This is a genomic window from Streptomyces olindensis (assembly GCF_040645895.1).
In the GTDB taxonomy this organism is placed as follows: Bacteria; Actinomycetota; Actinomycetes; order Streptomycetales; family Streptomycetaceae; genus Streptomyces; species Streptomyces olindensis.
On sequence record NZ_JBEYZD010000009.1, the window covers coordinates 1 to 57,671 of the forward strand.

A 57,671-nucleotide genomic window follows, 5' to 3' on the forward strand; every position below is an offset into this window, starting at 1 on the left:
CATCAGGATCGCGAAGGTGGAGGCGGGCAGGCGGCGCAGGGCGAGGAGTTCGAGGGTGTAGGGCAGGACCGAGGAGAGCAGCGCCACCGCCGCGCGCGGCGGCCCCGACCTCGTACGAAAGCTGTTCGAGCCGCTCGGCTGGACGGTGAGCGCCGAGCCCGTGCCCGCGACCCGGCGCCGCCGGGTGGCCCTGGGAGCCGGCGCGGTCGCCCTGGTCGCGGCGGTCGGCGTCGGGGCCTGGCTCTCCACCTCGGACGACGACGGGGGAGCCCCTCCCCAGGACACCAAGAACTCGGCGCCCCAGTCCCCCTGACCCCGGGCGGCGCCCGCCCGCACCGCCCGCCCGGCGATGGCCGCCGGGCGGAGCCGTTACGCTGGAGGGCGTGGCAGTCGTCGACGTATCCGAAGAGCTCAAGTCCCTCTCCTCGACCATGGAGTCGATCGAGGCCGTTCTGGACCTCGACAAGATGAGGGCAGACATCGCCGTGCTCGAGGAGCAGGCGGCCGCGCCGTCCCTGTGGGACAACCCCGATGAGGCGCAGAAGATCACCAGCAAGCTGTCCCACCTCCAGGCCGAGGTGCGGAAGGCCGAGGCCCTGCGCGGTCGCATCGACGACCTCGGCGTCCTCTTCGAGATGGCCGAGGAGGAGGACGACCCGGACACCCGCGCCGAGGCCGAGTCCGAGCTCACCGCCGTGAAGAAGGCGCTCGACGAGATGGAGGTCCGCACCCTCCTCTCCGGCGAGTACGACGCGCGTGAGGCCCTGGTGAACATCCGCGCCGAGGCCGGTGGCGTCGACGCCGCCGACTTCGCCGAGAAGCTCCAGCGCATGTACCTGCGCTGGGCCGAGCAGCGCGGCTACAAGACCGAGATCTACGAGACGTCGTACGCGGAGGAGGCCGGCATCAAGTCGACCACCTTCGCCGTCCAGGCGCCCTACGCGTACGGCACGCTCTCCGTCGAGCAGGGCACGCACCGCCTCGTGCGCATCTCGCCCTTCGACAACCAGGGCCGGCGGCAGACGTCCTTCGCGGGCGTCGAGGTCCTGCCCGTGGTCGAGCAGTCCGACCACGTCGACATCGACGAGAGCGAGCTGCGGGTCGACGTGTACCGCTCCTCGGGCCCCGGCGGCCAGGGCGTGAACACCACGGACTCCGCGGTGCGCATCACCCACCTCCCGACCGGCATCGTCGTCTCCTGCCAGAACGAGCGCTCGCAGATCCAGAACAAGGCCACGGCGATGAACGTCCTCCAGGCCAAGCTGCTGGAGCGGCGCCGCCAGGAGGAGCAGGCCAAGATGGACGCCCTCAAGGGCGACGGCGGCAACTCCTGGGGCAACCAGATGCGTTCCTATGTGCTGCACCCGTACCAGATGGTCAAGGACCTGCGCACCGAATTCGAGGTCGGCAACCCCGAGTCCGTGTTCAACGGCGAGATCCAGGGATTCCTCGAAGCCGGAATTCGCTGGCGCAAGCAGCAGGAGAAGTAAGTTTGTCGACAAGGCAACTGCCGCCCTCGGGGCGGTGGTTGCCTTTTCTGTACCTGCATGTCTGGGTTTTACATCACACTCACAGGCTCAGACTCCCGGCATAGCCCCCGTAGTTGGACATGGCGCCCGCAAACGCCCTTGACGTGTCTTTGAAAAATGGGAAGGGTAAAGCGCGGCATGCGTGTCTCTGGGGCGCATGTGAACCGGGGGGCCTTTCACCGCAGCCTTCCCCGTCGAGCACAGCCCCGAACGCTGCCTAATGACGATGAGCTACTGGGGGTAGCAACCACATGACGAAGAAGACGCGGATCCGTGTCGCGCGGATAGCGGCCGGTGCCGTGATCGCCGCCGGTGCCTCGCTGACCGCCGCCGGTGCCGCATCCGCCGCGGAGGCCGACGACTGCCTGCTCGGCATCCTGTGCGCCGACGAGTCGCCCGTCCCGACCCCGCCGACCACCCCGCCGGTTCCGACCGAGCTTCCGACGGACCCGCCGACCGGTCTGCCGACCGACCCGCCGGTGACCGACGAGCCCACCGACCCCACGGACGAGCCCACCGAGCCGACCGAGGACCCGACGAGCCGGCCCACCGACCCGGGCAACGGGAACGGCAACGGCAACGGCAACGGGAATGGCAACGGGAACGGCAACGCCAACGGCGGCAACAACGGCGGCGGCAACAACACCGGCCCCGACGGCGGCACCTCCCCGCAGCAGGAGGGCTCCTCGTCCCTCACCGACATCGGCTCGGACAACACCCCGGCCCCGCAGCAGCAGGCCCAGGCCGGCGGCCCGGAGCTCGCCGAGACGGGTGCCGCGCAGACCACCTTCCTGGTGATCGGCGCCGCCACGATGATCGCCGGCGGTGTCGGCTTCCGTGTCCTGCCGCGCCTGATGGGCGGCCGGGGCGGCGCCGCCGCCTGACGGTAGGCACGCCCCTACGGACCGTAGGCACAGCACGACGTTCGAGGGCCCGGAGCGAAACGCTCCGGGCCCTCGGCCGTGTCTTCGTCTTCGGGGGCGCGTCCCCGCCCTCGCGTGCTCCGGTGCGCCCTCAGGCGGTCTGGTGGGCCAGCAGGGCCACCGCGGCGATCAGCACCGTCAGCAGGGCGATCAGCGTCATCGGGTTCAGATTCGCGAGGAAGTTCTCCTGCTGCAGCCGCTCGCGGTTCGCGCGGCACACGGGGCAGCGGCCCTCGCTCACGGGGGCCGCGCAGTTCGCGCACACCAGCCGGTCGTACGTCATGCGCTTGCCCTCCTTGCGCCGGTTCCACGTACCCAACGTTCGTGGGGACGGGAATGTTCCCCTCTCCACTGTGCCAGGTTCCTCCGGAGGCCGCGCGGTTCACTGCCACAGGAGTGGTGGTGCGGGGGTCGGCACAAAACGGCACATCCATGGCGCAACCACGGTCGGTGACTGCGGTCCCCTACCCGGTTCGCGTATGGTCACGCTCATCTACCCCCGGCGACCCGTGGTGCATCCGTGATCCGATTCGACAATGTCTCCAAGGTCTACCCCAAGCAGACCCGCCCCGCCCTCAGGGATGTCTCCCTGGAGGTCGAGAAGGGCGAGTTCGTCTTCCTCGTGGGGTCCTCCGGCTCCGGAAAGTCCACCTTCCTGCGGCTGATCCTCCGCGAGGAGCGGTGCAGTCACGGGCAGGTGCACGTGCTGGGCAAGGACCTCGCCCGCCTCTCCAACTGGAAGGTGCCGCAGATGCGGCGCCAGCTGGGGACGGTCTTCCAGGACTTCCGCCTGCTGCCGAACAAGACGGTCGGCGAGAACGTCGCCTTCGCGCAGGAGGTCATCGGCAAGTCGCGCGGCGAGATCCGCAAGTCCGTGCCGCAGGTGCTCGACCTCGTCGGGCTCGGCGGCAAGGAGGACCGGATGCCCGGCGAGCTGTCCGGTGGTGAGCAGCAGCGCGTCGCCATCGCGCGGGCCTTCGTCAACCGGCCCAAGCTGCTCATCGCCGACGAGCCCACCGGCAACCTCGACCCGCAGACCTCCGTCGGCATCATGAAGCTGCTCGACCGCATCAACCGGACGGGCACGACCGTGGTGATGGCCACGCACGACCAGAACATCGTGGACCAGATGCGCAAGCGCGTCATCGAGCTGGAGAAGGGCCGCCTCGTCCGCGACCAGGCCCGCGGCGTCTACGGCTACCAGCACTGAGACCGCACCCGAGATCCACGGAAAGGCATAACCAGCCGCCATGCGCGCCCAGTTCGTCCTGTCGGAGATCGGCGTCGGTCTCCGCCGCAACCTGACGATGACCTTCGCCGTCATCGTCTCCGTCGCCCTGTCGCTCGCCCTGTTCGGCGGGTCGCTCCTGATGAGCGACCAGGTCAACACCATGAAGGGCTACTGGTACGACAAGGTCAACGTCTCGATCTTCCTCTGCAACAAGAGCGACGCCGAGTCCGACCCGAACTGCGCCAAGGGCGCGGTGACGGACGACCAGAAGAAGCAGATCAAGGCCGACCTCGACAAGATGGACGTCGTCCAGACGGTCACGTACGAGTCGCAGGACCAGGCGTACAAGCACTACAAGGAGCAGTTCGGCGACTCCCCGCTGGCCAGTTCCCTCACGCCGGACCAGATGCAGGAGTCGTACCGCATCAAGCTGAAGGACCCGCAGAAGTACCAGGTCATCGCGACCGCCTTCGACGGGCGGGACGGCGTGCAGTCCGTGCAGGACCAAAAGGGCATCCTGGACAATCTCTTCGGGCTTCTCAACGGCATGAACTGGGCCGCGCGCGCGGTGATGGCGCTCATGCTCGTCGTCGCGCTGATGCTGATCGTCAACACCGTGCGCGTCTCGGCGTTCAGCCGGCGGCGCGAAACCGGCATCATGCGCCTGGTCGGCGCCTCGGGCTTCTACATCCAGGCGCCGTTCATCATGGAGGCCGCCGTCGCCGGACTCATCGGCGGCACCCTCGCGTGCGCCTTCCTGCTGATCGCCCGGTACTTCATCATCGACCACGGTCTGGCGCTGTCCGAGAAGCTGAATCTGATCAACTTCATCGGCTGGGACGCCGTTCTCACGAAGCTGCCGCTCATCCTCGCCACGAGTCTGCTGATGCCCGCGTTGGCCGCGTTCTTCGCGCTGCGCAAGTACTTGAAGGTGTGACGCATGCCAACAGGGGCCGTACGGTCAACCCACCGTACGGCCCTTCCGTCTGTCCTAGACTCACCGGCATGTCAGGTCGTGACCCGTTCTGTCAGCCCCGCCGCGTTCGCCGTGGGGCCGCCCTGACCTTGCTGTTCACGAGCGTGCTCGTCGCCGGTGCGGCCACCGGGGCGTTGCCGCAGGCCGATCGGAAGTCCACGCCGGACGAGGCGGGTTCGGCCGCCGCGGCCGGGCACCACGCGGCGGTCACCAGGGCGGCCGAGGAGGCCCTGGCCGACGGCAAGTCCCCGGTGGAGGCCGCGAAGCGCGCCGTCAGCCGCAGTGGGGACCGCTGGGGCGCCGTCTACTCCGAGGGCGAGTACGAGGAGTTCGAGGACGCCCTCGACGGCCAGTACACCGGCGTCGGCCTGTGGGCCCGCAGCGAACGGGACGGCCGTATCGCGGTGACGAAGGTGCGCGCCGGCTCGCCCGCGGCCGCCGCCGGGATCCGCCCCGGCGACGTGCTGCACAGCGTCGACGGCCGGAAGACCGAGGGACGGCCCGTCACGGAGGTCGTCTCCTTACTGCGCGGGGACGCCACCGACGCCCCCGCCGGCACCACCGTCCGCCTCGGCCTGGAGCGCGGCACGCGCGCGTGGACCGAGACCCTGCGCCGCGCCCAGCTGTCCACCGACTCGGTCACCGTCCGGCGGGTCGCCGGCCCGGTCACCGTCATCCGGGTCGACACCTTCACCAAGGGCTCCGGCGACCAGGTCCGCGAGGCCCTGGAGCAGGCCCCGCCCGGCGCCGGCGTCGTCCTCGACCTGCGCGGCAACTCCGGCGGCCTGGTCACCGAGGCCGTCACCGCCGCCTCCGCCTTCCTCGACGGCGGCCTCGTCGCCACGTACGGCGTCGACGGCGAGCAGCGCGCCCTGCACGCCGAGCCCGGCGGCGACACGACGAGACCCCTGGTCGCGCTCGTCGACGGCGGGACGATGAGCGCGGCCGAGCTCCTCACCGGCGCCCTGCAGGACCGCGGACGCGCCCTGGTCGTGGGCTCCCGCACCTTCGGCAAGGGCTCGGTCCAGATGCCGAGCCGGCTGCCCGACGGCTCCGTCGCGGAGCTGACCGTCGGCCACTACCGCACCCCCTCGGGCCGAGGGGTGGACGGCCGGGGCATCACGCCCGACCTGGACGCCGACGAAGGGGCCCTGCAGCGGGCCGAGAGCGTCCTGCGCGGCCTCGCGACCTCCTCGTAATCCGCTTCCCGCCGACCCCCTCCATGGTGCGAAAATGGGCGGCACTATGGCTAAGGAAAAAGGGCGCAAGCTGATCGCGCAGAACAAGAAGGCGCGGCACGACTACCTCATCATCGACACCTACGAGGCCGGCCTGGTCCTCACCGGGACCGAGGTGAAGTCCCTGCGCCAAGGACGGGCGTCGCTGGTCGACGGCTTCGTGCAGCTCGACGGGAACGAGGCGTGGCTGTACAACGTGCACGTGCCGGAGTACACCCAGGGCACCTGGACCAACCACAGCGCCCGCCGCAAGCGGAAGCTGCTGCTGCACCGTGCCGAGATCGACAAGCTGGAGTCGAAGTCGGGCGAGACGGGCCACACCATCGTGCCGCTCGCGCTGTACTTCAAGGACGGCCGAGCCAAGGTCGAGATCGCGCTGGCGAAGGGCAAGAAGGAGTACGACAAGCGGCAGGCGCTGCGGGAGAAGCAGGACCGCCGGGAGACCGACCGCGCGATCGCGGCGGTGAAGCGGAGGCAGCGCGGGGCGTAGGGAATACGCTGGCACCGACCTGCGTTGGTCACGTACGATGGTGCTCGCACCCCACAGCGGGTACGCACCCCTCTCCGGAGGGGATTGTCAACACAACATGGGGATGATCGGTTTCGACAGCGGCTGTCGAAGCAGGGGAAGCGTGTCGAGGAAGCGGCAATGATCTCGTAAACCATATGTCGCAAAAAATAATCGCCAACACCAAGCGCGATTCCCAGGCCTTCGCCCTCGCTGCCTGATAAGCAGTGACTGAAGGCCCCTAAATGGGTGTCAGCCCGGGAGTGTTCCCGACCCGGATCCTGGCATAAGCTAGGGAACTAAACCATCGAGCCCGGTCACGGGGCTCGATGGGAAATCAAACAGTGACTGGGCCCGTCGGCGACTTGTTCGCGTGATCGCCGGGGCCGAGAAAATCGCAGCGAACTGCACACGGAGAAGCCCTGGTTCTGCACCGTTGGACGCGGGTTCGATTCCCGCCATCTCCACTCATCCCATGTGGGCGAAGGCCCCGTCGCTTCGAGCGGCGGGGCCTTCGTCATGCCCGGCTCGTGCTGCCCCGCTCCGTCAGGTGCGGCCGCAGCAGGGTCGTCTCCGGCACGGGTGTGCCGCTGTGCTTCCGCATCAGCAGGTGCACCGCCCGCGTGCCCAGCTCCGCCGACGGCACGGGGACCGACGTGATCGTCGCGGGGGTGTCGGTGCCGACGGCCACGACCGACAGGTCCTCGGGGATGCGCAGGCCGAACTGCCGGAAGGCCGTGAGCAGGGGGTCCAGGAGGGGATCGTTCTGGACGATCACGGCCGTCGGGGCGGGGTGGGCGCGCAGCAGGCGGTCCGCGAGGGCGCGGGCCGCGGGCGGGGACGGTTCGGTGGGGTGCGCCGACGAAGCCAGGCCGTGCCGGTGGGCCGCGGCGGTGACGCCCTCGACCAGGCGGCGGGCCGAGGCGGTCTCGCGGAGGTAGACCTCCGGCGGCGGGCCGGCCAGGGCCACGGACCGGTGGCCGAGGCGGGCCAGGTGGTGCACGCACGCCTCGCCCGCCGCGCGATAGTCCAGGTCGACGCAGGTCAGACCCCGCGGGTCGGCGGGGAGGCCGAGCAGCACGACCGGGTGGTCCAGGGAGCGGAGCAGGGGCAGACGCGGGTCGTGGAGGCCGATGTCCAGGACCAATAACGCGTCCGCCGGAGCCGGTCCCCGGAGCCGGGTCAGGCCCTCCTCGTGGGTGAGGAGCAGCACGTCGTGGTCGTACCCGCGGGCCGCCGTGACCAGCGACTGCGTCAGCCGCATCGCCGCCGGCACGTCGACGCCGCCGCGCAGCGGAGCCGCCACGGCCAGGACCTTCGCCCCGTCGTGCGGCGGCGCGCCCGTCCGCGGCCGGTAGCCCAGCTCCCGGGCCGCCGCCTCCACGCGGCGCCGGGTCTCCGGCGAGATCGGGCGCTTGCCGCTCAGCGCGTAGGAGACGGTGCTGGGGGAGACCCCGGCCCGGCGGGCCACGTCCGTGATCCTGACCATCAGGCCGGTTCCAGCGTCAGGGTGCCCGTCCCCGCCGCCGCGCGCACCTCGCGGTGGCCGTCGGCCAGGGCCCAGGGCGCCGACGGGTCGCTGCACGAGGCTCGCAGGGTGTCCCCGTCGCACACGACCGTGAAGGTCACCTCCCCGACCCGTACCGTCCTCTTCTCGCCCGGCCGCAGGCCGTACGCCCGGAGCGTCACCCCGTCGGCGTGGTCGTAGTCCGGGCGGTCGTCCCGCGCGCCCACCGGGAGTACCGCTCCCGGCCGGACCAGCAGCGGCGCGCTCAGGAAGTCGTGCCGCTCGCGCACCCAGCGCGGCCCGGTCACCGTCCCGCCGGTGAGGAAGTGCGTCCAGGTGCCCTCGGGGACGTAGTACGAGACGTCGCCCTCGTCGCTGAAGACCGGTGCCACCAGCAGGTCCGGGCCGAGCATGTACTGCCGCTCCAGGTGCGCGCAGCCCGGGTCGTCCGGGAACTCCAGCACCATCGCCCGCATCATCGGCACGCCCTCGGTGTGGGCCGTGCGGGCCGCCTCGTACAGGTACGGCATGAGGCGCAGCTTCAGCCGGGTGAACCGCCGGGCCACCTCGACCGCCTCGTCGTCGAAGAGCCAGGGGACCCGGTAGGAGCTGCTGCCGTGCAGGCGGCTGTGGGAGGAGAGCAGACCGAACACCAGCCAGCGCTTGAACAGGGCCGGGGTCGGGGTGCCCTCGAAGCCGCCGATGTCGTGGCTCCAGAAGCCGAAGCCCGACAGACCGAGGGACAGGCCGCCGCGCAGCGACTCCGCCATCGACTCGTAGGTGGCCTCGCAGTCGCCGCCCCAGTGCACCGGGAACTGCTGGCTCCCCGCCGTCGCCGAGCGGGCGAAGAGGACCGCCTCCGCCTCGCCGCGGTGCTTGCGCAGCACCTCGAAGACCGTGCGGTTGTACAGGTACGTGTAGTAGTTGTGCATCCGCTCCGGGTCGGAGCCGTCGGACCAGACCACGTCGAGCGGCACCCGTTCGCCGAAGTCGGTCTTGAAGCAGTCGACGCCCTGCGCGAGCAGCGCCTCCAGCTTCGCGGCGTACCAGTCGCGGGCGGCCGGCGACGTGAAGTCGACCAGGGCCATGCCCGGCTGCCACATGTCCCACTGCCAGACGCTGCCGTCCGGGCGTCTCAGCAGGTGCCCGAGCGCCTTCCCCTCGGCGAACAGCGGGGAGCGCTGGGCGATGTACGGATTGATCCAGACGGAGACGCGCAGGTCACGGGCCTTCAGGCGGGTGAGCATGCCCTCCGGGTCGGGGAAGACCCGCTCGTCCCACCGGAAGTCGCACCAGTGGTACTCGCGCATCCAGAAGCAGTCGAAGTGGAAGACGGACAGAGGGAGTTCGCGCTCCCGCATGCCGTCGATGAAGGACGTCACCGTCTCCTCGTCGTACGACGTGGTGAAGGACGTCGACAGCCACAGGCCGAACGACCAGGCGGGCGGCAGGGCCGGGCGGCCGGTCAGGGCCGTGTACTTGCGCAGGATGTCCTTCGGGGTGGGGCCGTAGATGACGTAGTACGTCAGCTCCTGGGTCTCCGCACTGAACTGCACCCGGGAGACCACCTCCGAGGCGACCTCGAAGGACACCTTGCCGGGGTGGTCGACGAAGACGCCGTAGCCCGCGTCCGTGAGGTAGAAGGGCACGTTCTTGTAGGCCTGTTCGCTGCACGTGCCGCCGTCGGACTGCCAGATGTCGACGACCTGGCCGTTCTTCACCAGCGGGCCGAAGCGTTCCCCGAGGCCGTAGACGGACGTGCCGACGTTCAGGACCAGCTGTTCGCGCAGGTGGTGTGCACCGGCCGGGTCCCGCATGATGCCCGTGCTCCGGTGGCCGCTGCCGGTGAGCGTGCGGCCGTGCGCGAGGAACTCGACCTGCCAGGGGCCGCCGCGGGCGAGCCGGACCGACAGCTCGCCCGACGTCAGGGTGACGTGCTCGTCGTCGTGCGAGAGCTGCGGGGCGGTCTCCGAGGCCGTGATCCCGAAGGCGGGGCCCTGGGGGCGGCCGCCCGTGAAATGCGTGAGCGTCAGTCCGATGACGTCGGGCATGGGCGTGTGCGCGGTGACCGTGAGGACGGGGCCCGTCATCAGGTCGCCGCGGGAGCGGATGGGCCGGGTCGGCGCGTGCATCTCCAGCGTGCCGTCCGACTCGATGACGTCGAGGACTTCGGCCGGGTAGGCCGCGGTGACGCCCTCGCGCAGGAGCCAATAGCCGTCGGTGAACTTCATGTGTGGGGGTCCCTCGCTTCACGGCACGGTTGTCGAAGCGCTTCGACAACCGAACGTATGTGGGGGGCGCGAGGGCGTCAATGGGTCGTGCGGGTTCGGGTGAAGCGATTCGACGCGACCGTCAGGGACAGCGCCAGGGCCAGGGCCGCCGCCGTCACCGGGACGCCGTAGCCCGCCGTCGCCGACACGTGCTCCACCGTCCAGCCGCCGAGCGCGCTGCCGCCGGCGATGCCGCCGAGCAGGCCGGTCACCGCGAGGGTCATGCCCTCGTTCAGCCGGCCCTCGGGGGTGCGCTCCTGGACCAGCGTCATGGTGGTGACCATCGTCGGGGCCGTCGCCATCCCGGCGACCAGCAGGGTGCCCGCCAGGAGCGCGAGCGAACCGGTGAGCGCGGCGGTGAGCAGCGGCAGGGTCAGCAGGACGCCCATCGCGGCCACGCACCACGACAGGCGGGCCGCGGCCGGGCCGGCCGGCTTCACCGCGCCGTACAGCAGGCCCGCCGCGCAGGACCCGGCCGCCTGGAGGGCGAGCACGGCGCCCGCCGCCGCACCGTGGCCCCGCGCGTCCGCGAACGCGAGCGTGACGACCTCCGTCGAGCCGAAGATCCCGCCCATCGCCAGGCAGACCGCGAGCAGCGGGGGCATGCCGGGAGCGCGCAGCGGGGCCTTCGCGGGTATCCGTTCGCGGACCGGCGGTTCCGTCGCCCGCCGGGACGTGAACAGGAGCATGCCGGACAGCAGCAGCACCGCTCCGGCCAGCGTGCCCGCCTCCGGGAAGAACGCCCCGCACAGGAAGGCCGCGAGCACCGGACCCAGCATGAAGCACAGTTCGTCCGCGGCCTGCTCGAAGGAGTTGGCGGTGTGCAGGGCCTTGGCGTCACCGGCCAGCAGGTGGGCCCAGCGGGCCCGGGACATGCCGCCGGTGTTGGGGGTCGTGGCGGTGGCGGCGTAGGCGGCGAACAGGGTCCAGTCGGGGGCGTCGTGGCGGACGCACAGCAGCAGCGCGAGGGAGCCGAGGACGGCGATCACCGTGGCGGGCAGGGCCACCCGGGCCTGGCCGTACCGGTCGACGAGCCGCGCGGTCCAGGGCGCGACGACCGCGGTCGCCGCGAGCCCCGTCGCCGTGACGGCACCGGCCAGGGCATACGAGCCCCGCGTCCCGGCGATCATGACGACGGCGCTGACGCTGAACATGCCCATCGGCAGCCGGGCGATGAGGTTCCCGGCGGTGAAGGCGCGGGCGCCGGGCAGCCGGAACAGGCGGCGGTACGGGGTCAGTGGCGGCATGGCTCCACCGTCGCCCCGGGGTGATCACGCGGTCCAACACCTGTTCCGCGCGGAATCACGCACCTGGGTTGTGGACGGCCGGAAACCCCATGGCCGGAAACCCATGGCGGGAAATGTTCGCTCCATGTTCTTCATACAGGGATATGGAGATTACTGATGCTCCTCATGACGCACGGAAAAGATGTTCATTCGGGAAAATCCTTCACTCGTTTGCCGCGCATCCGGCGAAGTGAGCAGGCGGTTAGTCGGTACATGACCGAGGCGACCAGGAAAGACGGCTGGGCGGTAACGCTCGGCCCGTACACCTACATTCCGGCTCCAGCGCACTCGTCGGCCACCGTCAACGGCACCCTCACCAAGGCCGGTTGCCCGGTCACACTGCAGGTGACCGAGCCGGTGCTGCGCGATTTCATCGACGCCATGAGCACACTGGAAAAGGATCTCGCCCGACGGTGGATCAGTGCGACGGAATGGTCCGCTTTCGCGCTCGCGGAATAGTCGGGCCCCCGGCATGTACGACAAAGGAATCGAGGGCACGGGACGGCACCGGGCTCCGGCCCGGGATTTCGTCACCCCCCTGACACCGCCGGATCCGACCTGGGACCCGGCCGAGGAACTGGCGTTCATCCTCGAGGAGGCCCTCGGGGAACAGGCGGCCCGGATTCCCGGCCCCCGGGACGAGGAACCGGCCGTGGCCCCGGAGCAGGCCCCGGCGCCGGGCGCCCACATGAAGCGGCTCCAGGACATCACCGAGGAACTGCCGCCCGTGCGGGACGTCCCCCGCCGCCACCGCAAGGTCCGCACCCGCAGGGCCCCGGGCCTGCTGCGCACCACCAGCTTCCTCGTCGCCGCCCTGGCGGCCGTCATCGCCTCCGCCGTGAGCCTCCTGAGCGGCATGGTCGCCTACGACCCCCTGCGCCTGGTCGCCGCGTCCCCCGCGGAGCGGAACCTGCGCACCTGGTGGCCCCTCCTCGTCTACGGGCCCTGGCTGGTGGCCTCCCTGTCCGTGCTGCGGGCCGCACTGCACCAGCGACGTGCCGCGCACTCCTGGTGTGTGGTCCTGGTCTTCTCCTGCGTGGCCGTCCTGCTGTGCGTCGTCCAGGCGCCCAGGACCGTCCTCGGCACCGCGGCGGCCGCGCTGCCCGGGCTCGCCGCGCTGGCGTGCTTCCAGCAGGTCGTCCGGCAGATCACGCTGACGCGTCCGCCGCTGCGGTCGGTGCCGCGCCACCGGGTGGGACAGGGACCGCCGACGGCGAAGGAGACGCCCGGGGGCGAGGCCGAGCCCGAGACCGCGACCGGCGGCGAGACGACGGGCGGGGAGGAGACGTCCCGGCGGGGCGCCGACGCCTGAGACGGCCCCTCGGGTTTGGTGAGGTGCAGGTCGCCGTCGCCCGAACCCCCGATCCGCCGCCGCTCGAACCCCCGATCCGCCGCCGCTCCAACCGCCGATCCACCTCCGCTGTAGTTTCACCCCATGCCCGCCCACCTCGACCCCCGTCTCCTGCGCGCCTTCGTCACCGTCGCCGAGGAACTGCACTTCACCCGTGCCGCGGTGCGCCTCCACCTGGCGCAGCAGGCGCTCAGCCGGGACGTGCGGCGGCTGGAGCGGGAGCTGGGTGCCGAGCTGTTCGTGCGGACCACCCGGCAGGTGAGCCTCACGCCCGACGGGGAGCGGCTGCTGCCGTACGCCCGGCGGGTGCTCCGGGCGCAGGACGACCTGCTCGCCGCCTTCGACCAGGCCCGGCCCCTGCTGGTGGACCTCAACTCCCCGGGCCTCGCCACGCCGCGCCGCGTCCTGCACCTGGCCCGCGAACTCGCCCCGGAGCACGAACTGATGGCCCGCTACGAGAGCGGCCTGACCGGAGCCGCCGGCGAACTGCTCGCGGGCCGGCTGGACGCCTCGTTCGGACGGTTCGCCGGGCTGGACCCGGCGCTGCGGGCCGGGCTCGACCGCCAGCCGGTGCGGTACGAGCCGATGGCCGTCGTCCTGCCCGAGGACCACCGGCTGGCCGGGCGGGCGCGGGTGCGGCTCGCCGAACTGGCCGGCGAGACCGTCTACGCGGGCGCCGGCAACGCCCGCACGCCGGAGTGGACCGGCCTCGCGCGGCTGCTGTTCGAAGGGCGGGGCATCGAGATCGCGCCACCCGCGCCGCTGGCCGTGGGGGAGGAGGAGTTCCAGCGGGTCATGGCCAGAACGCGCCATCCGGTCCTGGCCGTTGTGGGATTTCCGGCCATGCCGTCGACGGTGTCACGGCCCCTGGTCGACCCTGTCCCGATGTCCCCCGTCTCGCTGGTGTGGCGCAGGGGCCTGACCCACCCCGCGATCGACGCCCTGCGCCGGGCCGCGGCCCGGCTCGCGGCGGAGGAGGGCTGGCTGCGGCGGCCCGCCGGGACGTGGCTTCCCGCCGGTGACGATGTCCTCATGAGGTCTCGCGACCGAAACGATTCGACACGGCGTCCACACACAACCTCCGCGTGCGCTACATTCGACGCCTGAGCACGGTGTGGTAATAGGGGGGCGCTCGGGCGGGCGAGGGGGCCCGGCCCGACGACGGGTGCTCAGGTCGTACGCGCACCTGAACCATCCCGTGGGGGGAAGTGCGTACGCGTGACACAGTGGCGAGAAGACGCCCAACCCGAGTGGCCCGAGGCCGCGACGGCCACCGGTGAAGTCCCCGCGGACGGCAGAGGCCGGGACCGGAGAGTCACCCAGGTCTTCCCCGGCGACGTCCGGACGACCGACCGCCGGCGGCCCGACGCGACGGAGATACTGCGCGGGATCCCGCGGCAGAGCGAGGGGGAGGCCGATTCGCTCGCCCCGGGCACCGGCCCCCGGACCACCGTCCGCGACCCGTGGCGGGAGCCGGAGGAGACCGACCCGTCCGGGCCCGGACGCGACGCCGCCGCGCACACCCACGACCCGCACGAGGTCACCGTCCAGCTCGACGCCGTTCAGCTCGGCGACGGTTTCGTACGGCAGGTCAAGGAAGGCACCGGCGCGGGCCCGGCCGCCGCCGACCGGCCCGTCTTCGTCGACGAGTCCGGCCGCCGCAGCCGCCGCTTCCGGCGGATCGGCATGGTCATCGCCCTGGCCTGCGGCGTCTACGCCGTCGTCATCGTCGCCACACTGCTGTCGGGCAACTCCAACGCGCCCTGGCTGCCCGTGCCGAGCAAGAAGGAGGGCCCGCCGGCCGGGCAGGTCGACACCCCGCCGCTGCCCGCCGAGTCGGCCCCGGCCGGCGGCACCGGCGCCACCGCCCCGGGCAGCACGCCGACGACCGAAGAGGTCACGGCCCCCTCGCCCGGCCCCAGCGCCCTCGAACCCGCGGCCACCGCCGGCGCCGGCCGTACCGGCACGGCCGCCGACCCCTCGCCGACCGCGGCCCGGACCACCCCGGCCCCGGGCACCGGCGCGACCGACCCGGCCCCGAGCAAGCCGGCGAACCCGCCGACCCCGCCCGTGTCCTCCCCGACGCCGACCGGCGGCACCACGCCCGAGCCGCCGACCGAGACCACGGGCACCGGCGGCGACGGCGGCACCGTCGCCGACGGACCGGCCGCGACCCAGCCGATCGCCCAGACGCCCGCCGCCTAGGCCCTATCGCCCAAGGCTCAGGGGATCTCCGCACCGTCGCGCCCGTCCCGCGACGCCTGGCGCGCCGAGAGCACACCAGACGCCGCAGGGCCCGCCCTCCGGGCGGGCGATGCGCCTGAGCGGCCCCCAAGGCCACCCGTACCGACCGCCTGCCCGGGCGTGCCCGGCATGCCGCACGCCCGTCCCCCGCACGACCGTCCCCGCACCCCCCTCCCCGCACCACCCGGAGTACCACCACCCATGGCATCCCGTACCAGCCGTCCCGGGCCGGCGCCCCGAGCCCGTGGCGGCTCCAGGCGACGCCGCCTGCCCCTGCGCCTGCTGCTGCCCCTGCTCGTCCTCGTCGCGCTCATGGCGATGCTGATGCTGCGCGGCTACGTGCACAGCGAGATCCTCGCCGACCACCGCGTCGGACCGCCCGCGGCCAACGACCGCGTACCGCAGGACATCCTCAAAGGCGGGCCCGTCATCGACACCCGGGACGGGAAGCCCGCCAGCCTGGAACTCCCCGACCACGAACTGGTCCTGACCTTCGACGACGGCCCGGACCCGAAGTGGACGCCCCAGGTCCTCGACGTGCTGAAGAAGCACGACGCCCGGGCCGTCTTCTTCATCACCGGCACCATGGCCTCCCGCCACCCGGACCTCGTGCAGCGCATGGTCGACGAGGGCCACGAGATCGGGCTGCACACCTTCAACCACCCGGACCTGTCGCTGCAGAGCAAGAGCCGCATCGACTGGGAGCTGTCGCAGAACCAGCTCGCGCTGGCCGGAGCCGCCGGCATCCGGACCTCGCTGTTCCGCCCGCCCTACTCGTCGTTCGCGCACGTCATGGACAACAAGTCCTGGCCGGTGACCGAGTACATCGGCAGCAAGGGCTACATCACCATCGTCAACGACACCGACAGCGAGGACTGGCGGCGGCCCGGCGTGGCGAAGATCATCAGCAATGCCACGCCGAAGAACGGCGAGGGCGCCATCGTGCTGATGCACGACTCCGGCGGTGACCGCTCCCAGACCGTGGCCGCACTCGACCGGTTCATCACCGGGCTGCAGGACCAGGGCTACCGCTTCGACACCCTCACCGCCGCCCTGGACGCCCCCAGCGCGCATACCTCGGTCGCCGGGCTGGAGTCGATCAAGGGCGAGGCGTGGGTCTTCCTGGTGCAGGCCTCCGAGAAGACGACCGGGATCCTCGTCGCCGGGCTCGCCGTCGTCGGCGTGCTGGTCTTCGGGCGTCTCGGGCTGATGCTGATCCTCTCCGTCGCGCACGCCCGCCGTGTGCGCCGCCGGGACTTCAGCTGGGGCCCGCCCGTCACGGAACCGGTGTCGGTGCTGGTGCCCGCCTACAACGAGGCCAAGTGCATCGAGCAGACGGTCCGTTCCCTGGTCGCGAGCGACCACCCCATCGAGGTGCTGGTCATCGACGACGGCTCCAGCGACGGCACCGCCCGCATCGTCGAGAACCTCGGCCTGCCCGGCGTACGGGTCGTCCGCCAGCTCAACGCGGGCAAGCCCGCCGCCCTCAACCGCGGGATCGCCAACGCCCGCCACGACATCATCGTGATGATGGACGGCGACACCGTCTTCGAGCCGACCACCGTCCGCGAACTCGTCCAGCCCTTCGGCGCCCCTCGCGTCGGCGCTGTCGCCGGCAACGCCAAGGTCGGCAACCGCGACTCGCTCATCGGCGCCTGGCAGCACATCGAGTACGTGATGGGCTTCAACCTCGACCGCCGCATGTACGACGTGCTGCGCTGCATGCCCACCATCCCCGGCGCGGTCGGCGCGTTCCGGCGCAGCGCCCTGGAACGCGTCGGCGGCATGAGCGACGACACGCTCGCCGAGGACACCGACATCACCATGGCCCTGCACCGCGACGGCTGGGACGTCGTCTACGCGGAGAAGGCCATCGCCTGGACCGAGGCCCCCGAGTCCGTGCAGCAGCTCTGGTCCCAGCGCTACCGCTGGTCGTACGGCACTATGCAGGCCATCTGGAAGCACCGCCGGGCCCTCGTCGACCGCGGGCCCTCGGGTCGCTTCGGCCGCGTGGGACTGCCGCTGGTGTCGATGTTCATGGTCGTGGCGCCACTGCTGGCCCCGCTGATCGACGTGTTCCTGCTGTACGGGCTGGTGTTCGGCCCGACCGAGAAGACCATCGGCGCCTGGCTGGGCGTCCTCGCGGTACAGGGCGTGTGCGCGGCCTACGCGTTCCACCTCGACAAGGAACGCATGACCCACCTCATCTCCCTGCCGCTCCAGCAACTCCTCTACCGGCAGCTCATGTACGTCGTCCTCCTCCAGTCCTGGATCACCGCCCTCACCGGCGGCCGGCTGCGCTGGCAGAAGCTGCGGCGCACCGGCGCGGTGGGGCTGCCCGGGGGCGGAAGCGCCGCGCCGCAGCAGCAGATGGACGGGAGGCCGGTCGCATGACCACGGCTCCCGCGACGACCGAGGCTCCGCAGCAGGAGCAGGCCCCGTCGGCCCGCCCCGGACGCGATCGCTACTTCGACCTGCTGCGCGCCCTCGCCCTGTTCCGTGTCGTGCTGTACCACCTGACGGGCTGGGCCTGGCTGCCGCTGGTGTTCCCGTCGATGGGCGTGATGTTCGCCCTCGCCGGCAACCTCATGGCCCGCTCGCTCAAACGCCCGGCCGTGCGGGTGATCCGCGGCCGGCTGCGGCGGCTGCTGCCCCCGCTGTGGCTGCTGGGCGTCGTCGGCGTCACCGGCATGGTCCTCCAGGGCTGGGGACCGGACGCGGACGGGCACCCCGGCTGGTGGTGGCTCCACCTCACCTTCTGGATCGTGCCGTTCAGCGACCCGCCGTACGCCGAGGGACTGCCCGGCGTGCCCGGCATCATCGGCGAGAACTGGGCCGCCGACCTCGCGGGCCCGCTCTGGTACATCCGCGCCTACCTCTGGTACGTGCTGCTGTCCCCGCTGCTGCTGAAGGCCCTGCGCGCCCTGCCGGTCGTCACGCTGTCCGCGCCGATCGTGCTGGCCGTCGCCTTCGAGCAGGGCTGGATCACGCTGCCCGGCGAGCGGATCCCCTCGGCGCTCACGGACTTCTCCACCTTCGGCGCCTGCTGGATCCTCGGCATGGCCCACCAGGAGGGCATCCTGCGGCGGCTGCCGCGCTACATCGTCCCGTCCGTGGCGCCCGTCATCGCCCTGGCCGGCCTCTGGTACGCGCTGCGCCACGACTTCGGCACCGGCAACGACCTGGACAGCATGCCCCTGGCTCAGGCCCTGTGGTCCTTCGGCACCGTGCTGTTGCTGCTGCACGTCAGCCCGTCCTGGTCCGAGTGGCCGGACCGGCTGCGCCGCTGGGCCGGGCCGATCGCCCTGCTCAATTCCCGGGCCGTGACCATCTACCTGTGGCACAACACCTGCATCCTGGTCGCCGCCACGCTGTGGGACCACCTGTGGGGCTTCCCCGTACTGGAGCAGAACGTCCCCGGTCTGCTGGAGAGCCCCTGGCCGGTGCTGGTCCTGGTCTGGGTGCTCATCGGCGGCTGCGTCCTGGCGTTCGGCTGGATGGAGGACCTGGCGGCGAAGCAGAAGCCGCGGTTGTGGCCGAAGGGCGAGCCCCGGGTGAGAAAGCGACGGTGAGGGAGCTCCGACAGCGCAGCCGACCGCGGAGCCTCCCGCCCCCACGGCGCCCAGCCCCGCCCCCCAGAACCCGTCGTATCCTCAGCAGAACCCTCACAGACAGCCCCCGCGGCGCTGACGAAACCGTCGGAACCTCTCATCCCGCCCGGACGCGGGGTGAGAGCAAAGTTCCCTCGCGGTCACTCGATGGCACAGGCAGGAAACGCGCCCTCCCTACCTTCGGGATCAGTCACTCGAGGTACGACCGAGTCCTGGAGCACAGTGGAGGCGTCATGACAGGCCCTGGCACGGCACCCGCACCCCCGAGCAGGGGCGGACGCTGGATCCAGCACTGGGATCCGGAGAACGAGACCTTCTGGCAGGAGACGGGAGAGAAGATCGCCCGCCGGAACCTCTTCTTCTCCGTGCTGTCCGAGCACATCGGCTTCTCGATCTGGACCCTGTGGTCCGTGCTGGTGCTCTTCATGGGCCCGGAGTACGGGCTGACCCCGGCCGACAAGTTCATGCTGACCTCGATGGTCACGCTGGTCGGCGCGGTCGTCCGCGTCCCCTACACCTTCGCCGTCGCCATCTTCGGCGGACGCAACTGGACGATCATCTCGGCCGCCATGCTGCTGATCCCGACCGTCGCCGCGTTCACTGTGATGGAGCCGGGCACCAGCTTCTCCACCTTCCTGCTCGTCGGCCTCCTCGCCGGCGTCGGGGGCGGCAACTTCGCCTCCTCCATGACCAACATCAACGCCTTCTTCCCGCTGCGGAAGAAGGGCTGGGCCCTTGGCCTGAACGCCGGTGGCGGCAACATCGGCGTCCCGGTGATCCAGCTGGCCGCGCTCGCGATCATCGGCGCCGGCGGCGGGCCGCGCGTGCTGCTCGGGGTCTACATCCCGCTGATCGTCGTCGCCGCCGTCATGGCCGCGCTCTTCATGGACAACCTCGAGAACGTCAAGAACGACACCGGTGCCGCCAAGGACGCCGCGCGGGACGCCCACACCTGGATCATGTCCCTCCTGTACATCGGCACCTTCGGCTCCTTCATCGGCTACAGCTTCGCCTTCGGCCAGGTCCTGCAGAACCAGTTCGGACGCACCCCGCTGGAGGCGGCGTACGTCACCTTCATCGGCCCGCTCCTCGGCTCGCTGATCCGGCCCCTGGGCGGCTGGCTGGCCGACAAGTACGGCGGCGCGAAGATCAGCCTGTGGAACTACGTGGCCATGGGCGTCGCGACGGCGATCCTGATCGGTGCCTCGATGGAGAAGTCGCTGGCGCTGTTCACGGTGGCGTTCGTGGTGCTGTTCGTCCTCAGCGGGCTCGGCAACGGCTCGACGTTCAAGATGATCCCGGGCATCTTCCAGAACAAGGCCCTCGCCAGGGGACTGAAGGGCGAGGAGGCCGCGGCCTACGGGCGCCGGCTCTCCGGGGCCTCCATGGGCCTGATCGGCGCGGTGGGCGCGCTCGGCGGTGTCGGCATCAACCTCGCCTTCCGCCAGTCCTTCCTCTCCTACGGCTCCGGCACCGGCGCGTTCGTCGCCTTCCTCGCCTTCTACGTGGTGTGCTTCGCGGTCACCTGGGCCGTATACCTTCGCCGTACAGCTCCCCGGGTACCCGAAACGACGGCGGCCTCGGAGACGAAGCCGCAGCTCAGCTACGCAAGGGTGTGACGTAACACCGCCGACATCAAGCCGATCCGGGCCTGTCACGAGCCGTTGACAGGCTCGATCGGCATGTAGGTACGCCGTACCCATGAAGTACGACGACTCGAGTGCGGGACGAGAGCCATGTACGAGGAAGAACAGCGACCGGACCACGGACCCCTGGCGGGTTTCACCGTGGGTGTGACGGCCGCGCGCCGGGCCGACGAGCTGGGGGCGCTGCTGCAGCGACGCGGTGCCGCCGTCCTGCACGCCCCCGCCCTGCGGATCGTGCCGCTCGCCGACGACAGCGAACTGCTGGCCGCGACCAAGGAGATCATCGAGCAGGTTCCGGACATCGTCGTGGCCACGACCGCGATCGGGTTCCGGGGCTGGGTCGAGGCCGCGGACGGCTGGGGCCTGGGCGAGGAGCTGCTGTCCCGGCTGGCCGGCGTGCGGATCCTGGCGCGCGGGCCGAAGGTGAAGGGCGCGGTCCGGGCCGCCGGGCTGACCGAGGAGTGGTCGCCGTCGTCGGAGTCCATGGCCGAGGTGCTCGACCGGCTGCTGGAGGAGGGCGTCGAGGACCTGCGCATCGCGATCCAGCTGCACGGCGAGCCGCTGCCGGGCTTCGTGGAGGCGCTGCGTGAGGGCGGCGCCGAGGTCGTCGGCGTGCCCGTCTACCGGTGGATGCCGCCGGAGGACCTCGGCCCGGTCGACCGGCTCCTGGACGCGACGGTGTCCCGCGGGGTGGACGCGCTGACGTTCACCAGCGCCCCGGCCGCGGCCTCCCTGCTCTCCCGGGCGGAGGAGCGCGGGCTGCTCCCCGAGGTGCTGGCCGCCCTGAGCCACGACGTCCTGCCGGCCTGCGTCGGCCCGGTGACGGCGCTGCCGCTGCAGTCCCGCGGCATCGACACCGTCCAGCCCGAGCGCTTCCGGCTCGGGCCGCTCGTCCAGCTGCTCTGCCAGGAACTGCCCGGGCGGGCGCGCTCGCTGCCCATCGCCGGGCACCGGGTGGAGATCCGCGGCCACGCCGTCCTGGTCGACGGCGACCTCAAGCCGGTGCCGCCCGCGGGCATGTCCCTCCTGCGCGCCCTGTCCCGCCGCCCCGGCTGGGTCGTCTCCCGCGCCGACCTGCTGCGCGCCCTGCCCGGATCCGGCCGCGACGAGCACGCGGTCGAGACGGCGATGGCCCGGCTGCGCACGGCCCTCGGCACGCCGAAGCTGATCCAGACGGTGGTCAAGCGCGGCTACCGCCTCGCCCTGGACCCGGCCGCGGAGACGAAGTACGCGGACGCGTGACTCCGCGCCGGGGTTCATCGGAATCGCGCCGGAGTCCGGGCGGTACCGCGCAGCGCGCCGCGACCGCCCGTCGCGCGGGGGGTTTCCCGCGCGCCGCTGGGCAGGCACTGTAAGAGGGAACGGTTTCGGCAGCCCTCTCACTGGCGTCTCACCGACCTAGGCGGTGACAGGCACATGGCACTGGGTACGGCCACGGCCTCCTGCGAGCTGCGGTTCGATGCCGGGCGGATCTGCCTGGACCTGCTCTCCACCACGCATCCGGAGGAGCGGCTGGACTCCGTGGACGTGCTGCGCGCCTGGATCACGGGCTCCGGACTCGTCCCGGCGGGCACCTCCCTCGCCCACATCGACGCAGGCTGGCTCGTCGCCTTCCGCGAACTGCGCGGCCAGATCGACCGGTTGGTGCGCGGCCGGCCGAGGCCCGGCGTCCCGGCGTACGACCTCGCCCTGGCGCGCGTCAACGACCTGGCCCGGACCGCGCCCCCGGCCCCGCGCGCCGTCCGTGACGAAGACGGCGATCTCGTACGGCGGTTGGACGGCCCGCCCGGCCGCGCGGCGCTGCTCGCGGCCGTCGCCCGGGACGCCGTCGATCTCCTCACCGACCCGGTGGCCCGGGCGGCCCTGCGCGAGTGCGAGGGCGACAACTGCCCGATCGTGTACCTCGACACCTCGCGGGGGCGCAGGAGGCGCTGGTGCTCCAGCGAGGTCTGCGGGAACCGCGAAAGGGTCGCCCGGCACCGTCGTCGCGCGGCACTCTCCCGCGCCTGAAACGCAATTGGGTGCCCGCTGCATTCAATTTCCCTGTCCTAATTGCGACTTCTGCGACCGTGCTGTCGAAGTGATTTCGATTACATGCCGTTTACCTACGGCCCCGTAGGGAAGGCGTGGCTTGAACTTGCCGATGTGGCGGAAATGTAAAGAACGCGGGGTGGGAATGTGACCGCATGTCCCCCTCGTCACGTCACTTCGAAGAAATCTGTCACGTCTCTTTGAACGCCCAACAGCTCGCGTCCGTACGGCATGTCGAGCGACCGACTGGGGGAACCCCCGGACATCGGAGGTGGGCGTGCGCAAGGATTCCGTCGTGGCCAATGAACGTGCACCGAGGGCCCGACATCGCATGTCCCAGCCCTCGGAACCCGACGAGGAGCTGATGCGTGCGCTCTATCGCGAACACGCCGGACCCCTGCTGGCGTATGTCCTGCGCCTGGTCGCCGGAGACCGGCAGCGCGCCGAGGACGTCGTGCAGGAGACGCTCATCCGTGCCTGGAAGAACGCCGGTCAGCTCAACAGAGCGACCGGATCGGTACGCCCCTGGCTGGTGACGGTCGCCCGGCGCATCGTCATCGACGGCCACCGCAGCCGGCAGGCCCGGCCGCAGGAGGTCGACCCGTCGCCGCTGGAGGTCATCCCCGCGGAGGACGAGATCGACAAGGCGCTGTGGCTGATGACTCTCTCGGACGCACTCGACGACCTGACCCCCGCGCACCGGGAGGTGCTCGTCGAGACGTACTTCAAGGGGCGTACCGTCAATGAGGCGGCCGAGACCCTGGGCATACCCAGCGGCACCGTCCGCTCCAGGGTGTTCTACGCCCTGCGTTCGATGAAGCTGGCACTGGAGGAGCGGGGGGTGACGGCGTGATGAGTGTTTACGGGGGTAACCAGGGGTTCGGTACGGGAGGCGTGGGTATGTCTGGACCCATGCAGGAGTCCCCGGTGCCGAACGAGCACGAGACCGTCGGCGCCTACGCCCTCGGCATCCTCGACGACGCCGAAGCGACCGCCTTCGAAGCCCACCTCGCGACCTGCGAATGGTGCGCCCAGCAGCTCGACGAGCTGGCCGGCATGGAGCCCATGCTCGCCGCCCTCGCCGACCTCCCGGGTTCCGGCAGCACACCCGCGATCGGCGAGTCGCTGTCCGCGAAGCCCAGGCCGCGCCTGGTGGAGAAGCTGGTCGACGAGGTCGCGGAGCGGCGCGCCCAGAAGCGCCGCCGCAGCTTCTACATGGTGGCCGCGGCCGGTGCCCTGATCATCGGCGGCCCCTTCGTCGCGGTCGCGACGAACGGCGGAGGCGGCGACAGCGGCGGCGCGGAGAACCGCCCGCTCGCGGCGAGCCCCGCCAAGGAGGCCTTCGACGGCATCTCCGACAAGATCTCCGCCACCGACCCGACCACCAAGGTCTCCGCGACCGTCGCCCTCCAGAAGAAGGACTGGGGGACCAGCACGGTCACGGAGCTGACGAACGTCAAGGGCCCGCTCAAGTGCGCCCTGGTCGCGGTCGGCAAGAACGGCGAGCGGGAGACGCTGGCCTCCTGGTCCGTCCCGGAGTGGGGCTACGGCCTCCCCGACGCCAAGACCGAGAAGGCCAAGCAGCCGCTGTACGTCCAGGGCGGCGCCGCCTTCGAGCCGAACGAGATCGACCACTTCGAGGTCGTGACCTTCGACGGCAAGCGGCTGGTCGAGGTCGACGCGTAGCCTTACCGGGTCCCCTTCGCGTACGGTGGACGGCTGCCCAGCACGTCAGAAGGGGGCCCGGTGGCCGCTCAGGCACCTCAGGAAACCGCGCTCGACTCCCTGAGAGACAGAGAGATCGACGTCGAACAGGAACATCTGGACCGGGTGTACCGGCGCCTCGAGGAGAAGATCCACGAGGCGGAGTTCCTCATGAACGACGCGGCCCAGCGCGGCCAGGTCGGCACGCCCGGCGCGCTCGCCGAGCGGGACGCGCAGGTCTTCCGGGCCGGCATCCACCTGAACCGGCTCAACAACGAGTTCGAGGACTTCCTCTTCGGCCGCATCGACCTGCTGCTCGGCAAGGACGGCAAGAAGGGACCCGACGGCGCGTACACCGCCGTCGAGCCCGCCGAGGGCGCCGTGCGCGAGGACAACACCGCCGACATCGCCGAGACCCTGCACATCGGCCGCATCGGCGTCCTCGACCAGGACTACGCCCCGCTGGTCATCGACTGGCGCGCCCCGGCCGCCGCCCCCTTCTACCGCTCCACCCCGGTCGATCCCGGCCGGGTCGTGCGCCGCCGGGTCATCCGCTCCAAGGGCCGCAAGGTGCTCGGCGTCGAGGACGACCTGATGCGCCCCGAGCTGACGGCCTTCCTCGACGGCCGCGAACTGCCCGTCATCGGCGACGGCGCCCTGATGGCCGCCCTCGGCCAGGCCCGCAGCCACACCATGCGCGACATCGTCGCCTCCATCCAGGCCGAGCAGGACCTGGTCATCCGCGCCCCCGCCGCCTCCGTCACGTACGTCGAGGGCGGCCCCGGCACCGGCAAGACCGCCGTCGCCCTGCACCGCGCGGCCTACCTCCTCTACCAGGACCGGCGCCGGTACGCGGGCGGCATCCTGATCGTCTCGCCGACCCCGCTGCTCGTCGCCTACACCGAGGGCGTCCTGCCCTCCCTCGGCGAGGAGGGCCAGGTCGCCATCCGCGCCATCGGCTCCCTGGTCGAGGGCGCCGAGGCCACCCTCTACGACTCCCCGGCCGCGGCCCGGGCCAAGGGCTCCTCGCGCATGCTCAAGGTGCTGCGCAAGGCCGCGCGCGGAGCCCTGGAGCTGAACGATTCACCGACCCGGCTGCGCGTGGTCGCCTTCGGCCGCCGCCTGGAGCTGGAGGCCGACGAACTGGCGGGCATCCGGCGCGCGGCCCTCGGCGGCACCGCCCCCGTGAACCTGCTGCGCCCCCGCGCCCGCAAGCTCCTCCTGGACGCCCTGTGGGAGCGCTCCGGCGCGGCCGGGCGGCACACCGACCCGGAGCTCGCCGCCGAGCTGCGCTCCTCCTTCGACGAGGACATCACCTCCGAAGACGCCTTCACCGCCTTCCTCGACGCCTGGTGGCCGGAGCTGACCCCGGCGGCCGTCCTCACCGCCATGGCCGACGAGCGGCGCCTCGGCCGCTGGGCCCGGCGGATCCTCAACCCCGGCGAGGTCCGCAAGGTCGCCCGCTCTCTGCGGCGTGACGGGTACTCCGTGCACGACATCGCCATGCTCGACGAGCTCCAGGCCGTCCTCGGCGCGCCCGCCCGGCCCCGCAAGAAGCGCGAACTCGACCCGCTGGACCAGCTCACCGGCCTGGAGGAGCTGATGCCGGTGCGCGAGGAGTCCCAGCGCGAGCGCGCCGAGCGACTGGCGGCCGAGCGCACCGAGTACGCCCACGTCATCGTCGACGAGGCCCAGGACCTCACCCCGATGCAGTGGCGCATGGTCGGCCGCCGCGGCCGGCACGCCACCTGGACGGTCGTCGGCGATCCGGCCCAGTCCTCCTGGTCCGACCCGGACGAGGCCGCCGAGGCCCGCGACGAGGCCCTCGGCACCCGCCCGCGCCGCCGCTTCGAGCTCACCGTGAACTACCGCAACCCGGCGGAGATCGCCGAGCTGGCCGCGAAGGTCCTCGCCCTCGCGATGCCCGGCTCCGCCTCCCCGAAGGCGGTCCGCTCCACCGGCGTCGAGCCGCGCTTCACGGTCGTGGAGGGCACCCTGGGCGACACCGTCCGGGGCGAGGCGGCCCGGCTGCTGGAGCGGGTCGACGGCACGGTCGGCGTGGTCGTCGCCATGCAGCGCCGCGAGGAGGCCCGCCGCTGGCTCGCCGGACTCGGCGACCGGGTCGTGGCGCTCGGCAGCCTGGAGGCGAAGGGCCTGGAGTACGACGCGACGGTCGTGGTCTCCCCGGCGGAGATCGCCGACGAGTCCCCGGCCGGCCTGCGTGTGCTCTACGTCGCACTCACCCGGGCCACTCAGCAGCTCACGGTCGTCTCGGCCGAGCGGGACGAGCCCGACGGAGCGGGCGTCCCGGACCTGCTCAGGGACTGAGCCGGGGTTACCCAGTTGTCGGCGAAATGAACTCCCGGTACGGGAATGGCCTTACGGGATCTGTTTGTTAGCCTGGATGTGGCACCGGCTCGATCCAAGCCCCCGGGCCCAACCTTCGTCGCTACGAGCGACCACTTGCCGCGAGGCGAGCATGGCGGGTCGGTGCCACCTGACTTCGCAAGAGACCCACGTCAACGTGACGTGGGTCTCTTTTTGCTGGCCGGTTCTGCGAACAAAACGTTCGCAATCGAGGGCGGCTACCCGCTACCGAGCGGTAGGTGCGACGATCGGACGGCACAACTCAGCGTCAGGTGAAAGCAGAGGAAGTCGGCCATGGCAACGGCGCCCAGCGTCTCCTACTCGATGACGGTCCGGCTGGAGGTGCCCGCGAGCGGAACCGCCGTCTCGCAGCTCACCACCGCCGTGGAGTCCTCCGGAGGCTCGGTGACCGGCCTCGACGTCACGGCATCCGGTCACGAGAAGCTCCGTATCGACGTCACCATCGCGGCCACGTCGACCGCGCACGCGGACGAGATCGTCGAGAAGCTCCGCGGCATCGAGGGCGTCACGCTGGGCAAGGTCTCGGACCGGACCTTCCTCATGCACCTCGGCGGCAAGATCGAGATGGCGTCGAAGCACCCCATCCGCAACCGTGACGACCTCTCCATGGTCTACACGCCCGGTGTCGCCCGCGTCTGCATGGCGATCGCCGAGAACCCCGAGGACGCCCGCCGCCTCACCATCAAGCGCAACTCCGTTGCGGTCGTGACGGACGGCTCCGCCGTGCTGGGCCTGGGCAACATCGGCCCGAAGGCCGCGCTGCCCGTCATGGAGGGCAAGGCGGCCCTCTTCAAGCGGTTCGCCGGCATCGACGCCTGGCCGATCTGCCTCGACACCCAGGACACCGACGCGATCGTCGAGATCGTCAAGGCGATCGCCCCCGGGTTCGCCGGCATCAACCTCGAGGACATCTCCGCGCCCCGCTGCTTCGAGATCGAGGCCCGGCTGCGCGAGGCCCTCGACATCCCCGTCTTCCACGACGACCAGCACGGCACGGCGATCGTCGTCCTCGCCGCGCTCACCAACGCGCTGCGCGTCGCCGGCAAGGCCATCGAGAACATCCGGGTCGTCATGTCCGGCGCCGGCGCGGCCGGTACGGCCATCCTCAAGCTGCTGATCGCCGCGGGCGTCAAGAACGCCGTCGTCGCCGACATCCACGGCGTCGTGCACGCGGGCCGCGAGGACCTGGTGGACGCCGCCCCGGACTCGGCGCTGCGCTGGATCGCCGACAACACCAACCCCGAGGGCCTCACCGGCACGCTCAAGGAGGCCGTGCGCGGCGCCGACGTCTTCATCGGCGTCTCGGCCCCGAACGTCCTCGACGGCGACGACGTGGCCGCCATGGCCGACGGCGCCATCGTGTTCGCGCTTGCGAACCCGGACCCCGAGGTGGACCCGGCAATCGCCCGCCAGACCGCGGCCGTTGTCGCCACGGGCCGCTCGGACTTCCCGAACCAGATCAACAACGTGCTGGTCTTCCCGGGCGTCTTCCGCGGCCTGCTGGACGCCCAGTCCCGCACGGTCAACACCGAGATGATGCTGGCCGCCGCGACCGCCCTCGCGGACGTGGTGACCGAGGACGAGCTGAACCCGAACTACATCATCCCGAGCGTCTTCAACGACAAGGTCGCGGGCGCGGTGGCCGGCGCGGTGCGCGAGGCCGCCAAGGCGGTCGGCGCGGCGGCGAGCAGCCCGTCCGGCGTCTGAGGGGCAGGCCCGTCCGGCGGCTGAGGGAGCGGCCGGACAGGCCGGCGCCGGGGTCCGGGGGCGGCCGCCCCCGGACTGTGAGCATCCCCACGACGGCCCGGGACCGGCGCGTCGCGGGAACCCCTGTCAGCAGGGGGCTCTATCGTGTCGGCCAGGCTCAGGCCCTCTTTTCGTGTGACTCCCCAAGGGTGTTCCCACGACTCCTGCGGGTGCCGGATTGGCTTTCCCGCCGCAGGTAGAGGCAGGATGCGTCCCTGGGCGCGAGGGTCTGACGACGGACCCGGGTCCGGGGACTCATGGAGGACCCTGGCAGCATCGGCTTCGATCTGACGCCTCAACGGCAAGATGAACACGGGAGTAACAACATGAACCGCAGTGAGCTGGTGGCCGCGCTGGCCGACCGCGCCGAGGTGACCCGCAAGGACGCCGACGCCGTGCTGGCCGCGTTCGCCGACGTCGTCGGCGACATCGTCTCCAAGGGCGACGAGAAGGTCACCATCCCCGGCTTCCTGACCTTCGAGCGCACCCACCGTGCCGCTCGCACCGCCCGCAACCCGCAGACCGGCGAGCCCATCCAGATCCCGGCCGGCTACAGCGTGAAGGTCTCCGCGGGCTCGAAGCTCAAGGAAGCCGCCAAGGGCAAGTAAGCGTTCCATCGCGTGCGCCGTGGGCAACTGCGGGCCGCCTGTGGCTGGTCGCGCAGTTCCCCGCGCCCCTTCGGGGCGCGAGCCGCCGAGAGCCGCATGAAATGCCGAGGGGCGGCCACCTGGTTCAGGTGGCCGCCCCTCGGCGTGCATGGCCCGGCCGGGACTACCCGAGCCGGCCGGGACTACCCGAGCGCCTTGCCCGGCAGCTCGACCTTCGCGCCCAGCTCGACGAGCTTCTCCATGCTGTGCTTTCCCGGGGGATGACCCCCGGACCCCCAGCCGGGCGGGCGTTGCCGCAGGGCCGGGATCAGCCGAGCGCCTTGCCCGGCAGCTCGACCTTCGCGCCCAGCTCGACGAGCTTCTCCATGAAGTTCTCGTAGCCGCGGTTGATCAGGCCGATGCCGTGGACCCGGGACGTGCCCTGGGCCGCCAGGGCCGCGATGAGGTACGAGAAGCCGCCCCGGAGGTCGGGGATGACCAGGTCGGCGCCCTGGAGCTTGGTGGGGCCGGAGACGACCGCCGAGTGGAGGAAGTTGCGCTGGCCGAAGCGGCAGTCGGAGCCGCCCAGGCACTCGCGGTAGAGCTGGATGTGCGCGCCCATCTGGTTCAGCGCGGACGTGAAGCCGAGGCGGGACTCGTAGACCGTCTCGTGGATGATGGACAGGCCCGTGGCCTGCGTCAGGGCCACCACCAGCGGCTGCTGCCAGTCGGTCTGGAAACCGGGGTGGACGTCCGTCTCCAGCGCGATGGACTTCAGCTGCCCGCCGGGGTGCCAGAAGCGGATGCCCTCGTCGTCGATCTCGAAGGCACCGCCCACCTTCCGGTAGGTGTTCAGGAACGTCATCATCGAGCGCTGCTGCGCGCCGCGGACGTAGATGTTGCCCTCGGTCGCCAGCGCCGCCGACGCCCAGGACGCGGCCTCCAGCCGGTCGGGCAGGGCGCGGTGGTTGTAGCCGCCGAGCTGGTCCACACCGGTGATGCGGATCGTCCGGTCGGTGTCCATCGCGATGATCGCGCCCATCTTCTGCAGCACGCAGATGAGGTCCTCGATCTCCGGCTCGACGGCCGCGTTGGACAGTTCCGTGACGCCCTCGGCGAGGACGGCCGTCAGCAGCACCTGCTCGGTCGCGCCGACGGACGGGTACGGCAGCCGGATCTTCGTGCCGCGCAGCCGCCGCGGTGCCTCCAGGTACTGGCCGTCCGCCCGCTTCTCGATCTTCGCGCCGAACTGCCGCAGCACCTCGAAGTGGAAGTCGATGGGCCGACCGCCGATGTCACAGCCGCCCAGGCCGGGGATGAACGCGTGACCGAGACGGTGCAGCAGCGGTCCGCAGAACAGGATCGGGATACGGCTCGAACCCGCGTGGGCATCGATGTCGGCGACGTTCGCGCTCTCCACGCGCGTCGGGTCCATCACCAGTTCGCCGGGCTCGTCACCCGGACGGACCGTCACACCGTGCAGCTGCAGCAGACCCCGTACGACCCGAACGTCGCGGATGTCCGGAACATTGCGCAGCCGGCTCGGAGCGCTGCCCAGCAGCGCCGCCACCATGGCCTTCGGTACGAGGTTCTTCGCACCGCGGACACGGATCTCGCCCTCCAGCGGGGTTCCGCCGTGGACAAGCAGGACATCGTCGTTGACGGTCATGAATCTCGCGTTCCGTGGAGTCGGGCAGGGGCCAGGAGGGAAAGGGTAATCGCCCTCCACCCCCCTTCTGTAAGCCTGAGTCAGACCCAGCCACGTCATAGCTCTGTCACAACACGAACCGTTCCGTGCCGGGCACATGGGGTCACGGTCACACCCGTGCGCGTGGGACGCATCGGTGCGCCCCTGAGCTGCGCGCACTCCGGTCGCCCGCATTGCTCCCCACGGAAAGGGAAGATGCGGGATCATGTCTGGCATGACCGAGGTGTCCTCGCTCACAGGGCGGTTGCTCGTGGCCACGCCCGCCCTGGCGGACCCCAACTTCGACCGCGCGGTGGTGCTGCTCCTCGACCACGACGAGGAGGGCTCCCTCGGTGTCGTCCTCAACCGCCCCACCCCGGTGGACGTGGGCGACATCCTGGAGGGCTGGGGGGATCTCGCTGTCGAGCCCGGTGTGGTCTTCCAGGGCGGCCCGGTGTCGCTGGACTCGGCCCTCGGGGTCGCCGTCGTCCCCGGCGGCGCGTCGGGGGAGGCCGCCCCGCTGGGCTGGCGCCGGGTGCACGGCGCGATCGGTCTGGTCGACCTGGAGGCCCCGCCGGAGCTGCTGGCCTCGGCCCTCGGCTCCCTGCGGATCTTCGCCGGATACGCCGGCTGGGGCCCGGGCCAGCTGGAGGACGAGCTGGTCGACGGCGCCTGGTACGTCGTCGAGTCCGAGCCCGGCGACGTGTCCTCCCCGTCCCCGGAGCGGCTCTGGCGCGAGGTGCTGCGCCGCCAGCGCAACGAGCTGGCGATGGTGGCGACGTACCCCGACGACCCTTCGCTCAACTGATGTCTGTGAGCTTCAGTACCCTTGGGCCTATGAGCACTCTCGAGCCCGAGCGCGGGACTGGTACGGGGACCCTCGTAGAGCCGACGCCGCAGACCTCCCACGGTGACGGTGACCACGAGCGCTTCGCCCACTACGTCCAGAAGGACAAGATCATGGCGAGCGCCCTCGACGGTACCCCCGTCGTGGCGCTGTGCGGCAAGGTCTGGGTGCCGGGCCGCGACCCGAAGAAGTACCCCGTCTGCCCCATGTGCAAGGAGATCTACGAGTCCATGGGCTCCGGCGGCGACGACAAGGGCAAGGGCGACAAGTAGGCCCGGTCCGCTTGGCGTGAAGCCTCCAGGGTGCGTTTTGCGCGCCCTGGAGGCTTTTGTGCTGTCCGGGCGTTGCACGGGGTGCGTCTGCCGGTCACAGAGTGGTTGAGACCTCTTGTGGGCATGTTCACGCAGTCCCTAGCCTCCGAAGTGTTGTGCACAGCGAAACCTTCATTGCGCATGTTGCAACGCACCTTCGGAGGAGCACTCCATGAAGCTGTCCGTCCGTCTCGTCGGCCTCGGCGCGCTCGCCGCCCTCCTGGCCACCTCGTGCGCGCCCCAGACCTCCTCGAACTCCTCCTCCGACAAGGACGAGAAGACCGGCACGCTGCGCGTGTGGCTCTTCCAGGAGGTCGGCAACGCCCCCAAGGAGAAGGTGGTCGACTCGGTCGTCGCCGACTTCGAGAAGGCCCACCAGGGCACCGAGGTCAGCGTCGAGTACATCCCCATCGACACCCGCGCCCAGCGCGTCAAGGCCGCCTTCAACGACCCCGCCTCCGCGCCCGACGTCATGGAGTACGGCAACACCGACACGGCCGGCTATGTGAAGGACGGCGGACTCCTCGACGTCACGAAGGAGTTCGGCGACTGGAGCGAGGCGAAGGACACCGACCCGACGGCCAGACAGTCGGTGACCGTGGACGGCAAGGTCTACGGCGCCCCGTTCTACGTGGGCGTCCGCGCGCTGTACTACCGCACGGACGTGTTCGAGGAGCTGGGCCTGTCCGTCCCGAAGACGATGGCCGAACTGGCCTCCACCGCGCGGAAGATCCGCGCCGCCAAGCCCGAGCTGTACGGCCTGGTCGTCGGCGGGGCCTACACCTACGGCGCGGTGCCGTTCGTGTGGGCCAACGGCGGTGAACTCGCGAGCGGCAAGGGCGGCTCGTACGCGTCCGGCATCGACAGCCCGCAGGCCCGCAAGGGCATCGAGGCGTACACGTCCCTCTTCGGCGACGACAACTGCCCGGCCGCCAAGTGCGCGGGCATGGGCGGCAACGACACGGTCTCCGCGTTCGCCGCGGGCAAGGCGGGCATGGCGATCGGCGGCGACTTCAGCCACACCGCCGTCGAGGCCGGGAAGGGCAAGGGCAAGTACGCCGTCGTCCCCCTGCCGGGGGTGAAGCCCGGCTCGATCGCGCCCGCCTTCGCCGGTGGCAACAACATCGGTGTCCTGAAGAGCACGTCCCACCGCACGCTCGCGGTCCAGCTGATGGAACGGCTCGCCTCGAAGAAGACGCAGACCGAACTCTTCGACGCGATGGGCTTCCTGCCGACCTTCACGGACGTCCGCCGGCAGGTCGCGCGGGAGGAGCCGTTCGTGAAGCCCTTCGTCCAGACCCTGTCGGCCGGCACCAAGTTCGTCCCCGCGTCCCCGGCCTGGGCCCAGATCGACTCGCAGCTCGTCCTGCCGACCATGTTCCAGGAGGTCATCAGCGGCAAGAAGGACGTCGCCCGGGCCTCGGAGGACGCCGCGAAGAAGATGAACACGGCGTTCGGCTCCGCGGGGTGAGCGGGGTGAACGACCGTACGAACCCGGTGGACGCCGGTGCGGCGGGCCCCGGAACGGCCGGGCCCGCGTCCTTCCCGGCCGCCGGCCCCGCGCCGGCGGCGCCCGCGGGCGGCCCGCTTCCCGAGCCGGGACGTCCGCCCGGGGTGCCCAAGGGCGGTGACGCGCCCGCACCGCGCGCCGGGCGGCCGCGTGCGCGCCGGAGCGGCGCCGGCCGGACCGGGCGGGTCTCCGGCGGCCGGACGCCCTGGCTGTATCTCGCGCCCGCGCTCGTCGTGCTCGGCGGGCTGCTCGTCTACCCGATCTACCAGCTCGGGCTGATCTCCTTCTTCCAGTACACCCAGGCGCAGGTGAGCGGCGGGGAGCCGGCCACCTTCGAGGGGGTCGGGAACTACGCCGAGCTGTTCGGGGACCCGCAGTTCTGGCAGGTGCTGCTCGCCACCGTGCTGTTCGCGGCGGCCTGCGTCGTCTCCACCCTGGCGGTCGGCTGCGCCCTGGCCGTGCTGCTCACGCGCGTACGGGCCGTACCCCGGCTCGCGCTGATGCTGGCCGCGCTCGGCGCGTGGGCGACCCCGGCCGTGACCGGATCGACGGTGTGGCTGTTCCTCTTCGACCCGGACTTCGGCCCGGTCAACCGGATGCTGGGCCTCGGCGACCACTCCTGGACGTACGGCCGGATCAGCGCCTTCTTCCTCGTCCTGCTCGAAGTGGTCTGGTGCTCCTTCCCGTTCGTGATGGTGACCGTGTACGCGGGCATCCGCGCCGTACCCGCCGAAGTGCTGGAGGCCGCCTCCCTCGACGGCGCCTCCCAGTGGCGGATCTGGCGCTCCGTCCTCGCCCCGATGCTCCGTCCGATCCTGGTCGTCGTCACCATCCAGTCGGTCATCTGGGACTTCAAGGTCTTCACGCAGATCTACGTCATGACGAACGGCGGCGGCATCGCGGGCCAGAACCTGGTCCTGAACGTCTACGCCTACCAGCAGGCCTTCGCCTCCTCGCAGTACGGCCTCGGCTCCGCGATCGGCGTCGTGATGCTGTTGATCCTGCTCGCCGTCACCCTGGTGTACCTGCGGCTGCTGCGCCGGCAGGGGGAGGAACTGTGAATCTTCCGGTCCGTGTCCGCCGCCCGGGGCGCCTGGCCGCCGAGGCCTCCGCCCTGCTGATCGCGCTCGTCGTCGCCTTCCCCCTCTACTGGATGGTGCTGAGCGCCTTCAAACCGGCCGGGGAGATCGAGTCCAGCGAGCCCCGGCCGTGGACTCTCGCGCCCTCCCTGGATTCCTTCCGACGCGTCTTCGGGCAGCAGGAATTCGGCCGTTACTTCCTCAACAGCCTCGTCGTCGCGGGCAGTGTCGTGATCGCCTCGGCGCTGATCGCGTTTCTCGCCGCGACCGCCGTGACACGATTCCGCTTCCGCCTCCGGACCACCTTGCTGATCATGTTTCTGGTGGCCCAGATGGTGCCCGTGGAAGCCCTCACGATCCCCCTCTTCTTCCTCATGCGGGACGCCGGTCAGCTGAACACGCTGGGCTCGCTGATCCTGCCCCACATCGCCTTCTCGCTGCCCTTCGCGATCTGGATGCTGCGGGGGTTCGTGAAAGCCGTTCCGGAGGCGCTGGAGGAGGCCGCGTACATCGACGGGGCGAGCCGGGCGCGATTCCTCTGGCAGATCCTTTTCCCGCTCGTCCTGCCGGGTCTCGTGGCCACCAGCGTGTTTTCCTTCATCTCCGCATGGAACGACTTCCTGTTCGCCAAGTCGTTCATCATCAGCGACACCTCCCAGTCGACGCTCCCGATGGCGTTGCTGGTCTTCTACAAACCCGACGACCCGGACTGGGGCGGCGTCATGGCGGCGTCCACGGTGATGACGATCCCGGTGCTGATCTTCTTCGTGCTCGTGCAGCGACGGCTGGTGTCGGGGCTGGGCGGGGCGGTAAAGGACTGACGTGACTGAACTGATCCCGGCTCCCCGCAATGTCGTCGCCGATGACGGGGAACTACGGCTGACGGCGCACTCCCGGCTCCACGCCGGCACCGGCACGGAGGGCGTCGGCCACTGGCTGCGCACCGTCCTGCGGGAGGCCACCGGCCTGCCCCTGCGCGAAGGGCGGGAACCCGACGACGCGGGCGGCGACGGCATCCGGCTCCGGCTCGACGCCGGGCTCGGCGCCGAGGAGTACCGCCTCGTCAGCGACCGGAACGGCGTCCTCATCGAGGGCGGCGGCCCGGCCGGTGCCTTCTGGGGCGCCCAGACGCTGCGCCAGCTCCTCGGCCCCGACGCGTACCGCAGGGCCCCGCTCGCCCGCGACCGGGTGTGGGCCGTGCCCCACCTCACGATCGAGGACGGGCCCCGCTTCCCCTGGCGCGGCCTCATGCTCGACGTCGCCCGGCACTTCATGCCCAAGGAAGGCGTCCTGCGTTACCTCGATCTGATGGCGGCGCACAAACTCAACGTCTTCCACTTCCATCTGACGGACGACCAGGGCTGGCGCATCGAGATCGAGCGGCATCCGCGGCTGACCCGGATCGGCTCCTGGCGCGCCCGGACCAAAACCGGCCACCGCGCCTCCCCCTTGTGGGAGGAGAAGCCCCACGGGGGCCACTACACCCAGGACGACATCCGCGAGATCGTCGCCTACGCCGCCGAGCGGCATATCACCGTCGTCCCCGAAATCGACGTGCCCGGACACTCGCAGGCCGCCATCGCCGCGTACCCGGAACTCGGCAACACCGACGTCATCGACACCACCGCCCTCTCCGTCTGGGACACCTGGGGAATCAACCCGAACGTACTCGCCCCCACCGACAACACCCTGCGCTTCTACGAGGGCGTCTTCGAGGAAGTGCTGGAGCTGTTCCCCTCGGAGTTCATCCACGTCGGCGGCGACGAATGCCCCAAGGACCAGTGGCGGCGGTCGGCGACCGCGCAGGCGCGCATCAGGGAACTCGGGCTCGCCGACGAGGACGAGCTCCAGTCCTGGTTCATCGGGCACTTCGACGACTGGCTCACCGCGCGCGGGCGCCGGCTCATCGGCTGGGACGAAATCCTGGAGGGCGGGCTGGCGAAGGGCGCGGCCGTGTCCTCCTGGCGCGGCTACGCCGGGGGCATCGCCGCCGCCCGGGCCGGCCACGACGTCGTCATGTGCCCCGAGCAGCAGGTGTACCTGGACCACCGTCAGGCGCCGGGCCCCGACGAGCCGGTACCGATCGGGTGGGTGCGCACCCTGGAGGACGTCTACCGGTTCGAGCCGGTGCCTCCGGAGTTGACGCCCGATGAGGCCCGGCACGTACTGGGCACCCAGGCCAACCTGTGGACCGAGGTGATGGAGGACCAGGCGCGCGTGGACTACCAGGCGTTCCCCCGGCTCGCCGCCTTCGCCGAGGTCGCCTGGAGCGCCCTGCCCGCCCCGGCGGAACGGGACTTCGCCGGCTTCGAGCGCCGTATGGCCGCCCACTACCGGCGGCTCGACGCCCTGGGCGTCGCTTACCGGCCACCCGCCGGCCCGCTGCCCTGGCAGCGGCGACCCGGGGTGACGGGCCGCCCGATCGACGGCCCGCCGCCGAACCGGTAGCACCCGGCCGGTGCGGCCGGACAGCTCGGCCGGTGCGACCGAACAGCTCGAACAGGCCACGGAAAAAGCGCACAAGGGTCACCGAAAGTGCCAATCGCCACGCTCTGGCGAACCCGTGCGAAAACGGACCATCTCGCCGATGAGGTGGGCGAATGCCTCCTAGCGGACCCGTGTCTTCGGCTCTCGCCAAGATGTGCCAGAGTTGCCACGTCCGCCCTGTCAGCACGTACCGTACGGCAGCACAGGTGGGACCAGGTGGGGCAGCGGGAAGGGGCAGCCGGTTTGACCACGCACGCACCGCAGGCGGCGCAGGCCGTCACGCTGCCCACGACGCTGGACGAGGCCGTCGCGGCACTCACCGCCGTGCCCGCCGCCGTGCCCGTCGCGGGCGGCACCGACCTGATGGCCGCCGTCAACTCCGGGCAGCTCAGGCCCGCCGCGCTGGTGGGACTCGGCCGCATCAGCGAGATCCGCGGCTGGCAGTACCAGGACGGCCACGCGCTGCTCGGCGCGGGCCTCACGCACGCGCGCATGGGCCGCCCCGACTTCGCGGCCCTGATCCCGGCGCTCGCCGCCGCCGCGCGCGCCGCGGGTCCGCCGCACATCCGCAACGCGGGCACCCTGGGCGGCAACATCGCCTCGGCCGCCCCCACCGGCGACGCGCTGCCGGTCCTGGCCGCCCTGGAGGCGACCCTGATCATCGCGGGCCCGGGCGGAGCCCGCCGGGAGATCCCGGTGTCGCACCTGCTCGCCGGGATGGACATGCTGCGCGCCGGGGAACTCATCGGCTACGTGCGCGTGCCGCTGCTGCACGCCCCGCAGGTCTTCCTGAAGGCGACCGGCCGCACCGGCCCGGGCCGCGCGGTCGCGTCCGTGGCCCTGGTCCTGGACCCCGCGCGCCGGGGCGTGCGCTGCGCGGTGGGCGCCATAGCGCCGATGGCGCTGCGGCCCCTGGAGGCCGAGCAGTGGGTGGCCGGCCTCATCGACTGGGACAACAACCGCGCGCTCGTCCCGGAGGCCCTGAACGCCTTCGGGGAGTACGTCGCCGCGGCCTGCATCCCCGACGCGCCCCCGGGCGAGGACGGCTCCGTACCGCAGCTCCCGCCCGCCGTACTGCACCTGCGGCGCACCGTCGCCGCGCTGGCCCGACGAGCACTGGGGAGGGCGCTGTCGTGACCGACGACCAGCACGGAGAGGGCACGCCCCGGGGCGGGAGCCGCTGGGACCCGCTGCCCCAGGGCGAGTACGACGACGGCGCCACCGCCTTCGTCGAACTGCCCGAGGGGGGCGTCGACGCCCTGCTGGCGGCCGACAGCCCCCTCGCCGCGCCCGGCCACGGCTACGTACCGCCGCAGATAACGGTCAGCCCCGCGACGACCGCCGGGACCGACCCGGCCGCCACGGGCGCGTGGCCGGTGCCCGGCGCGCCCGTCGACGGCGCCCAGTGGCACGACCCGCACGACCTGCACGACCCGCATGACCCGCACGCGGCGCACCAGCAGGGGCAGGACGCGGGGGAGCAGCCCTACGGCTCCGAGGCGGCCTACGGCGCGGGCGCGCCCTACGGCTCCGGTACGCCGTACGGCACCGACGCGGGGGCGCGGCCGCACGGCGGGAACGACCGCTTCACGTACAACCCGGGCACCACCGGGCAGTGGAACTTCGAGGAGGCCACGGCGGCCGAGCCCGCACCCGGCCATGACGTGACCGGGCAGTGGTCCATCCCCGTCGCCGGGGGAGACCTCCCGGACGAGTCGGGCGAGTTCACCACGTCCTCCCTGGTCGAGCAGTGGGGCGGCACCCCACCGGCCACGCTCCCCGGCGGCGCGCCCGCGCCGTGGGCGACCCAGGCGGCCGGGCAGCCGTGGGACCGGCAGACCCCACAGGAGACGGCCGGGCAGGACCAGCCCGGCGCGGGTTACCCGCACGGCGCCGAACAGGGCCAGGGTCAGGGCCAGGGGTACGACCAGGGCCAGGGCCACGGACATGGGCACGCGCCTGAGCAAGGGCATGGCCATGGGCACGGGCCCGAGCAGGGGCATGGCCACGGGCACATGGAGGGGCACGGGCAGCCCGGGGGCCCCGGGCCGGCCTCCGGATACGCCGCCGTCCCGGGTGGCCACGCCCCGGAGCAGCCGCCCGCCGCGCCCCTGCCCCAGGAGACGGACGCGGCGCACGGTGGCCACCTGCCGCACGGGACGGATCCGACGCACGCCGCCCGCCTGCCGCACGAGGCGGGCCAGGGCGAGGACACGCCGGGGCAGCCGACGGCCGGCCACGCGCCGGAGCCGTCCCGCTTCGCCGACCCCGGGGCGGAATCCCCGGGCTTCACCGACTCCGCCCCGGAGCCCTCGGGTTACGCCGACGACGGGGCGGGACACGCGGGTGCCGTCGGCCACGGGCCGGAGCCGTCCGGCTTCCCGGGCCACGCCCCGGAGAGCACCGGCTTCGCCGACCACCCCGCGGAGCCCCTCCACTTCACCGACCACGGTGCGGAGCCCTCCCACTTCACCGGCCACGATCCGGAGCGGGCGGGCATCCCCGGTCACGATCCGGAGCGGGCGGGCATCCCCGGTCACGATCCGGAGCAGACGGGCGTCCCCGGTCACGGACCGGAGCAGACGGACGTCCCCGGTCATGGACCGGAGCGAACCGGCGTGCACGACGCCGAGGACTACCCCGGGCCCGACACGCACGCCCCCGAGCACCCCGGTGCCTCCGCCCACGCTCCCGAACACCCCGGCCACGCCGCGCACGCCCCCGACCAGCCCGCTCCCGCCGGTCACGGCGCCGAGCAGCCGTACGCCGAGCACCCCGGGGAGATGCCCGAGGAGGCCGCGCCCTCGCCCGAGGCGGACGCGGCGGACCCGGACGGCGTCGGGCCTGCGCAGGCCGCCCAGGAGGCCTCACAGCCCTCTCCCGGGCCCGGTGAGCCCGCCGAGGGCGTCCCGGGGGCCGCGGAGGGCGCCGACGGCCCCGCCGAGCCGTCCGCCGGGCCCCTCCCGGCCATGGCGGACGCGGACGCCGGACCGGAGGCCGCCGACGCCCCGGGCGCCGACGGCGAGACGCCCGACGACCCGGCACCGGAGGAGCCCGCCGCCTCGCACGACACGGCGGACACCCCTGACGACCCGTCCGCCGCCTCCCAGGACGGGGCGCCCACGGCCCCGCAGGAGGAGCACCCCCTCGCCTCCTACGTCCTGCGGGTCAACGGCACCGACCGCCCCGTCACCGACGCGTGGATCGGCGAGTCCCTGCTGTACGTGCTGCGTGAGCGGCTCGGGCTCGCCGGGGCCAAGGACGGCTGCTCGCAGGGCGAGTGCGGGGCGTGCAACGTCCAGGTCGACGGGCGCCTCGTCGCGTCCTGCCTGGTCCCGGCCGTGACCGCCGCCGGCAGCGAGGTCCGTACCGTCGAGGGCCTGGCCGAGGACGGGCAGCCCTCCGACGTGCAGCGGGCGCTCGCGCGCTGCGGCGCCGTGCAGTGCGGCTTCTGCGTCCCGGGCATGGCGATGACCGTGCACGACCTGCTGGAGGGCAACCCCGCCCCCACGGAGCTGGAGACCCGCCAGGCGCTGTGCGGCAACCTGTGCCGCTGCTCCGGCTACCGGGGCGTGGTGGACGCCGTCAAGGAGGTCGTCGCCGAGCGCGAGGCGCACGCCGCCCCGGGCGAGGGCGACGGCGACGAGCCCCGGATCCCGCATCAGGCGGGCCCGGGTGCCGGTGGCGTGAACGCGTCGGCGTTCGGAGCGCCCCCGGAACCGCACGGGCAAGAACCGCACTCTCCGGAACCGCATGACCAGCCCTACGGCCAGGACGGAGGCCAGGCGTGAGCAACGAAGCAGCCACCGCGCAGGCCGCGGAGGCCGCCCCCGCCCCCGAACCACTGCCGCACGGCATCGGCGCCTCGCTGCCGCCCGCCGACGCCCGTGCCAAGACGGAGGGCACCTTCCCGTACGCCGCCGACCTGTGGGCCGAGGGCCTGCTGTGGGCGGCCGTGCTGCGTTCACCGCACCCGCACGCGCGCATCGTGTCCATCGACACCTCCCACGCGCGCGAGATGCCGGGCGTCCGCGCCGTCGTCACCCATGAGGACGTCCCCGGCAGGCCGTTGCACGGGCGCGGCACGGCCGACCGTCCGGTGTTCGCCTCCGAGGTGGTGCGCCACCACGGCGAGCCCATCGCCGCCGTCGCCGCCGACCACCCCGACACCGCGCGCATGGCGGCGGCCGCCGTCATCGTCGAGTACGAGGTGCTCGACCCGGTCACCGACCCGGAGCAGGCCTTCGAGGCCGAGCCGCTGCACCCCGACGGCAATCTGATCCGGCACATCCCGCTGCGCCACGGCGACCCGGAGGCGGCCGGCGAGATCGTCGTCGAGGGCCTGTACCGCATCGGCCGCCAGGACCCCGCGCCCATCGGCGCCGAGGCGGGCCTCGCCGTACCGCGTCCGGACGGTGGTGTGGAGCTGTACCTCGCCTCCACCGACCCGCACGCCGACCGCGACACGGCCGCCGCCGCCTTCGCCCTGGAACCCGAGCGCGTCAAGGTCGTCGTCACCGGCGTCCCCGGCGCCACCGCCGACCGCGAGGACCAGGGCTTCCAGCTGCCGCTCGGCCTGCTGGCGCTGCGCACCGGCTGCCCGGTGAAGCTCACCGCCACGCGCGAGGAGTCCTTCCTCGGCCACGCCCACCGGCACCCCACGCTGCTGCGCTACCGCCACCACGCCGACGGCGAGGGCAGACTCGTCAAGGTCGAGGCGCAGATCCTGCTCGACGCGGGCGCCTACGCCGACACCTCCTCCGAGGCCCTCGCCGCCGCCGTCGCGTTCGCCTGCGGCCCGTACGTCGTCCCGAACGCCTTCATCGAGGGCTGGGCCGTCCGCACCAACAACCCCCCTTCCGGCCACGTACGCGGCGAAGGGGCCATGCAGGTCTGCGCCGCCTACGAGGCGCAGATGGACAAGATCGCCAAGAAGCTCGGCCTCGACCCGGCCGAGGTGCGGCTGCGCAACGCCATGGCGACGGGCGACGTGCTGCCGACCGGCCAGACCGTGACCTGCCCGGCCCCGGTCGCCGAACTGCTCCAGGCCGTCCGGGACTTCCCCCTGCCGCCCCTCCCCAAGGACACCCCCGAGGACGAGTGGCTGCTGCCCGGCGGCCCCGAGGGCGCGGGTGAACCGGGCGCGGTGCGCCGGGGCGTGGGCTACGGCCTCGGCATGGTGCACATGCTCGGCGCCGAGGGCGCGGACGAGGTGTCCACGGCGACCGTGAAGGTCCACGACGGCGTGGCCACGGTGCTGTGCGCGGCCGTCGAGACCGGCCAGGGCTTCACGACGCTGGCCCGGCAGATCGTCCAGGAGACCCTCGGCATCGACGAGGTGCACGTGGCGCCCGTCGACACCGACCAGCCCCCCGCGGGCGCGGGCTGCCGCGGCCGGCACACCTGGGTGTCGGGCGGTGCGGTGGAGCGCGCGGCCAAGATGGTCCGCACCCAGCTCCTCCAGCCGCTCGCCCACAAGTTCGGCATGTCCACGGAGCTGCTCCAGATCACCGACGGCAAGATCACGTCGTACGACGGGGTCCTCTCGACGACCGTCACCGAGGCGCTGGACGGCAAGGAACTGTGGGCCACCGCCCAGTGCCGTCCACACCCGACCGAGCCGCTGAACGAGGCCGGCCAGGGCGACGCCTTCGTGGGCATGGCCTTCTGCGCGATCCGCGCGGTGGTCGACGTCGACATCGAGCTCGGTTCCGTACGGGTCGTGGAACTGGCCGTCGCCCAGGACGTGGGCCGGGTCCTGAACCCGACCCAGCTGGCCGCCCGGATCGAGGCGGGCGTGACCCAGGGCGTGGGCATCGCGCTCACGGAGAACCTCCGCACACCGCGCGGCCTGATCCGCCACCCGGACCTCACCGGATACGCCCTGCCGACGGCCCTCGACGCGCCCGACATCCGCATCGTCCGGCTGGTCGAGGAACGGGACGTGGTCGCGCCCTTCGGGGCCAAGGCGGTCAGCGCGGTGCCGGTCGTGACGTCCCCGGCGGCCGTCGCGTCCGCCGTACGGGCCGCGACGGGCCGCCCCGTGAACCGGCTGCCGATCCGCCCGCAGGCCGCGGTGGTCACGGACCGCTCCTGATGCCCCTCGCGGGCGGGGTGGTCCTGGTCACCGGCGTCATGGCGGCCGGCAAGTCGACGGTCGCGCAGGCGCTGGCGCGGACACTGCCGAGGGCCGCGCACGTCCGCGGGGACGCGTTCCGGCGCATGATCGTCACGGGCCGGGAGGAGTACGTCCCCGGCGCGGACGGTGAGGCACGGGCCCAACTGCTCCTGCGGTACCGGCTGTCCGCGGCGACCGCCGACGCCTACGCCGAGGCCGGCTTCACGGCGGTCGTCCAGGACGTGGTGCTCGGCGAGGACTTGGAGACGTACACCGGCCTGGTGCGCACCCGCCCGCTGTACGTCGTCGTCCTCGCGCCGAGCCCCGAGGCGGTGGCCGCGCGGGAGGCGGAACGGCCGAAGACGGGCTACGGCGGCGGCTGGACGGTCGCGGCGCTGGACGAGGAGCTGCGCGCGCGGACCCCGCGGATCGGACTGTGGCTCGACACCTCGGAGCTGACGGTGGGACAGACGGTCGAGGCGATTCTTTCGGGAAGGGAACGCGCCAGGGTCGTCTGAGCGTCATGAGGGGTGGACGCGTTGTGGTCGCTGGGCACGCGTCGCTGTTCCGGGGCGTTGTCAGTGGTGGGGCGTAGTGTTCTGGGCAGTGGGGGACGGCTGCCGGGCCTGGCCGGGCGGTCTGCCGTGCTCCGCCAGGGGATGGTGAGCAAGCACATGCGGGGGAGCCCATGAGTACGACCGACGCCGGTGCCGCGGTGATCACCCTGACCGAGGCCGAACTGGACCCGTGGGTGACGCACGCGTCGACGCGCCACTGGCTGACCGGCCCCGGACTGCCGTCCGACAGCGGCCTGCTGAGCTTCGCCGAGCTGCGCAGGGAGGGCCTGCGCACGGTGGCGGACTCGACGGGCGACCCGGAGGACCGGCTCTCGGCCGAGCTGCGCGAGCAGCTGGTGATAGGCGGACTCCTCGGCCCCGCGGGCCTGGAGACCGAATCGGTCCTGCTGGACGGCGCGACGGGCGAGGTCTCGACGACGCACCTGCTGCACGACCGGCCCGACCTCATGGACCGCCGCCCCCTGGCCCCCTCCTTGCGGACGCTGGTCCGCTTCGCGGAGGCGACGGACGAACTGGCGGGGCTGCGCGGCCAGTTCGCCTCCTACGCCGGCCGCTACGGCCCGAAGGCGGTGGCGGAGGCGTCCCAGCACCTCCTGGCGGTCTTCCGGGACGGCGCGGACGGCGAACCGGCCCCGTTCTGGAAGATGGCGGCACTGATCCGCCCCCTGTCCCTGGTCGCGGGCCGCGGCGGCGCCTCCGGCCTCTCCCTCGACCTCCCGCACCGCCTCCTGGACCAGGAGTTCGGCCCCGGCAAGGTGGCGCGCTTCGAGGACGTCGACTTCCCGGCCACGCTCACGCACGAGCCGACCCGCCGCTTCCTGCGCGAGGTGGGCCTCCCGGAGGACGCCCACGTCTTCTCCCTCGACACGGACGTTCCGCTGGCCACGCTGGCCGAGTTCCACGCCGACGCCGACACCCCGGCGCGTCTCCCCGCCGGGGCCGACCGCCTGATACGCCTCGGCCACCTGGTCGAGGACCACAGCCTGGTCGTCGACGGCGCGACGGGCGCGGTCCTGAACTGGAGCGAGCCCGAGGCGACGCTCCACCCCCTGAACACGGACGTGTCGACGCTCGCCTTCACGCTCTGGCTCCTGCACCGCGAGCGGGCCATCGACGAGCAGTCGGCCCACGAGCTGACGACCGACACCTACGACCAGCTGGCCATGACGATGCTCCAGGTCCTGTCGGCGGTCGACCCGACGGGCGTCGCGGCGGGCAGCTCGGGCCGCCACTACTGGACGGACGCGTTCCAGGACGAGGCGGGCGGGGTGCTGTGAGACACCCCGGGCCGGCGGTCACGTCGGTCCCACCCGCTCCAGCCGGGTCCAGCCCGCCCACCCGCGCCGGTTCAGCAGCTCGATGAACCGACGGGCGGAGGGCACGGTGTCGAACGCCAGCGTGTCCATCAGCTCGGCGAGCGGCGGCTCCACGCCGGCATCACCGACGTACTCCTCACCCCGCTCCTCGGCCAGCCTCGTGAGACAGGCGGCCACCCTGTCGGCCAGCTCGACCAGCCGCGGATCGTCGTTGCCCCGGTCGAGAGCCTCGCCCAGGGTCAGGTAGAAGTCGACGAATTCCGGGTCGGCGAGCTGCTCCTGCTTGCGCGCGATCCATTCACCGACGCGCTCGGGCGAGCGTGCGGCCAGCGGGATCCAGCCGTCGCGTTCGGCCCGGACGATCCGTTCGTCGACTCCGAGCGCCCGCAGCCGCTCCAGGAACCCGACCACCTCCGGTGGCAGTGCCAGGCTGTCCCCGGAGGCGAGGCGGGCGATCCGCTCCCGGTGCCGCCGCCGCTCGCGGATCTCCGCCTGGAGCCGTCCGTCGATCTCCGCGACCGCCGCGGCGAACTCCGCCTCACCGGCCTGCAGCAACTCCCGCACCCGCGCCAGCGGCACCCCGGCCTCGGCGAGCGTCCGGATCCTGATCAGCTCGACGACGGCACCGGCGCCGTACCGCCGATATCCGGAGTGGTCGCGCTCGGGCTCGGGCAGCAGCCCCCTGGCGTGATAGTGCCGCACGGCGCGCACGGTCACTCCGGCGTACGAGGCCAGTTCGCCGATGGTCAGCATGGGGCCAGTCTGCTCCGGACGATCGCGGCGATGTCAGGGGCGTGCGTGAAGACCAGCCCGTGGTCGGCGTCGATCCAGTCCGCCGAGACGTGTGGCCGCTGGCGCAGAAGCCGCTCGACGCCGGACCGCCAGAGCCGGTTGTGCCGAGGGGCACGCCCTTCGGCGACGTCGCCGGCGATCGCGGTGGACATGATGACGTGGACGGGCAGGTCGATCTTCCGGTACCGGTCGAGGATCTCGCCCCGGACCACATCCATCTCCCGGCCCAGGGCGAAGATGTCCTCGGCGGTGAGCGCCACATGACGTGCCGCCCCGGCCTCCGCCATGGCCCGGAACTCCGCGAGGTCGGTGTCCGTGAGGAACGGCTCGGGCAGCGGATTCGCCCCGTCGATGAGCACCAGCCCGGCGATGCTCTCGGGACACTCGGCCGCATGGTGCACGGCAAGGTCCGCGCCCAGGGAGTAGCCCACGAGCACAGGCGCCGCGGGCAGGTCGAGATCCGCCAGCACGGCGGCGAGGTCACTCAGGAAGGCGTCGAAGGAGTACCGCTCGGCGGGGGACGCGGAGCCGTGCCCGCGGAGATCGAAGGCCACCACGTCGTGGTCACGCCGCAACAGCCCGATGAGCTCCGACAGGTCGGCCTGCGTGCAGGTCAGCCCCGGGCACAGCACCAGAGGCCGCCCGCGGCCCCCGCGCGACACCGGGAGGGTGACACCGCCGTGCCGGACAGTGAACCGCGTCAAGGAGTTGTCGCTTCCGTCAGCCATACCGGCCATGCTCGGAGGCTGCCCCTGCGTCAGGGTCAAGCGCGGCAGCGGCCGTATCGAGCCCCCGTTGCGCCCTGGACGCGCCCTCCCCTCCTCCTGGACGCCTCCCGCATGCTCACACCATGGGGGATACAGGAGAGTCGACCATCATCCCGTTACCCGACCCCGACGGACACCGCCAACCGCCGCCCGACGCGCCGCAGCCGTGGGAGAAGACGGACCGTGCCCAGGCGGCACTGGAGGGCGCCACCGGTCCGGAGCCCCCCGCTCCACCCCTCTGCCCCAACTGCGGACTCGTGGGCGACCGGCGCGTCACCTACTACGGCTGGCACGTCCTGCTCGAACCGGACCTGCCCGTGCCCGCGCACATGGTGCCCGCGTGGCACCGCTGGTACGTGGACGCCAACGGCACCGCCTGGAACAGCCGCGAGGACGAGCCCGCGCCCGGCGCGGTGTGCCGCGTACCGCACCGGATCGCCTGCCCCGGTCTGAGACTGGAGGAGATCGGCCTCTGGCGATGGCTGGACGCCGTACGCGCGGAGAACGCACGCCGGGCCCAGCGACAGGCCGACAGGGAAGCCGACCCGGGAGCCCTGCCGAACGCCGGCTGACGAAGCGGTGCGAGGACCGTGGGGCGTACGACCAAGGTCCCAGGAGGGGGCCGTCTCACGACAGGGGTCAAAGTCGCCTGTGGACCTTACGCTGGCGGACATGCCTGACTCCAAGCCGCGTGACGCCGATGTCGTGGGTGCCGTTGTCCCGCCCTCTCTCGACGAGGGCGACGAGGGCGACGAGGGCGTGCTGGGGCGGGCCTACCGGGCGTTGAGTGTCGGGATCGTCTCCGTCGTGCTGCTCATCGCCTTCGAGGCGACGGCCGTCGGTACGGCGATGCCGGTCGCCGCGCGGGAGTTGGACGGGGTGTCGCTGTACGCCTTCGCGTTCTCCGGGTACTTCACGACCAGCCTGTTCGCGATGGTGCTCGCGGGGCAGTGGTCGGACCGGCACGGGCCGCTCGGGCCGTTGTCGGCGGGCATCGCCTCCTTCGGGGCCGGGCTGCTGCTGTCCGGGACGGCCGGGGTGATGTGGGTGTTCATCCTGGGGCGGGCCGTGCAGGGACTCGGCGGCGGACTGGTGATCGTCGCGCTGTACGTCGTCGTCGGGCGGGCCTATCCGGAGCGGTTGCGGCCGGCCATCATGGCCGCGTTCGCCGCGAGCTGGATCCTGCCGTCGGTCGTCGGCCCCCTCGCCGCCGGCACGGTGACCGAGCGGCTCGGCTGGCGGTGGGTGTTCCTGGGGATACCCGCCCTGGTCGTGTTCCCGCTCGCGCTCGCCCTGCCGCAGATACGGCGCCGGGCATCCGGACCGGTGGGGGAGCAGGCCGCCCCGGGCGCGAAGGCCGTCCCGGGCGCGAAGGCCGTCCCGGGCGCGAAGGCCGTCCCGGGCGCGAAGGCCGTCCCGGGCGCGAAGGCCGCCCCCGGCACGAAGGCCGCTCCCCGCACGAGGGCCTCCTCCGGCCGTCGCCGCATCCGCCTCGCCCTCGCCATCTCCCTCGGCGCCGGCCTCCTCCAGTACGCGGCCCAGGACCTGCGCCCGCTGTCCCTGGTAGCCAGGGCGCTCGGCGTGGCCCTGCTCGTGCCCGCCGTGCTCGGGCTGCTCCCGCGCGGGACCTACCGGGCCGCCCGCGGGCTGCCGTCGGTCGTGCTGCTGCGCGGCGTCGCCGCGGGGTCGTTCGTCGCCGCGGAGTCGTTCGTGCCGCTGATGCTGGTCACCCAGCGCGGGCTCAGTCCGACGCTGGCCGGGTTCTCCCTCGCGGCGGGCGGCGGGACCTGGGCGCTGGGCTCGTGGGTGCAGTCGCGGTCGCGGCTCGAACCGTACCGGGAGCGGCTGACGACCGCCGGGATGCTGCTGGTGGCGGCGGCCGTCGCCACGGCGCCGAGTGTGCTCGTCGACTCCGTGCCGGTCTGGACCCTCGCCGTCGCCTGGGCCTTCGGCTGCTTCGGCATGGGGCTCGTCATCTCCTCCACGAGCGTGCTCCTGCTCAAGCTCTCCGCCCCCGAGGAGGCCGGCACCAACTCCGCCGCCCTGCAGATCTCCGACGGTCTCTCCAACGTCCTCCTCCTCTCCGCCGGCGGCGCCGCCTTCGCCGCCCTGGGCGGCGGCACGGTCTCCCACACCACCGCCCACACCTCCGGCTCCCACCCGGCCGCCTTCACCGCGGTGTTCCTGCCGATGGCGGCGGTGGCCCTGGCGGGCGCATGGGTGTCGACGCGCCTGCGGGAGCGACGGCCGTAGCCCCGTGTCCGGCCCCCGCTGTGGTGAGAGGGGGCTGTGACGTCGGTCCCACCCGTGAGGGACGCGGCCCGGTCCGCGCGTGGGCCGGTGGGGTGCGCCGGTAGGGTGGCCCGGTTGTCATACGTAGCCGAGCCGTCAGGCTCCCTCGAACGAGCCGCCCGACCCCCAACGGAGACCGTGACTACCACCGCCGGCACCAGCACCGCCTCGCACCACCTCTCCCCGGCGTTCCCCGGGCGCGCCCCCTGGGGCACCGCCAGCAAGCTCCGCGCCTGGCAGCAGGGCGCGATGGAGAAGTACATCCAGGAGCAGCCGCGGGACTTCCTGGCGGTCGCCACCCCCGGCGCCGGCAAGACGACCTTCGCGCTGACGCTGGCGTCCTGGCTGCTGCACCACCACGTCGTGCAGCAGGTGACCGTCGTCGCCCCCACCGAGCACCTGAAGAAGCAGTGGGCCGAGGCCGCGGCCCGGATAGGCATCAAGCTCGACCCCGAGTACAGCGCCGGCCCGCTCGGCCGGGAGTACCACGGTGTCGCCGTGACGTACGCCGGTGTCGGCGTCCGGCCCATGCTGCACCGCAACCGCGTCGAGCAGCGCAAGACCCTCGTCATCCTCGACGAGATCCACCACGCCGGTGACAGCAAGTCCTGGGGCGAGGCCTGCCTGGAGGCCTTCGAGCCCGCGACGCGGCGGCTGGCGCTGACCGGTACGCCCTTCCGGTCCGACACCAACCCCATCCCCTTCGTGACGTACGAGGAGGGCAACGACGGCATCCGGCGCTCCGCCGCCGACTACACCTACGGCTACGGCAACGCCCTCGCCGACAACGTCGTCCGGCCGGTCATCTTCCTCTCCTACAGCGGCAACATGCGCTGGCGCACCAAGGCCGGTGACGAGGTCGCCGCCCGGCTCGGCGAGCCCATGACCAAGGACGCCATCAGCCAGGCCTGGCGGACCGCGCTCGATCCGCGCGGGGAGTGGATGCCGGCCGTGCTGCGGGCGGCGGACCAGCGGCTGACCGAGGTGCGCAAGGCCATCCCGGACGCGGGTGCGCTCGTCATCGCCTCCGACCAGGACTCGGCGCGTGCCTACGCCAAACTGATCCGGGAGATCACCGGCAGCAAGGCGACCCTCGTGCTGTCCGACGACTCCGGCGCCTCCGAGCGGATCGACGAGTTCAGCGGCAACACCGACCGGTGGATGGTCGCCGTCCGGATGGTGTCCGAGGGCGTCGACGTGCCGCGGCTCGCGGTCGGCGTGTACGCGACGACGATCTCGACCCCCCTCTTCTTCGCCCAGGCCGTCGGCCGTTTCGTGCGGTCCCGGCGCCGTGGCGAGACCGCCTCCGTGTTCCTGCCGACCGTGCCCGACCTGCTCTCCTTCGCCAACGAGATGGAGCGCGAGCGCGACCACGTCCTCGACAAGCCCAAGAAGGAGGGCGAGGAGGACCCCTACGCCGAGTCCGAGAAGGAGATGGACGAGGCGAACAAGGAGCAGGACGAGGACACCGGCGAGCAGGACATGCTGCCCTTCGAGGCGCTGGAGTCCGACGCCGTCTTCGACCGGGTCATGTACAACGGCGCCGAGTTCGGCATGCAGGCCCACCCGGGCAGCGAGGAGGAGCAGGACTACCTCGGCATCCCGGGGCTGCTGGAGCCCGACCAGGTCCAGCTGCTGCTGCAGAAGCGGCAGGCCCGGCAGATCGCGCACAGCCGCAAGAAGCCGGACGAGGAGGCCGACCTGCTCGAACTGCCCGCCGAGCGGCGGCCGGTGGTCTCCCACAAGGAGATGATGGAGCTGCGGCGGCAGCTCAACACCATGGTCGGCGCCTACGTCCACCAGAGCGGCAAGCCGCACGGCGTGATCCACACCGAGCTGCGGCGCGTGTGCGGTGGGCCTCCGGCGGCTGAGGCGACGGCCGGGCAGCTGCGGCAGCGGATCGCCAAGGTGCAGGAGTGGGCCACGCGGATGAAGTGACGCCGCCCGCCCGGCGCCCGGTGGGCGCATACCACCGCAAACAGCGCCGGCGCACGACGATCACTGCCCGGATTCTGGACGGAGCCTTCCGCTCAGCGAACCCCCTTCGCTACTGTCCCGCTACGCACACGCCCCGTGGCAGCGCCGCCGCGGAGCGCAGCCGTGAAGCGACGCGGTCCGGACAGGCCGGGCCGCCGGCCGATCGGCGGCCTCTGAAGCGCGTTGCCGACGGGACTCGGTGACGCATCCGCCGACCGGGGGGCCGCCGACCTCACCACTAAGGAGTGGGCGTCGTGACCGCGGAGACCTCCCAGACGCTCGACAGGGGACTGCGTGTCCTCAAGCTGCTCGCCGAGACGGACCACGGGCTGACCGTGACCGAGCTCTCCCTCAGGCTCGGCGTGAACCGGACCGTGGTGTACCGGTTGCTCGCCACGCTGGAACAGCACGCGCTCATACGCCGCGACCTGGGCGGACGTGCCCGCGTCGGACTCGGTGTGCTGCGTCTGGGACGGCAGGTCCATCCGCTGGTGCGGGAGGCCGCGATGCCGGCGCTGCGCTCGCTGGCCGAGGACATCGGGGCCACGGCGCACCTGACCCTGGTGGACGGGGCGGACGCGCTCGCCGTGGCCGTCGTCGAACCGACCTGGACGGACTACCACGTCGCCTACCGGGCCGGATTCAGGCACCCCCTGGACCGCGGCGCCGCCGGCAAGGCGATCCTCGCCGCCCGGCAGCACCCGATGGCCGACCCCGGCTACACCCTCACGCACGGCGAGCTGGAGGCCGGGGCGTGCGGAGCCGCCGCCCCGCTCCTGGGCGTCACGGGCGTGGAGGGCAGCGTCGGCGTGGTGATGCTGGCCGACGTGGTGCCGGAGCGGGTCGGGCAGCGGGTCGTCGACGCGGCCCGGGAGGTCGCGGACGCGCTGCGCTGACGGCGGCCGGACGCCGGGCCGGGCCGGGCGGACCTGGGACCGGCCGCGCACCGACCCCGCGTTAGATTGATCCCGTGTTCTCTCGCCTCACGCGCCCCCAGGCCATCGCCGTCTGCGCCCTGCCCGTCGTGGCCCTGCTCGCCACGGCGGTGTTCGCGCCGCTGCCGTTCTCGGTGGCGCAGCCGGGCGAGACGGCGAACGTCCTCGGCGAGCACAAGGGCGCGCCGGTGATCACCATCGCGGGGGCGCCGACCCGGGAGACCCGCGGGCAGTTGCGGATGACGACCATCGTGGCGACCTCCCCGGACACCCGCGTCTCGCTCTCCGACGTCCTCGACGGCTGGTTCCGCACCGACGAGGCCGTCATGCCGCGCGACGCCCTCTACCCGAGCGGGGACAGCGTCAAGGAGATCGAGCGGCACAACGAGAAGCAGATGAAGGAGTCCCAGGACGCGGCGACCCAGGCGGCGCTGGGCTACCTCGATCTCGACCCCGAGGACGTCAAGGTCAGCCTGAAGCTCGCCGACGTGGGCGGGCCCAGCGCGGGGCTGCTGTTCTCCCTCGGGATCATCGACAAGCTCGACGGTGACGGCACCGGTGGGGATCTCACCGGGGGGCGGGTCATCGCCGGTACGGGCACGATCGCCGCGGACGGCACGGTCGGTGCGGTGGGCGGGGTCTCCCTCAAGACGCAGGCCGCGAAGCGCGACGGTGCGACGGTGTTCCTGGTGCCGAAGGCGGAGTGCGCGGACGCGCGGGCGGAGCTGCCGGAGGGGCTGCGGCTGATCCCGGTGACCACGCTGAAGAGCACGGTGAGTTCCCTGGTGGCCCTGGAGACGGGCAAGGGGTCCGTGCCGAGCTGTTAGTGGGCGGGGAGGGGCCGGGGCTGAGTGGCGAGCTTCAGTCCGACCTCGATGAGGGTCCAGCCCAGCCGGGCCCGGAGGGCATCCTTCCGAGCGCGGACGAGAGGTACGCGGGCCTCGTCGCGGAGCTCTGCGGCGCGGGAGTGGTGCAGGGCGAGGTGGATGTCGGGGTGCATCTCAGTCCGTCCTGATCGGGAAGGCGTGGGTGTGGAGGCGGACCTGCTCCGCGCCGGGAGTGTCCTCGGTGGCCGCGCGGTCGCGGTAGCTTTCGACCAGCACGTGCATCTTCTCGGTGAGTTCCCGCGTCAGTTCGGGCGTCAGTCGCAGCGTGAAGCTGCTCATGTCCCCGACGCGGCGCCACTCCTCGGACCATGAGTCACGGTTGCCCAGCCACGTCGACAGGTCCCGGGTCTGCGTGGTGGCGACCTCGTGGAGGTACAGGTCCGCCGCCCCGCGTACGACCGGGTCCGGATCGTTGAGCAGGGTTTCGTCGAAGCGCAGGCCGCGGTGGACCGCCTGCCACCACCGCTCGCGCCCCTTGCCCCGCTCGGGGGCGTCCTCGACGAAGCCGTATTCCGCGAGTTGGCGCAGGTGGTAGCTGGTGGCACCGCTGGACTCGCCCAGCTTGGCGGCCAGTTGTGAGGCGGTGGCCGGGCCGCCGAAGCGCAGGGCGTCCAGCAGCTGCATGCGCAGGGGGTGGGCCAGTCCGCGCAGGGATCGGGCGTCGAGCTGCCGTACCTGGGGATTCTGAGGTTCGGTCACGATGCAAAGGTATCCTTGCAAAGGGTTCCTTGCAAGGGTTTCTTTGCAACTTGCCTACCCCTCTCTGACCAACCCCTCCCCCACCAACCACTCCAACGCCACCTGGTGCGGATCCTCCCCCTCCACATCCACCTTCGCGTTCAGGTCCCGCGCGACCGCGTTGTTCAGCCGTGCCGTCACCGGATCCAGCACGTCCGCGATCGCCGGCCACTCCTTCAGCGTCTTCGCGTTGATCATCGGCGCGGCGTTGTAGTTGGGGAAGAACTTCTTGTCGTCGTCCATCACGACCAGGTCCATCGACTTGATGCGCCCGTCCGTCGTGAACACCTCGCCGTACGGGCAACTCCCCTTCGCCGTCTGCGTGTAGATGATCCCCGTGTCCATCTGCGTGACGTTCCGCGCCGGCAGGTTCATCCCGTACCGCTTCTGCATGCCGGGCAGCCCGTCCGCCCGGTTCGCGAACTCGACCTCCACGCACAGCCTCACGGCGTCGGGGTCGGACTTCGCCAGTCTCGCGACGTCCGACATGGTCTTCGTGCCGTACTTCCTCGCGTTCTGCTGGTTCATCGCCAGCGCGTAGGTGTTGTCGAGGGACGACGGCCGCAGCCAGGCCAGCCCGTTCGCCGCGTCCTCCGCACGCACCGCCTCCCACTGCCGCCGCGGATCGGTGATCGGCTTGCTGTGCCCCAGGTACGTGATCCAGGCCGTGCCCGTGTACTCGTACCCGGCGTCGGCGTCGCCCTTGCGCACCGCCTCGCGGCTGCCGATGGAGCCCTGGATGCCCGTGCGGTCGAGCACCTCCGCCCCGGCCGCCTCCAGGGCGATCCCCATGATCGCGCCGAGGATCAGGCCCTCGGTGAACGACTTCGACGTCACCGTCAGACGCGCGCCCCTGAGCGGCTCGCCCCGCCCGACCGACCCGGGCCGCACGTCGTCGGCCATCGGGGAGCCGCTGGTCAGGCCGCAGCCGGAAGCCGCCACCAGCAGCAGCCCCACGGCGAGGCACGCCCGTCGCCGCATCACGTGGCACGCCCGCCGCCGCATCGCACAGCACGCCCGCCGCCCCAGCGCATGGCACGCCCGTCGCCTCATGTCTGCAACCCCCGCGGCCGCAGCAGCAGTTCCGCCAGCGAGGCCAGCCAGTCCACCAGCAGCGCCAGCACCACCGTGAGGACCGACCCCAGCACCAGCACCGGCATCCGCTGGTTGGTGATCCCGGTCGTGATCAGCACGCCGAGGCCGCCGCCCCCGCCGAAGACGGCCAGGGTCGCCGTCCCCACGTTCAGGACGAGGGCCGTCCGCACGCCCGCCAGAATCAGCGGGACCGCGAGCGGCAGCTCCACCCGGGTGAGCACGCCCATGGGGGACATGCCGATGCCCCGCGCCGCCTCCAGCAGGGTCGGGTCGTTCGCCTTCAGGCCGGTGATCGTGTTCGACAGCACGGGCAGGACGGCGTAGGCGATCATGCCGATCAGGGCGGCCCGACGGCCGATGCCCAGCCAGATCACCAGGAGCGCCAGCAGGCCGATCGCCGGGGTCGCCTGGCCCATGTTCGCGAGGGCCATCGCGACCGGAGTGGCCCTGCTGAACGCCCTCCGGGTCAGCAGGACGCCCAGCGGGATCGCGATGACCAGCACGAAGAACGTGGAGATCACGGTGAGCTGGATGTGCTGCCACAGGGCCGTGGAGACCTGGCCGCCCGACAGGGCGTTCCGGGAGAGCGCGTCCAGGTCGGCCTGCTGGAACCAGAGCCAGGTGGCGAGCAGCACGGCGATCATGCCCACCGGCAGGAACGTCAGCTTCCGCCAGCCGACGCGGGCCGGCCGGGGCCGCCGCTCGGGCCGCCGGGGCGCCTCGTCGAGGGGCCCGGGGGCTTCCTCGGTCTCCGTGGCCGTCACCGCTGCCCTCCGGGGCCCACGCCCGCCACGCCCCCGGACCCCTCCTGCTCCGCGTGCGTCTGCGCGGCCCGCAGTTCCTCCAGCTCGTGCCGGTGCTCCCGCGCGTCGAGCCGGTCGGCCTCCAGCATCTCGTGCACGGAGTTCATGAGCGTCTCCATGTCGACGACGCCCGTGTACTCGCCGCGCCGCCCGGTCACCGCCACCCGTCCCGCGTTGTCGGTGAGCACCGCCTCCAGCGCGTCGCGCAGGGTGGCGTCCCGGGTGACCGTGTCGTGCACCAGCGTCCCGGCCCGGGCCAGCGAGCCGCGCGCCCGCATCAGGTCACCGCGCCGCAGCCACTTGTAGGGGCGTCCGCGCCGGTCGAGCAGCAGGACCTCGTTGGTGCCGCCGGCCCGCAGCCGGTTGAAGATCTGCTGCAGCGGGTCGTCGACCATGACGGTCGGATAGTCGGTGATCTCCACGTCCCGTACGCGGGTCAGGTTCAGCCGTTTCAGCGCCGCCCCGGCGCCCACGAACCCGGAGACGAAGTCGTCCGCCGGGTTGGTCAGGATCGCCTCGGGGGTGTCGAACTGGGCGATGTGCGAGCGCTCGCGCAGCACGGCGATGCGGTCGCCGAGCTTGATCGCCTCGTCGAAGTCGTGGGTGACGAAGACGATCGTCTTGCGCAGCTCGTGCTGGAGCCGGATCAGCTCGTCCTGGAGGTGGTCCCGGGTGATCGGATCGACCGCGCCGAACGGCTCGTCCATCAGCAGGACCGGGGGATCGGCGGCCAGGGCCCGGGCCACGCCCACGCGCTGCTGCTGGCCGCCGGAGAGCTGGCGCGGGTAGCGGCCGTGGAACTCGCCGGGGTCGAGACCGACGAGGTCGAGCAGTTCCTCGGTCCGCTCCCTGATCCGGGCCTTCGGCCAGCCGATCATCCTCGGGACGAGGCCGATGTTCTGCGCGACCGTCATGTGCGGGAACAGCCCGGCGGACTGGATGGCGTAGCCGACCTTGCGGCGCAGCCCCACCGGGTCGATGTCGGTGACGTCCTCGCCGCCCATCCGGATCCGGCCGCCGGTCGGCTCGATCAGCCGGTTGATCATCTTGAGCGTGGTCGACTTCCCGCAGCCGGAGGGCCCGACGAAGACGACGACCTCGCCCGCCTTGATCTCCATGCTCACGTTGTCCACGGCCGGCTGCGCACCACCGGGGAACCGCTTGGTCAGGTTCTCCAGTTCGATGGAGGCACCGTGGTCACCGGTCTCAGGCACGGATCCCCCTGGGGATGGTCAGCCGTCCGATCAGGACGTACGCGGCGTCGAACAGCAGCGCCAGGACGATGATGCCGAGCGTCCCCGCGAGCACCTGGTTGAGCGCGTTGGCGCTGCCCAGCGAGGCCAGTCCGCGGAAGATGACGTTGCCGAGGCCCGGGCCGGAGGCGTACGCGGCGATGGCGGCGATGCCCATCAGCATCTGCGTCGCGACCCGGATCCCGGCCAGGATCGGCGGCCAGGCCAGCGGCAGCTCGACCCGCAGCAGCCGGGCCGGGCGGGACATCCCGATGCCCGTGGCCGCGTCCACCAGCGCCGGGTCGACGCCGCGCAGCCCGACGATCGCGTTGCGCACCACCGGCAGCAGCCCGTACAGGGTCAGCGCGATCACCGTGGGCGCCACACCGAGCCCCACGACCGGGACGAGCAGGCCGATCAGGGCGAGCGCCGGCACGGTCAGGACGGTGGCGGTGGCCGTGGTCGCGAGGTTCCCGGCCCACTCGCTGCGGTAGGTGACGACGCCGATCAGCACCCCGAGCACGGTCGCGACGACCATGCACTGGAAGACGGCGCTCGCGTGCTGGTAGGCGTCCGCGAGCAGCTGCTGGTGCCGGCCCGCCAGGTACTCCCAGAAGCTCACACGCGCTCACCCCACGACTCAGGTCTCCTCCGCGGCCTGCTCCACCAGCGGGATGATCCGCGGCGGGACGGGGTTCTCCATGACGATCGCCGTGGAGGCCCGGACGATGCCATCAAAACCGACGACCCGGTCGATCACACGCTGGAGATCGGCGTTCGAGCGGGCCACGAGACGGCACAGCATGTCCCCGCTGCCGGTGGTGGTGTGCAGTTCCAGCACCTCGGGCACGGACGCCAAGTGGGCCCGTACGTCGGCTCCTTGGCCCTGCCGGATCTGCAGCGTGGCGAAGGCGGTGACCGGATAGCCGAGTGCGGCCGGATCCACCTCCGGGCCGAATCCGCGGATGACTCCGTTCGACTGAAGCCGGTCCAGCCGCGCCTGCACGGTGCCCCGGGCCACCCCCAGCCGCCGCGACATCTCCAGCACCCCGATCCGCGGCTCCCGGGCGAGCAGCAGGATGATCCGGCCGTCCAGACGATCGATCGACACAGCAGCCTCCCGAGGTGGTCATCCTGTACAGAAGGACCGATACTTCGGCCGTCTTGCTGAACAGATTGCCCAGCGGAAACGCAAACTATTGCGCACCTTGCCGAGCGGGGAGACCCTGCGGCTATGACGCAGACCACACACCACACTCCCGACACCGCCCGGCAGGCCGACCCCTTCCCGGTCAAGGGAATGGACGCGGTCGTCTTCGCCGTGGGCAACGCCAAGCAGGCGGCGCACTACTACTCCACCGCCTTCGGCATGAAGCTGGTCGCCTACTCCGGACCGGAGAACGGCAGCCGCGAGACCGCTGCCTACGTGCTGGAGAACGGCTCC

At 72.0% G+C, this 57,671-nt stretch carries 51 protein-coding genes, 1 other RNA gene and 2 pseudogenes (1 of these 54 running past the window's edge); 39 read left to right on the forward strand and 15 right to left on the reverse strand.

The genetic code is table 11. The features are described from left to right. Positions 1–93, reverse strand: a pseudogene (locus ABZ948_RS07330) (EamA family transporter); the annotation flags it as partial. Between ABZ948_RS07330 and ABZ948_RS07335 the strand changes: the two are divergent. The 3 genes and pseudogenes from ABZ948_RS07335 to ABZ948_RS07350 all read left to right on the forward strand — a co-directional run. After that, positions 74–166, forward strand: a pseudogene (locus tag ABZ948_RS07335) (hypothetical protein); the annotation flags it as partial. The pseudogenes ABZ948_RS07330 and ABZ948_RS07335 sit on opposite strands and share 20 nt — an antisense overlap. Positions 167–383: 217 nt before the next feature. Beyond that, entirely contained in the window at positions 384–1,490 is a 1,107-nt protein-coding gene (gene prfB, locus ABZ948_RS07345; protein ID WP_359757976.1) for a peptide chain release factor 2, read from the forward strand. Between the two features lie 290 nt (positions 1,491–1,780). Then, positions 1,781–2,413, forward strand: a complete 633-nt coding sequence (locus ABZ948_RS07350) for an LPXTG cell wall anchor domain-containing protein (protein WP_359757977.1) — start codon at positions 1,781–1,783, stop codon at positions 2,411–2,413. A gap of 130 nt (positions 2,414–2,543) precedes the next feature. Here the strand turns inward: ABZ948_RS07350 and ABZ948_RS07355 are convergent, their stop codons facing one another. After that, the gene (locus ABZ948_RS07355; RefSeq protein WP_261683029.1) at positions 2,544–2,735 is read right to left on the reverse strand and encodes a hypothetical protein; all 192 of its coding nucleotides are present in this window, start codon (positions 2,733–2,735) and stop codon (positions 2,544–2,546) included. Positions 2,736–2,972: 237 nt separating this feature from the next. Here ABZ948_RS07355 and ftsE point away from each other — a divergent pair, with 237 nt between their 5' ends. From ftsE to ssrA, 5 genes are all read left to right on the forward strand, one after another. Beyond that, positions 2,973–3,662, forward strand: coding sequence for a cell division ATP-binding protein FtsE (ftsE, locus tag ABZ948_RS07360; RefSeq protein ID WP_003990615.1), 690 nt, complete (start codon positions 2,973–2,975; stop codon positions 3,660–3,662). A gap of 40 nt (positions 3,663–3,702) precedes the next feature. Then, positions 3,703–4,620: a permease-like cell division protein FtsX gene (ftsX, locus tag ABZ948_RS07365; protein ID WP_359757978.1), complete on the forward strand. Its 918-nt coding sequence runs from the start codon at positions 3,703–3,705 to the stop codon at positions 4,618–4,620. Positions 4,621–4,688: 68 nt separating this feature from the next. Then, entirely contained in the window at positions 4,689–5,858 is a 1,170-nt protein-coding gene (locus tag ABZ948_RS07370) for a S41 family peptidase (RefSeq protein ID WP_359757979.1), read from the forward strand. A gap of 46 nt (positions 5,859–5,904) precedes the next feature. Further along, the gene (gene smpB, locus ABZ948_RS07375) at positions 5,905–6,387 is read left to right on the forward strand and encodes an SsrA-binding protein SmpB (protein ID WP_359757980.1); all 483 of its coding nucleotides are present in this window, start codon (positions 5,905–5,907) and stop codon (positions 6,385–6,387) included. Positions 6,388–6,486: 99 nt separating this feature from the next. Further along, positions 6,487–6,875, forward strand: a transfer-messenger RNA (tmRNA) gene (gene ssrA, locus ABZ948_RS07380). A gap of 47 nt (positions 6,876–6,922) precedes the next feature. Here the strand turns inward: ssrA and ABZ948_RS07385 are convergent. From ABZ948_RS07385 to ABZ948_RS07395, 3 genes are all read right to left on the reverse strand, one after another. After that, a complete protein-coding gene (locus ABZ948_RS07385; protein ID WP_359757981.1) occupies positions 6,923–7,894 on the reverse strand; it encodes a LacI family DNA-binding transcriptional regulator in 972 nt (323 codons plus the stop codon). Continuing rightward, complete coding sequence (gene yicI / locus ABZ948_RS07390) at positions 7,894–10,143, reverse strand: alpha-xylosidase (protein ID WP_359757982.1); 2,250 nt, start codon at positions 10,141–10,143, stop codon at positions 7,894–7,896. The genes ABZ948_RS07385 and yicI overlap by 1 nt, the downstream gene beginning before the upstream one ends. A gap of 77 nt (positions 10,144–10,220) precedes the next feature. Continuing rightward, positions 10,221–11,429, reverse strand: coding sequence for an MFS transporter (locus ABZ948_RS07395; protein ID WP_359757983.1), 1,209 nt, complete (start codon positions 11,427–11,429; stop codon positions 10,221–10,223). Positions 11,430–11,585: 156 nt separating this feature from the next. On the opposite strand from ABZ948_RS07395, the gene ABZ948_RS07400 reads away from it, so the two are divergent. The 14 genes from ABZ948_RS07400 (at position 11,586) to ABZ948_RS07465 (ending at position 28,797) form a co-directional block, all read left to right on the forward strand. Continuing rightward, positions 11,586–11,927 carry a hypothetical protein gene (locus ABZ948_RS07400; RefSeq protein ID WP_359757984.1) on the forward strand — a complete coding sequence of 114 codons (342 nt, stop codon included), beginning with the start codon at positions 11,586–11,588 and terminating at the stop codon, positions 11,925–11,927. Between the two features lie 13 nt (positions 11,928–11,940). Further along, the gene (locus ABZ948_RS07405) at positions 11,941–12,780 is read left to right on the forward strand and encodes a hypothetical protein (RefSeq protein ID WP_359757985.1); all 840 of its coding nucleotides are present in this window, start codon (positions 11,941–11,943) and stop codon (positions 12,778–12,780) included. A 123-nt stretch (positions 12,781–12,903) separates the two neighbouring features. Further along, positions 12,904–13,926 (forward strand): LysR family transcriptional regulator, encoded by a 1,023-nt coding sequence (locus tag ABZ948_RS07410; protein WP_359757986.1) that lies wholly within the window; start codon positions 12,904–12,906, stop codon positions 13,924–13,926. 111 nt (positions 13,927–14,037) lie between these two features. After that, positions 14,038–15,024, forward strand: a complete 987-nt coding sequence (locus ABZ948_RS07415) for a hypothetical protein (protein WP_359757987.1) — start codon at positions 14,038–14,040, stop codon at positions 15,022–15,024. A 240-nt stretch (positions 15,025–15,264) separates the two neighbouring features. Then, entirely contained in the window at positions 15,265–17,457 is a 2,193-nt protein-coding gene (locus ABZ948_RS07420; protein ID WP_359757988.1) for a bifunctional polysaccharide deacetylase/glycosyltransferase family 2 protein, read from the forward strand. After that, positions 17,454–18,635: an acyltransferase family protein gene (locus ABZ948_RS07425; protein WP_359757989.1), complete on the forward strand. Its 1,182-nt coding sequence runs from the start codon at positions 17,454–17,456 to the stop codon at positions 18,633–18,635. Before ABZ948_RS07420 ends, ABZ948_RS07425 begins: the two co-directional genes overlap by 4 nt. 272 nt (positions 18,636–18,907) lie before the next feature. Continuing rightward, entirely contained in the window at positions 18,908–20,293 is a 1,386-nt protein-coding gene (locus ABZ948_RS07430; protein WP_359757990.1) for a nitrate/nitrite transporter, read from the forward strand. A gap of 117 nt (positions 20,294–20,410) precedes the next feature. Continuing rightward, positions 20,411–21,562 carry a uroporphyrinogen-III synthase gene (locus ABZ948_RS07435; protein ID WP_359757991.1) on the forward strand — a complete coding sequence of 384 codons (1,152 nt, stop codon included), beginning with the start codon at positions 20,411–20,413 and terminating at the stop codon, positions 21,560–21,562. Positions 21,563–21,736: 174 nt separating this feature from the next. Beyond that, on the forward strand, positions 21,737–22,330 hold the full coding sequence (locus ABZ948_RS07440) for a CGNR zinc finger domain-containing protein (RefSeq protein ID WP_359757992.1): 594 nt from the start codon (positions 21,737–21,739) through the stop codon (positions 22,328–22,330). A 352-nt stretch (positions 22,331–22,682) separates the two neighbouring features. Continuing rightward, a complete protein-coding gene (locus tag ABZ948_RS07445) occupies positions 22,683–23,204 on the forward strand; it encodes a sigma-70 family RNA polymerase sigma factor (protein ID WP_010039908.1) in 522 nt (173 codons plus the stop codon). After that, entirely contained in the window at positions 23,204–24,037 is an 834-nt protein-coding gene (locus ABZ948_RS07450; RefSeq protein WP_389624779.1) for an anti-sigma factor family protein, read from the forward strand. Before ABZ948_RS07445 ends, ABZ948_RS07450 begins: the two co-directional genes overlap by 1 nt. 60 nt (positions 24,038–24,097) lie before the next feature. Next, a complete protein-coding gene (locus ABZ948_RS07455) occupies positions 24,098–26,383 on the forward strand; it encodes a HelD family protein (protein ID WP_359757994.1) in 2,286 nt (761 codons plus the stop codon). A 333-nt stretch (positions 26,384–26,716) separates the two neighbouring features. Beyond that, on the forward strand, positions 26,717–28,150 hold the full coding sequence (locus ABZ948_RS07460) for an NAD-dependent malic enzyme (RefSeq protein WP_359757995.1): 1,434 nt from the start codon (positions 26,717–26,719) through the stop codon (positions 28,148–28,150). A gap of 365 nt (positions 28,151–28,515) precedes the next feature. Continuing rightward, the gene (locus ABZ948_RS07465; RefSeq protein WP_003990598.1) at positions 28,516–28,797 is read left to right on the forward strand and encodes an HU family DNA-binding protein; all 282 of its coding nucleotides are present in this window, start codon (positions 28,516–28,518) and stop codon (positions 28,795–28,797) included. Between the two features lie 307 nt (positions 28,798–29,104). Here ABZ948_RS07465 and murA read toward each other — a convergent pair whose 3' ends face one another. Next, positions 29,105–30,445 (reverse strand): UDP-N-acetylglucosamine 1-carboxyvinyltransferase, encoded by a 1,341-nt coding sequence (gene murA / locus ABZ948_RS07470; RefSeq protein ID WP_094052211.1) that lies wholly within the window; start codon positions 30,443–30,445, stop codon positions 29,105–29,107. Between the two features lie 253 nt (positions 30,446–30,698). Between murA and ABZ948_RS07475 the strand changes: the two genes are divergently transcribed. The 11 genes from ABZ948_RS07475 (at position 30,699) to ABZ948_RS07525 (ending at position 44,670) form a co-directional block, all read left to right on the forward strand. After that, positions 30,699–31,271 (forward strand): YqgE/AlgH family protein, encoded by a 573-nt coding sequence (locus ABZ948_RS07475; protein WP_031113139.1) that lies wholly within the window; start codon positions 30,699–30,701, stop codon positions 31,269–31,271. Positions 31,272–31,300: 29 nt separating this feature from the next. Continuing rightward, positions 31,301–31,582 (forward strand): DUF3039 domain-containing protein, encoded by a 282-nt coding sequence (locus ABZ948_RS07480; RefSeq protein ID WP_031113140.1) that lies wholly within the window; start codon positions 31,301–31,303, stop codon positions 31,580–31,582. Positions 31,583–31,793: 211 nt separating this feature from the next. After that, entirely contained in the window at positions 31,794–33,092 is a 1,299-nt protein-coding gene (locus ABZ948_RS07485; RefSeq protein ID WP_359757996.1) for an extracellular solute-binding protein, read from the forward strand. Between the two features lie 143 nt (positions 33,093–33,235). Then, positions 33,236–34,192 (forward strand): carbohydrate ABC transporter permease, encoded by a 957-nt coding sequence (locus tag ABZ948_RS07490; RefSeq protein WP_435857468.1) that lies wholly within the window; start codon positions 33,236–33,238, stop codon positions 34,190–34,192. Further along, a complete protein-coding gene (locus tag ABZ948_RS07495) occupies positions 34,189–35,031 on the forward strand; it encodes a carbohydrate ABC transporter permease (RefSeq protein WP_359757997.1) in 843 nt (280 codons plus the stop codon). Before ABZ948_RS07490 ends, ABZ948_RS07495 begins: the two co-directional genes overlap by 4 nt. A 1-nt stretch (position 35,032) precedes the next feature. After that, complete coding sequence (locus ABZ948_RS07500; protein WP_359757998.1) at positions 35,033–36,658, forward strand: beta-N-acetylhexosaminidase; 1,626 nt, start codon at positions 35,033–35,035, stop codon at positions 36,656–36,658. 282 nt (positions 36,659–36,940) lie between these two features. Beyond that, entirely contained in the window at positions 36,941–37,834 is an 894-nt protein-coding gene (locus tag ABZ948_RS07505; protein WP_359757999.1) for an FAD binding domain-containing protein, read from the forward strand. Next, positions 37,831–40,488: a 2Fe-2S iron-sulfur cluster-binding protein gene (locus ABZ948_RS07510; protein ID WP_359758000.1), complete on the forward strand. Its 2,658-nt coding sequence runs from the start codon at positions 37,831–37,833 to the stop codon at positions 40,486–40,488. The genes ABZ948_RS07505 and ABZ948_RS07510 overlap by 4 nt, the downstream gene beginning before the upstream one ends. After that, positions 40,485–42,794: a xanthine dehydrogenase family protein molybdopterin-binding subunit gene (locus ABZ948_RS07515; protein ID WP_359758001.1), complete on the forward strand. Its 2,310-nt coding sequence runs from the start codon at positions 40,485–40,487 to the stop codon at positions 42,792–42,794. Before ABZ948_RS07510 ends, ABZ948_RS07515 begins: the two co-directional genes overlap by 4 nt. Next, a complete protein-coding gene (locus ABZ948_RS07520; RefSeq protein WP_359758002.1) occupies positions 42,794–43,333 on the forward strand; it encodes an AAA family ATPase in 540 nt (179 codons plus the stop codon). The genes ABZ948_RS07515 and ABZ948_RS07520 overlap by 1 nt, the downstream gene beginning before the upstream one ends. Before the next feature lie 170 nt (positions 43,334–43,503). Further along, complete coding sequence (locus ABZ948_RS07525) at positions 43,504–44,670, forward strand: SUKH-4 family immunity protein (RefSeq protein WP_359758003.1); 1,167 nt, start codon at positions 43,504–43,506, stop codon at positions 44,668–44,670. A gap of 18 nt (positions 44,671–44,688) precedes the next feature. Here ABZ948_RS07525 and ABZ948_RS07530 read toward each other — a convergent pair whose 3' ends face one another. Both ABZ948_RS07530 and ABZ948_RS07535 read right to left on the reverse strand, forming a co-directional pair. Then, entirely contained in the window at positions 44,689–45,462 is a 774-nt protein-coding gene (locus ABZ948_RS07530) for a MerR family transcriptional regulator (protein ID WP_359758004.1), read from the reverse strand. Continuing rightward, on the reverse strand, positions 45,456–46,229 hold the full coding sequence (locus tag ABZ948_RS07535) for an alpha/beta fold hydrolase (RefSeq protein ID WP_359758005.1): 774 nt from the start codon (positions 46,227–46,229) through the stop codon (positions 45,456–45,458). Before ABZ948_RS07535 ends, ABZ948_RS07530 begins: the two co-directional genes overlap by 7 nt. A 122-nt stretch (positions 46,230–46,351) precedes the next feature. On the opposite strand from ABZ948_RS07535, the gene ABZ948_RS07540 reads away from it, so the two are divergent. From ABZ948_RS07540 to ABZ948_RS07560, 5 genes are all read left to right on the forward strand, one after another. Next, positions 46,352–46,840: a DUF6083 domain-containing protein gene (locus ABZ948_RS07540; RefSeq protein WP_359758006.1), complete on the forward strand. Its 489-nt coding sequence runs from the start codon at positions 46,352–46,354 to the stop codon at positions 46,838–46,840. A 100-nt stretch (positions 46,841–46,940) separates the two neighbouring features. Beyond that, on the forward strand, positions 46,941–48,521 hold the full coding sequence (locus ABZ948_RS07545; protein ID WP_359758007.1) for an MFS transporter: 1,581 nt from the start codon (positions 46,941–46,943) through the stop codon (positions 48,519–48,521). Positions 48,522–48,698: 177 nt separating this feature from the next. After that, a complete protein-coding gene (locus tag ABZ948_RS07550) occupies positions 48,699–50,498 on the forward strand; it encodes a DEAD/DEAH box helicase (RefSeq protein WP_359758008.1) in 1,800 nt (599 codons plus the stop codon). Between the two features lie 293 nt (positions 50,499–50,791). Further along, on the forward strand, positions 50,792–51,433 hold the full coding sequence (locus ABZ948_RS07555; protein WP_359758009.1) for an IclR family transcriptional regulator: 642 nt from the start codon (positions 50,792–50,794) through the stop codon (positions 51,431–51,433). Between the two features lie 74 nt (positions 51,434–51,507). Continuing rightward, the gene (locus ABZ948_RS07560) at positions 51,508–52,299 is read left to right on the forward strand and encodes a S16 family serine protease (protein WP_359758010.1); all 792 of its coding nucleotides are present in this window, start codon (positions 51,508–51,510) and stop codon (positions 52,297–52,299) included. On the opposite strand, the gene ABZ948_RS07565 is transcribed toward ABZ948_RS07560, so the two are convergent. The 7 genes from ABZ948_RS07565 to ABZ948_RS07595 form a co-directional block, all read right to left on the reverse strand. Further along, entirely contained in the window at positions 52,296–52,472 is a 177-nt protein-coding gene (locus tag ABZ948_RS07565) for a hypothetical protein (protein WP_359758011.1), read from the reverse strand. The two genes, ABZ948_RS07560 and ABZ948_RS07565, sit on opposite strands and share 4 nt — an antisense overlap. A 1-nt stretch (position 52,473) precedes the next feature. Beyond that, entirely contained in the window at positions 52,474–53,058 is a 585-nt protein-coding gene (locus ABZ948_RS07570; protein WP_359758012.1) for an ArsR/SmtB family transcription factor, read from the reverse strand. Between the two features lie 54 nt (positions 53,059–53,112). Continuing rightward, the gene (locus ABZ948_RS07575) at positions 53,113–54,078 is read right to left on the reverse strand and encodes a glycine betaine ABC transporter substrate-binding protein (protein ID WP_359758110.1); all 966 of its coding nucleotides are present in this window, start codon (positions 54,076–54,078) and stop codon (positions 53,113–53,115) included. Between the two features lie 68 nt (positions 54,079–54,146). Next, positions 54,147–54,956: an ABC transporter permease gene (locus ABZ948_RS07580; RefSeq protein WP_359758013.1), complete on the reverse strand. Its 810-nt coding sequence runs from the start codon at positions 54,954–54,956 to the stop codon at positions 54,147–54,149. Then, positions 54,953–56,209, reverse strand: coding sequence for a betaine/proline/choline family ABC transporter ATP-binding protein (locus tag ABZ948_RS07585; RefSeq protein ID WP_359758014.1), 1,257 nt, complete (start codon positions 56,207–56,209; stop codon positions 54,953–54,955). The genes ABZ948_RS07580 and ABZ948_RS07585 overlap by 4 nt, the downstream gene beginning before the upstream one ends. After that, a complete protein-coding gene (locus ABZ948_RS07590) occupies positions 56,202–56,849 on the reverse strand; it encodes an ABC transporter permease (RefSeq protein ID WP_359758015.1) in 648 nt (215 codons plus the stop codon). The genes ABZ948_RS07585 and ABZ948_RS07590 overlap by 8 nt, the downstream gene beginning before the upstream one ends. 18 nt (positions 56,850–56,867) lie before the next feature. Beyond that, positions 56,868–57,338, reverse strand: coding sequence for an Lrp/AsnC family transcriptional regulator (locus ABZ948_RS07595; protein ID WP_031113178.1), 471 nt, complete (start codon positions 57,336–57,338; stop codon positions 56,868–56,870). Between the two features lie 123 nt (positions 57,339–57,461). Between ABZ948_RS07595 and hppD the strand changes: the two genes are divergently transcribed. Beyond that, a protein-coding gene (gene hppD / locus ABZ948_RS07600) for a 4-hydroxyphenylpyruvate dioxygenase (RefSeq protein WP_359758016.1) crosses the window boundary here: on the forward strand, positions 57,462–57,671 show its start. 936 nt of this gene lie beyond the right edge of the window; only the first 210 of its 1,146 coding nucleotides appear in the window; its start codon is at positions 57,462–57,464; the stop codon falls past the right edge of the window.

Bases quoted from the DNA above. Each gene is read 5' to 3' on its own strand.
- ABZ948_RS07540 (WP_359758006.1), top strand. From the start codon at position 46,352: ATGGGGGATACAGGAGAGTCGACCATCATCCCGTTACCCGACCCCGAC.
- ABZ948_RS07440 (WP_359757992.1), top strand. From the start codon at position 21,737: ATGGCACTGGGTACGGCCACGGCCTCCTGCGAGCTGCGGTTCGATGCC.
- ABZ948_RS07460 (WP_359757995.1), top strand. From the start codon at position 26,717: ATGGCAACGGCGCCCAGCGTCTCCTACTCGATGACGGTCCGGCTGGAG.
- ABZ948_RS07535 (WP_359758005.1), bottom strand. From the start codon at position 46,229: ATGGCTGACGGAAGCGACAACTCCTTGACGCGGTTCACTGTCCGGCAC.
- ABZ948_RS07395 (WP_359757983.1), bottom strand. From the start codon at position 11,429: ATGCCGCCACTGACCCCGTACCGCCGCCTGTTCCGGCTGCCCGGCGCC.
- ABZ948_RS07575 (WP_359758110.1), bottom strand. From the start codon at position 54,078: ATGCGGCGACGGGCGTGCCTCGCCGTGGGGCTGCTGCTGGTGGCGGCT.
- smpB (WP_359757980.1), top strand. From the start codon at position 5,905: ATGGCTAAGGAAAAAGGGCGCAAGCTGATCGCGCAGAACAAGAAGGCG.
- ABZ948_RS07400 (WP_359757984.1), top strand. From the start codon at position 11,586: ATGCTCCTCATGACGCACGGAAAAGATGTTCATTCGGGAAAATCCTTC.
- ABZ948_RS07385 (WP_359757981.1), bottom strand. From the start codon at position 7,894: ATGGTCAGGATCACGGACGTGGCCCGCCGGGCCGGGGTCTCCCCCAGC.
- ABZ948_RS07370 (WP_359757979.1), top strand. From the start codon at position 4,689: ATGTCAGGTCGTGACCCGTTCTGTCAGCCCCGCCGCGTTCGCCGTGGG.
- ABZ948_RS07445 (WP_010039908.1), top strand. From the start codon at position 22,683: ATGTCCCAGCCCTCGGAACCCGACGAGGAGCTGATGCGTGCGCTCTAT.
- ABZ948_RS07485 (WP_359757996.1), top strand. From the start codon at position 31,794: ATGAAGCTGTCCGTCCGTCTCGTCGGCCTCGGCGCGCTCGCCGCCCTC.
- ABZ948_RS07425 (WP_359757989.1), top strand. From the start codon at position 17,454: ATGACCACGGCTCCCGCGACGACCGAGGCTCCGCAGCAGGAGCAGGCC.
- ABZ948_RS07480 (WP_031113140.1), top strand. From the start codon at position 31,301: ATGAGCACTCTCGAGCCCGAGCGCGGGACTGGTACGGGGACCCTCGTA.
- ABZ948_RS07530 (WP_359758004.1), bottom strand. From the start codon at position 45,462: ATGCTGACCATCGGCGAACTGGCCTCGTACGCCGGAGTGACCGTGCGC.
- ABZ948_RS07565 (WP_359758011.1), bottom strand. From the start codon at position 52,472: ATGCACCCCGACATCCACCTCGCCCTGCACCACTCCCGCGCCGCAGAG.
- ABZ948_RS07450 (WP_389624779.1), top strand. From the start codon at position 23,204: ATGAGTGTTTACGGGGGTAACCAGGGGTTCGGTACGGGAGGCGTGGGT.
- ABZ948_RS07405 (WP_359757985.1), top strand. From the start codon at position 11,941: ATGTACGACAAAGGAATCGAGGGCACGGGACGGCACCGGGCTCCGGCC.
- ABZ948_RS07475 (WP_031113139.1), top strand. From the start codon at position 30,699: ATGACCGAGGTGTCCTCGCTCACAGGGCGGTTGCTCGTGGCCACGCCC.
- ABZ948_RS07525 (WP_359758003.1), top strand. From the start codon at position 43,504: ATGAGTACGACCGACGCCGGTGCCGCGGTGATCACCCTGACCGAGGCC.
- ftsX (WP_359757978.1), top strand. From the start codon at position 3,703: ATGCGCGCCCAGTTCGTCCTGTCGGAGATCGGCGTCGGTCTCCGCCGC.
- ABZ948_RS07465 (WP_003990598.1), top strand. From the start codon at position 28,516: ATGAACCGCAGTGAGCTGGTGGCCGCGCTGGCCGACCGCGCCGAGGTG.
- ABZ948_RS07435 (WP_359757991.1), top strand. From the start codon at position 20,411: ATGTACGAGGAAGAACAGCGACCGGACCACGGACCCCTGGCGGGTTTC.
- ABZ948_RS07430 (WP_359757990.1), top strand. From the start codon at position 18,908: ATGACAGGCCCTGGCACGGCACCCGCACCCCCGAGCAGGGGCGGACGC.
- yicI (WP_359757982.1), bottom strand. From the start codon at position 10,143: ATGAAGTTCACCGACGGCTATTGGCTCCTGCGCGAGGGCGTCACCGCG.
- ABZ948_RS07355 (WP_261683029.1), bottom strand. From the start codon at position 2,735: ATGACGTACGACCGGCTGGTGTGCGCGAACTGCGCGGCCCCCGTGAGC.
- ABZ948_RS07420 (WP_359757988.1), top strand. From the start codon at position 15,265: ATGGCATCCCGTACCAGCCGTCCCGGGCCGGCGCCCCGAGCCCGTGGC.
- ABZ948_RS07520 (WP_359758002.1), top strand. From the start codon at position 42,794: ATGCCCCTCGCGGGCGGGGTGGTCCTGGTCACCGGCGTCATGGCGGCC.
- ABZ948_RS07350 (WP_359757977.1), top strand. From the start codon at position 1,781: ATGACGAAGAAGACGCGGATCCGTGTCGCGCGGATAGCGGCCGGTGCC.
- ABZ948_RS07410 (WP_359757986.1), top strand. From the start codon at position 12,904: ATGCCCGCCCACCTCGACCCCCGTCTCCTGCGCGCCTTCGTCACCGTC.
- murA (WP_094052211.1), bottom strand. From the start codon at position 30,445: ATGACCGTCAACGACGATGTCCTGCTTGTCCACGGCGGAACCCCGCTG.
- ABZ948_RS07545 (WP_359758007.1), top strand. From the start codon at position 46,941: ATGCCTGACTCCAAGCCGCGTGACGCCGATGTCGTGGGTGCCGTTGTC.